48 protein-coding genes and 2 pseudogenes (1 of these 50 only partly in view) are annotated in these 55,293 nt (G+C 73.4%); 28 read left to right on the top strand and 22 right to left on the bottom strand.

The window, feature by feature from the left end; all coding sequences use genetic code 11:
• Positions 1 to 371 precede the first annotated feature (371 nt).
• Positions 372 to 746 (top strand): hypothetical protein, encoded by a 375-nt coding sequence (locus ACZ6KF_RS13680; RefSeq protein ID WP_469159773.1) that lies wholly within the window; start codon positions 372 to 374, stop codon positions 744 to 746.
• 329 nt (positions 747 to 1,075) lie between these two features.
• Here ACZ6KF_RS13680 and ACZ6KF_RS13675 read toward each other — a convergent pair whose 3' ends face one another.
• Complete coding sequence (locus tag ACZ6KF_RS13675) at positions 1,076 to 1,918, bottom strand: DUF4184 family protein (RefSeq protein ID WP_469238499.1); 843 nt, start codon at positions 1,916 to 1,918, stop codon at positions 1,076 to 1,078.
• Between the two features lie 267 nt (positions 1,919 to 2,185).
• On the opposite strand from ACZ6KF_RS13675, the gene ACZ6KF_RS13670 reads away from it, so the two are divergent.
• A complete protein-coding gene (locus ACZ6KF_RS13670) occupies positions 2,186 to 3,934 on the top strand; it encodes a lytic transglycosylase domain-containing protein (protein ID WP_469238498.1) in 1,749 nt (582 codons plus the stop codon).
• Positions 3,935 to 3,950: 16 nt separating this feature from the next.
• On the opposite strand, the gene hrpB is transcribed toward ACZ6KF_RS13670, so the two are convergent.
• Entirely contained in the window at positions 3,951 to 6,467 is a 2,517-nt protein-coding gene (gene hrpB / locus ACZ6KF_RS13665) for an ATP-dependent helicase HrpB (RefSeq protein ID WP_469238497.1), read from the bottom strand.
• 4 nt (positions 6,468 to 6,471) lie between these two features.
• Entirely contained in the window at positions 6,472 to 7,356 is an 885-nt protein-coding gene (locus tag ACZ6KF_RS13660) for a class I SAM-dependent methyltransferase (protein WP_356636328.1), read from the bottom strand.
• 370 nt (positions 7,357 to 7,726) lie between these two features.
• Here ACZ6KF_RS13660 and rpsA point away from each other — a divergent pair, with 370 nt between their 5' ends.
• From rpsA to ACZ6KF_RS13635, 5 genes are all read left to right on the top strand, one after another.
• Entirely contained in the window at positions 7,727 to 9,220 is a 1,494-nt protein-coding gene (gene rpsA / locus ACZ6KF_RS13655; RefSeq protein WP_356636318.1) for a 30S ribosomal protein S1, read from the top strand.
• A 334-nt stretch (positions 9,221 to 9,554) separates the two neighbouring features.
• The gene (locus ACZ6KF_RS13650) at positions 9,555 to 10,493 is read left to right on the top strand and encodes a PAC2 family protein (RefSeq protein ID WP_469238496.1); all 939 of its coding nucleotides are present in this window, start codon (positions 9,555 to 9,557) and stop codon (positions 10,491 to 10,493) included.
• A 226-nt stretch (positions 10,494 to 10,719) separates the two neighbouring features.
• The gene (gene coaE / locus ACZ6KF_RS13645) at positions 10,720 to 11,340 is read left to right on the top strand and encodes a dephospho-CoA kinase (RefSeq protein ID WP_356636314.1); all 621 of its coding nucleotides are present in this window, start codon (positions 10,720 to 10,722) and stop codon (positions 11,338 to 11,340) included.
• 50 nt (positions 11,341 to 11,390) lie between these two features.
• The gene (locus ACZ6KF_RS13640) at positions 11,391 to 11,771 is read left to right on the top strand and encodes a tetratricopeptide repeat protein (protein WP_356636312.1); all 381 of its coding nucleotides are present in this window, start codon (positions 11,391 to 11,393) and stop codon (positions 11,769 to 11,771) included.
• A 182-nt stretch (positions 11,772 to 11,953) separates the two neighbouring features.
• Positions 11,954 to 12,655 carry a class I SAM-dependent methyltransferase gene (locus ACZ6KF_RS13635; protein WP_469238495.1) on the top strand — a complete coding sequence of 234 codons (702 nt, stop codon included), beginning with the start codon at positions 11,954 to 11,956 and terminating at the stop codon, positions 12,653 to 12,655.
• A 78-nt stretch (positions 12,656 to 12,733) separates the two neighbouring features.
• Here the strand turns inward: ACZ6KF_RS13635 and ACZ6KF_RS13630 are convergent, their stop codons facing one another.
• Positions 12,734 to 13,330 (bottom strand): RNA-binding S4 domain-containing protein, encoded by a 597-nt coding sequence (locus tag ACZ6KF_RS13630; RefSeq protein WP_469238494.1) that lies wholly within the window; start codon positions 13,328 to 13,330, stop codon positions 12,734 to 12,736.
• Between the two features lie 163 nt (positions 13,331 to 13,493).
• Between ACZ6KF_RS13630 and ACZ6KF_RS13625 the strand changes: the two genes are divergently transcribed.
• The 6 genes and pseudogenes from ACZ6KF_RS13625 (at position 13,494) to ACZ6KF_RS13600 (ending at position 19,966) form a co-directional block, all read left to right on the top strand.
• Entirely contained in the window at positions 13,494 to 14,360 is an 867-nt protein-coding gene (locus ACZ6KF_RS13625) for a uracil-DNA glycosylase (RefSeq protein ID WP_469238528.1), read from the top strand.
• Positions 14,361 to 14,456: 96 nt separating this feature from the next.
• Positions 14,457 to 15,087, top strand: a pseudogene (locus tag ACZ6KF_RS13620) (alpha/beta hydrolase family protein); the annotation flags it as partial.
• 298 nt (positions 15,088 to 15,385) lie between these two features.
• Positions 15,386 to 17,350 carry an FUSC family protein gene (locus ACZ6KF_RS13615; RefSeq protein ID WP_469238493.1) on the top strand — a complete coding sequence of 655 codons (1,965 nt, stop codon included), beginning with the start codon at positions 15,386 to 15,388 and terminating at the stop codon, positions 17,348 to 17,350.
• Positions 17,351 to 17,395: 45 nt separating this feature from the next.
• Positions 17,396 to 18,751, top strand: a complete 1,356-nt coding sequence (locus ACZ6KF_RS13610) for an amidohydrolase (RefSeq protein WP_469238492.1) — start codon at positions 17,396 to 17,398, stop codon at positions 18,749 to 18,751.
• A 79-nt stretch (positions 18,752 to 18,830) separates the two neighbouring features.
• A complete protein-coding gene (locus ACZ6KF_RS13605; protein WP_469238491.1) occupies positions 18,831 to 19,538 on the top strand; it encodes a DUF899 domain-containing protein in 708 nt (235 codons plus the stop codon).
• Positions 19,539 to 19,786: 248 nt separating this feature from the next.
• A complete protein-coding gene (locus tag ACZ6KF_RS13600) occupies positions 19,787 to 19,966 on the top strand; it encodes a hypothetical protein (protein WP_469159825.1) in 180 nt (59 codons plus the stop codon).
• A 23-nt stretch (positions 19,967 to 19,989) separates the two neighbouring features.
• On the opposite strand, the gene ACZ6KF_RS13595 is transcribed toward ACZ6KF_RS13600, so the two are convergent.
• From ACZ6KF_RS13595 to ACZ6KF_RS13585, 3 genes are all read right to left on the bottom strand, one after another.
• Complete coding sequence (locus tag ACZ6KF_RS13595; RefSeq protein WP_469238490.1) at positions 19,990 to 21,900, bottom strand: ABC transporter ATP-binding protein; 1,911 nt, start codon at positions 21,898 to 21,900, stop codon at positions 19,990 to 19,992.
• Between the two features lie 287 nt (positions 21,901 to 22,187).
• Positions 22,188 to 22,625, bottom strand: coding sequence for a hypothetical protein (locus ACZ6KF_RS13590; RefSeq protein ID WP_469238489.1), 438 nt, complete (start codon positions 22,623 to 22,625; stop codon positions 22,188 to 22,190).
• On the bottom strand, positions 22,616 to 23,482 hold the full coding sequence (locus ACZ6KF_RS13585; RefSeq protein WP_356636291.1) for an ATP-binding protein: 867 nt from the start codon (positions 23,480 to 23,482) through the stop codon (positions 22,616 to 22,618). The genes ACZ6KF_RS13590 and ACZ6KF_RS13585 overlap by 10 nt, the downstream gene beginning before the upstream one ends.
• A gap of 264 nt (positions 23,483 to 23,746) precedes the next feature.
• Between ACZ6KF_RS13585 and ACZ6KF_RS13580 the strand changes: the two genes are divergently transcribed.
• From ACZ6KF_RS13580 to ACZ6KF_RS13570, 3 genes are all read left to right on the top strand, one after another.
• Positions 23,747 to 24,607, top strand: coding sequence for a helix-turn-helix domain-containing protein (locus tag ACZ6KF_RS13580; protein WP_356636289.1), 861 nt, complete (start codon positions 23,747 to 23,749; stop codon positions 24,605 to 24,607).
• The gene (locus tag ACZ6KF_RS13575; RefSeq protein WP_356636287.1) at positions 24,608 to 24,883 is read left to right on the top strand and encodes a DUF397 domain-containing protein; all 276 of its coding nucleotides are present in this window, start codon (positions 24,608 to 24,610) and stop codon (positions 24,881 to 24,883) included.
• A gap of 91 nt (positions 24,884 to 24,974) precedes the next feature.
• Positions 24,975 to 25,787: an SAM-dependent methyltransferase gene (locus tag ACZ6KF_RS13570; protein ID WP_356636285.1), complete on the top strand. Its 813-nt coding sequence runs from the start codon at positions 24,975 to 24,977 to the stop codon at positions 25,785 to 25,787.
• A gap of 152 nt (positions 25,788 to 25,939) precedes the next feature.
• Here the strand turns inward: ACZ6KF_RS13570 and pdxR are convergent, their stop codons facing one another.
• Positions 25,940 to 27,361 carry a MocR-like pyridoxine biosynthesis transcription factor PdxR gene (pdxR, locus tag ACZ6KF_RS13565; RefSeq protein WP_469238488.1) on the bottom strand — a complete coding sequence of 474 codons (1,422 nt, stop codon included), beginning with the start codon at positions 27,359 to 27,361 and terminating at the stop codon, positions 25,940 to 25,942.
• Between the two features lie 47 nt (positions 27,362 to 27,408).
• Between pdxR and ACZ6KF_RS13560 the strand changes: the two genes are divergently transcribed.
• Positions 27,409 to 28,068 carry a carboxymuconolactone decarboxylase family protein gene (locus ACZ6KF_RS13560; protein WP_469238487.1) on the top strand — a complete coding sequence of 220 codons (660 nt, stop codon included), beginning with the start codon at positions 27,409 to 27,411 and terminating at the stop codon, positions 28,066 to 28,068.
• On the opposite strand, the gene ACZ6KF_RS13555 is transcribed toward ACZ6KF_RS13560, so the two are convergent.
• The 3 genes from ACZ6KF_RS13555 to ACZ6KF_RS13545 form a co-directional block, all read right to left on the bottom strand.
• Positions 28,069 to 29,556: a glutamate synthase subunit beta gene (locus tag ACZ6KF_RS13555; protein ID WP_356636279.1), complete on the bottom strand. Its 1,488-nt coding sequence runs from the start codon at positions 29,554 to 29,556 to the stop codon at positions 28,069 to 28,071.
• A gap of 226 nt (positions 29,557 to 29,782) precedes the next feature.
• Positions 29,783 to 30,262: an anthrone oxygenase family protein gene (locus tag ACZ6KF_RS13550; RefSeq protein ID WP_469159785.1), complete on the bottom strand. Its 480-nt coding sequence runs from the start codon at positions 30,260 to 30,262 to the stop codon at positions 29,783 to 29,785.
• A 7-nt stretch (positions 30,263 to 30,269) separates the two neighbouring features.
• Complete coding sequence (locus ACZ6KF_RS13545; protein WP_469175451.1) at positions 30,270 to 31,058, bottom strand: DUF2293 domain-containing protein; 789 nt, start codon at positions 31,056 to 31,058, stop codon at positions 30,270 to 30,272.
• A gap of 72 nt (positions 31,059 to 31,130) precedes the next feature.
• Between ACZ6KF_RS13545 and ACZ6KF_RS13540 the strand changes: the two genes are divergently transcribed.
• A complete protein-coding gene (locus ACZ6KF_RS13540; RefSeq protein ID WP_469238486.1) occupies positions 31,131 to 31,763 on the top strand; it encodes a nucleoside/nucleotide kinase family protein in 633 nt (210 codons plus the stop codon).
• A 180-nt stretch (positions 31,764 to 31,943) separates the two neighbouring features.
• Here ACZ6KF_RS13540 and ACZ6KF_RS13535 read toward each other — a convergent pair whose 3' ends face one another.
• Positions 31,944 to 33,071, bottom strand: a complete 1,128-nt coding sequence (locus tag ACZ6KF_RS13535) for a magnesium and cobalt transport protein CorA (protein WP_356636272.1) — start codon at positions 33,069 to 33,071, stop codon at positions 31,944 to 31,946.
• Positions 33,072 to 33,292: 221 nt separating this feature from the next.
• Between ACZ6KF_RS13535 and ACZ6KF_RS13530 the strand changes: the two genes are divergently transcribed.
• Positions 33,293 to 34,087 (top strand): methyltransferase domain-containing protein, encoded by a 795-nt coding sequence (locus ACZ6KF_RS13530; RefSeq protein WP_356636270.1) that lies wholly within the window; start codon positions 33,293 to 33,295, stop codon positions 34,085 to 34,087.
• 115 nt (positions 34,088 to 34,202) lie between these two features.
• Here ACZ6KF_RS13530 and ACZ6KF_RS13525 read toward each other — a convergent pair whose 3' ends face one another.
• From ACZ6KF_RS13525 to ACZ6KF_RS13515, 3 genes are all read right to left on the bottom strand, one after another.
• Positions 34,203 to 35,180, bottom strand: a complete 978-nt coding sequence (locus ACZ6KF_RS13525; RefSeq protein ID WP_469238485.1) for a carbohydrate kinase family protein — start codon at positions 35,178 to 35,180, stop codon at positions 34,203 to 34,205.
• Positions 35,177 to 36,085, bottom strand: a complete 909-nt coding sequence (locus ACZ6KF_RS13520; protein ID WP_469238484.1) for a pseudouridine-5'-phosphate glycosidase — start codon at positions 36,083 to 36,085, stop codon at positions 35,177 to 35,179. Before ACZ6KF_RS13520 ends, ACZ6KF_RS13525 begins: the two co-directional genes overlap by 4 nt.
• A gap of 85 nt (positions 36,086 to 36,170) precedes the next feature.
• On the bottom strand, positions 36,171 to 36,725 hold the full coding sequence (locus tag ACZ6KF_RS13515; RefSeq protein ID WP_356636264.1) for a methylated-DNA--[protein]-cysteine S-methyltransferase: 555 nt from the start codon (positions 36,723 to 36,725) through the stop codon (positions 36,171 to 36,173).
• 237 nt (positions 36,726 to 36,962) lie between these two features.
• Between ACZ6KF_RS13515 and ACZ6KF_RS13510 the strand changes: the two genes are divergently transcribed.
• The 5 genes from ACZ6KF_RS13510 to ACZ6KF_RS13490 all read left to right on the top strand — a co-directional run bounded on the left by ACZ6KF_RS13510 (position 36,963) and on the right by ACZ6KF_RS13490 (position 44,093).
• Positions 36,963 to 37,829: an MHYT domain-containing protein gene (locus ACZ6KF_RS13510; protein WP_469238483.1), complete on the top strand. Its 867-nt coding sequence runs from the start codon at positions 36,963 to 36,965 to the stop codon at positions 37,827 to 37,829.
• A gap of 40 nt (positions 37,830 to 37,869) precedes the next feature.
• A complete protein-coding gene (gene uvrB / locus ACZ6KF_RS13505; RefSeq protein ID WP_469238482.1) occupies positions 37,870 to 40,014 on the top strand; it encodes an excinuclease ABC subunit UvrB in 2,145 nt (714 codons plus the stop codon).
• 161 nt (positions 40,015 to 40,175) lie between these two features.
• Positions 40,176 to 40,754: a TerD family protein gene (locus ACZ6KF_RS13500; RefSeq protein ID WP_356636258.1), complete on the top strand. Its 579-nt coding sequence runs from the start codon at positions 40,176 to 40,178 to the stop codon at positions 40,752 to 40,754.
• A 94-nt stretch (positions 40,755 to 40,848) separates the two neighbouring features.
• Positions 40,849 to 42,864, top strand: coding sequence for a TerD family protein (locus tag ACZ6KF_RS13495; protein WP_469238481.1), 2,016 nt, complete (start codon positions 40,849 to 40,851; stop codon positions 42,862 to 42,864).
• A gap of 230 nt (positions 42,865 to 43,094) precedes the next feature.
• Complete coding sequence (locus ACZ6KF_RS13490; protein ID WP_469238480.1) at positions 43,095 to 44,093, top strand: TerC/Alx family metal homeostasis membrane protein; 999 nt, start codon at positions 43,095 to 43,097, stop codon at positions 44,091 to 44,093.
• 20 nt (positions 44,094 to 44,113) lie between these two features.
• On the opposite strand, the gene ACZ6KF_RS13485 is transcribed toward ACZ6KF_RS13490, so the two are convergent.
• Positions 44,114 to 45,451 (bottom strand): MFS transporter, encoded by a 1,338-nt coding sequence (locus ACZ6KF_RS13485; RefSeq protein WP_469159793.1) that lies wholly within the window; start codon positions 45,449 to 45,451, stop codon positions 44,114 to 44,116.
• Between the two features lie 92 nt (positions 45,452 to 45,543).
• Positions 45,544 to 45,880, bottom strand: a pseudogene (locus ACZ6KF_RS13480) (LD-carboxypeptidase); the annotation flags it as partial.
• 159 nt (positions 45,881 to 46,039) lie between these two features.
• Here ACZ6KF_RS13480 and aroQ point away from each other — a divergent pair.
• Complete coding sequence (aroQ, locus tag ACZ6KF_RS13475; protein WP_356636250.1) at positions 46,040 to 46,513, top strand: type II 3-dehydroquinate dehydratase; 474 nt, start codon at positions 46,040 to 46,042, stop codon at positions 46,511 to 46,513.
• Positions 46,514 to 46,980: 467 nt separating this feature from the next.
• Here aroQ and ACZ6KF_RS13470 read toward each other — a convergent pair whose 3' ends face one another.
• Positions 46,981 to 47,637: an MBL fold metallo-hydrolase gene (locus tag ACZ6KF_RS13470; RefSeq protein ID WP_356635531.1), complete on the bottom strand. Its 657-nt coding sequence runs from the start codon at positions 47,635 to 47,637 to the stop codon at positions 46,981 to 46,983.
• A gap of 52 nt (positions 47,638 to 47,689) precedes the next feature.
• Complete coding sequence (locus ACZ6KF_RS13465; protein ID WP_356635533.1) at positions 47,690 to 48,376, bottom strand: maleylpyruvate isomerase family mycothiol-dependent enzyme; 687 nt, start codon at positions 48,374 to 48,376, stop codon at positions 47,690 to 47,692.
• Positions 48,377 to 48,599: 223 nt separating this feature from the next.
• Here ACZ6KF_RS13465 and uvrA point away from each other — a divergent pair, with 223 nt between their 5' ends.
• Positions 48,600 to 51,647 carry an excinuclease ABC subunit UvrA gene (gene uvrA / locus ACZ6KF_RS13460; RefSeq protein WP_356635536.1) on the top strand — a complete coding sequence of 1,016 codons (3,048 nt, stop codon included), beginning with the start codon at positions 48,600 to 48,602 and terminating at the stop codon, positions 51,645 to 51,647.
• Between the two features lie 92 nt (positions 51,648 to 51,739).
• Here the strand turns inward: uvrA and ACZ6KF_RS13455 are convergent, their stop codons facing one another.
• The gene (locus ACZ6KF_RS13455; RefSeq protein ID WP_469159795.1) at positions 51,740 to 52,315 is read right to left on the bottom strand and encodes a YceI family protein; all 576 of its coding nucleotides are present in this window, start codon (positions 52,313 to 52,315) and stop codon (positions 51,740 to 51,742) included.
• Between the two features lie 101 nt (positions 52,316 to 52,416).
• Here ACZ6KF_RS13455 and ACZ6KF_RS13450 point away from each other — a divergent pair, with 101 nt between their 5' ends.
• Positions 52,417 to 53,298, top strand: coding sequence for a helix-turn-helix domain-containing protein (locus tag ACZ6KF_RS13450; protein ID WP_356635540.1), 882 nt, complete (start codon positions 52,417 to 52,419; stop codon positions 53,296 to 53,298).
• A 251-nt stretch (positions 53,299 to 53,549) separates the two neighbouring features.
• On the opposite strand, the gene ACZ6KF_RS13445 is transcribed toward ACZ6KF_RS13450, so the two are convergent.
• Positions 53,550 to 54,470 (bottom strand): carbohydrate kinase family protein, encoded by a 921-nt coding sequence (locus ACZ6KF_RS13445; protein WP_356635542.1) that lies wholly within the window; start codon positions 54,468 to 54,470, stop codon positions 53,550 to 53,552.
• 122 nt (positions 54,471 to 54,592) lie between these two features.
• Here ACZ6KF_RS13445 and ACZ6KF_RS13440 point away from each other — a divergent pair, with 122 nt between their 5' ends.
• Complete coding sequence (locus ACZ6KF_RS13440; RefSeq protein ID WP_356635544.1) at positions 54,593 to 55,015, top strand: Rieske (2Fe-2S) protein; 423 nt, start codon at positions 54,593 to 54,595, stop codon at positions 55,013 to 55,015.
• Positions 55,016 to 55,127: 112 nt separating this feature from the next.
• Here ACZ6KF_RS13440 and ACZ6KF_RS13435 read toward each other — a convergent pair whose 3' ends face one another.
• Positions 55,128 to 55,293, bottom strand: partial view of a hypothetical protein gene (locus tag ACZ6KF_RS13435; protein ID WP_356635546.1) — the 3' end only. The gene runs 782 nt beyond the window's last position; only the last 166 of its 948 coding nucleotides appear in the window; its start codon lies off the right edge, out of view; it ends in the stop codon at positions 55,128 to 55,130.

The following is a 55,293-nucleotide window of genomic DNA, read 5'->3' as shown; positions in this document are numbered from 1 at the left end:
CGCCGAGGAGCTGCTCGGTCCCGGGGGGGCCCCCCCCCCCCCCCCCCCCCCCCCCGCCCCCCCCCCCCCCCCCCCCCCCCCCCCCCCCCAGCCGCGGTCGGCGGGAATCCCGGCGGTGGGGCACACGCACCCACACTGCCCACCCCCGGGGTCGGCACGCTGCGGGTGAAGCCGAAGCCTCCCGCCGGAGCCCCTTGCCCGGACGAGCCGCCCGATGGGGCAGGCTGCCCCCCGCCGTCGCCGGGGCGGTCCGGGCCCTCGGCCAGGGGGTGCGCCGGCGTAACGCAAGCCGGGCGGCGCCGACCGAGTTCGTCACCCGTGTGGCCCCCGCGAAGACGCCCACCCGGCCCGCCGGCCGTCAGGATGCCGCCATGGGTATACGCATGCTCAACCGCCGGACGGCCCCCGCGCCGCTCCCGCCGGCCCCGGCCCTCGCGGCCGGCGCAAGCACCGCCCGCATCCCCGCCGGACCGGCGACCGTCCTGCGCCGCACCGCGGCCGGCCTCGGACGCAGACTCGGACTCCCCGACCGCCAGGACCTCCGCGCACGCGTCCTCGTCCGCTCCCGTGAGCGCGCGGCGGCCGTCCGCAGGCTGTGGGCCGACATGGCCGCCGGCTATCTGGCCCTGGCGCTCACCCTGCTGCCCAGGACCCGCCCCGCGCAGACGCTCACCGTCTTCACGGTGACACTCCCCGGAGGCCCAGCCCCTGCCGGGCCTCGCATCCTCAGTCAGCGGGCGCCCTGACCCGGTCGTCGGCCCCCGATGCCCGGCCCGTCGGCCGACGCGGGCGCACGCCGACGGCGTACGGCAGCGCCCTGCTCGCGCCGGCGGGTTTCTGCGCCCGTCGGCAGGCCGGTGCGTCCTGCGTCATCGGGCCCCCGGACCCGGTGGCCCGGTGCTGGGAGTCCGGTTCGCCCACCGACGCGGGCGCACCCCGACGGCGTACGGCAGCCCCCTGCTCCCATCGGCAGCACCCGCCCCTGCCGCCGGCACCCCGCCCCCGCCGGCCGGCAGGCCCTCGCATCCCCCTACAGCAGCGCCTCGCCCCGCCCCCCGCCGGCAGCCCTACGTCCTCAGTCGGCGGACGCCCCGACCCGCTCGCCCGCCTCGGGGACCCGGTGCACCGGCCGTCGCAGGCGCACGCCCACGGCGTACAGCAGCACCCCCGGCACCAGCCCGGCCCCCGCGCCGAAGCACAGCGTGGGGATCAGCTCCCAGGGTTCGGCGTCCGCGCCCGAGTGCGCCCACCAGCGCGCCGAGCGGTGTGCCGCCGCCACCGCGGCGCAGCCGCCGATCACCGCGAACGCCAGCCCGCGGTCCCTGGCCGGCAGCGACGGCACCCCCACGGGAGCGGACGCCGGCGCGCGCCGTACCGCCCGGGCCAGGAACCAGCCGATGACGACCGCGGCGACCGCAGAGCCGCCGTACTGGAGGTACCAGTACAGCGGCGACCCCGCGACCTTCTCGCCCAGCACCGGGAAGACCCGCATCCCCCACCGGTCGAGGTGGGTGAACTCGTCCCACACGACATGGGTCAGCGCGCCCAGCGCGGCGGACGCGTACCACCTCGCCGCCAGGGCCGGTCGCAGCCGCGCGCGGCGCGCACCGCAGCGCAGCAGCGTCGCCGGGCGGGCCTGCCGTCCCGGCGGCAGCAGCGCCACCAGCGGCTCGCGCACCAGCAGCCACAGCCCCGCCAGCGCCCAGGCGATGAGCACGTCGACCGTGAAGACGCCGGGGTACGCGTGCGTGACGTCGCCGAACTTCATCGCGCCGGGCACCGCACTCGCCGCGTAATAGGTCATGTCGGGCGCGAAGGACCCCGCCAGCAGCACGGCCGGCGCCAGCCGCGCGCGGCCGGTTCCGTCGGAACGGACGGCGGGCAGCACGGCCGCCGCATGACTCAAGGTGAACGGCAACGGTGCTCCCCATGACGGACTTTGGCCCCCAGTATGCGAGACCCGCCGCACGGCCGAGGGCACAACGGGACGTGGCCAAGCGGTGAAAATCGGGCGCGAACCAGTGCCCGTGCGAACGAACTTGTCGTAGGGTCACTGGGTTGACGTGCACAGGAGCACGCCGCACACCGGACAACGCGAACAGGTCGGACAGGCCGCAGATCGGCGGCATTGGCGACATCAACGGCATCGACGGACAGTCGGACGTCCGCGGGAGGGGTTCACTTCATGGCGGCGCATTTGGGAAGGTTGCGCAAGGGGGCGGTGAACACGACCGTCGCGGCGCTGGCGGTCGCGGCACTGGCCGCGTCCCAGGGCCCGGGAGTGATCGGCGACGACTCCGGCAGACGGTCGACGACCGGGACCCAGCCGTCCCCCGACGTGCCCGCCGAGGACAGCGCGACCGGCAACTCGCCGTACTACACGGACCTGCCGCCGCTGGAGAGCCCCAACCCCGCGCCCACCACCGGCCCCACCGCCGACCCCGGGACGGGCGACACGGCGGCCGGCATTCCCGCGACCGTCCTCGACGCCTACCGGAAGGCCGCGGACCGGCTGCGCGCCGACAAGCCCGGCTGCAACATGCCCTGGGAACTGCTCGCCGCCATCGGCAAGGTCGAGTCGGGCCACGCACGCGGCGGCAACGTCACCACCGACGGCACCACCGTCACCCCGATCCTCGGCCCGCAGCTCAACGGCAACGGCTTCGCCAGCATCCGCGACACCGACGGGGGCGCCCACGACGGCGACACCGCCTACGACCGGGCCGTGGGCCCCATGCAGTTCATCCCGTCCACCTGGGCCTGGGCGGGCCGCGACGGCAACGGCGACGGACGGAAGGACCCGAACAACATCTACGACGCCGCGCTCTCGGCCGGCCACTACCTGTGCCGCTTCGGCTGGGACCTGTCCGACGACGAGGACCTGCACAGCGCGATCCTCAGCTACAACAACTCGCGGGACTACCTCAACACCGTCCTGTCGTGGCTCGAGTACTACCGCAAGGGCACGCACCAGATCCCGAACGGCACCGGCGAGCTGCCCGGCGACCGCAGCGACGAGCCGCGCGGATCACACCCCGAGACCAAGCCGCCCACCAGTCAGAAGCCGGAGACCGAGCCCCCGAGCCCGCGGCCCACGCCCCCGCCCGGCGGCGGCTCCGGCGAGCCCACGCCGCCGCCCACCACCCCGCCGCCGACCCCGTCGCCGACGCCGACCGACACGGTCCACCACCTGGAGAACGCGGGCACCGGACCGCTCACCGCGACGGCGGGCGACGCCTTCGCGGAGCGGATCGCGGCCCGGGCCGAGACCGAGGCAGGCAAGGGCGTCGGCAAGGTGCGGATCCGTTTCACCATCTCGGGCGGCACGGACGCGGTCTTCGCCGGCGGCGAGCAGGTGGCCACCGTCACCACCGGTTCGACCGGCGTGGCCGTCGCCCCGGTGCTCCAGGCCGGCGAGCGGACGGGAGAGTTCACCGTCCGCGCCACCGTCGTCGGTCGCTCGGTGCCCGCCGTCACCTACACCGCCACCGTCACGGCCCGCGCGGCCGACGCCCTCGCCCGTACCGGCGAAACGGCGCTCACGTGCGTCGCCGGCGGTGAGTTCGCCGAGCAGGTGCAGGTCAAGGCGACCTACCAGGGCGCCGTCGCGGACGGGGTCGACGCCACCGCGACGCTGGTCAAGTCGGCGACCGACTCCTCGGCGAACGACCAGGGACCCTACTTCAAGGGCGCCGACGGAACCCCCGTACGCACCCTGACCGGGCTCACCACGGACGAGAACGGCCTGCTGACGCTGCCGAAGCTGTACGCGGACGACACGGCCGGCACGTTCCTGCTGCGCATCACCACCACCGGCGGCGCCACGCTGACCGTCGAGCTGACCGTGACCGCGCCGCCGCAGCCCACGCCCACGTCCCCCAGCACCCCGACCGCGACCCCCTCCGCCACCGCGTCGGCCACGCCCGCCGCGTGACGGAGCACCGGACCGGTCACCGCCCGAGCCGCGCCTTGGTGTGCCGCGTCGGCTCGGCGGTGGCCGGATCCTCGGGCCACGGATGTTTGGGGTACCGGCCGCGCAGCTCCGCGCGTACGCCCCGGTAGCCGTCACTCCAGAAGGAGGCGAGGTCGGAGGTGACCGCCGCCGGCCGGCCCGCGGGGGACAGGAGATGGACCAGCAGCGGCACGCCGGCGACCTCGGGCGTCTCCCGCAGCCCGAACATCTCCTGGAGCTTCACCGCCAGCACGGGCCGTTCGGGGTCCGTGTAGTCGATCCGGACCCGTGAGCCGCTCGGCACGGTGATCCGCTCCGGGGCCAGCTCGTCCAGCCGCGCCGCCTCGCCCGACGCCCAGGGCAGCAGCCGCGTGAGCGCCTGCCCCGCGTCGATCCGCGCGAGGTCGGCGCGCCTCCGCGCGCGGCTCAGCTCGGGTTCCAGCCATTCGTCCACGCGCGCGTGCAGCGCGTCGTCCGAGACGTCGGGCCACGGCTCGCCGACGTGCAGTCGCAGGAACGCCAGCCGCTGCCGCAGCACCCCTGCCTCCGCCCACCGGCGCAGCAGCCCCAGCCCTTCCCGGCGCAGCCCGTCGAGCAGCGCCTCCCGTACGGCGGAGGGGTCGGCGTCCGCGAGCGGGCGTACCGCCAGCTCGACCGCGCCCAGCCGTTCCACGCGCCGGGCCACCACGTCCCCGTCCGCCCAGCGCACCTCGTGGCGCTCCTCCAGCAGCGCCCCGGCGGCACGCCGCGCGGTGTCCTCGTCGACGACGGCGCCGAGCCGCACGCGCGCGTGCCCCTTGCCGACGGGCCGGTCGGCCGACGCGACGGCGACCCACGGCGCTCCCCGCAGCCCGGTCCCGTCGCCGGTTTCGGCGCGCGTCCCGGAGACCATGAGGTAGGACCCGCCGTCGGCCTTGGCGACCCGCTCGGGGAACGCCAGCGCCGCGACGAGCCCGGCGACCCGGTCGTCACCGGCGTCGGCCGCCCGGCTTGTTCCCGATGCCGCGGCCTCCTCGGCCAGTGACCGCAGCCGCCGCACCTCGGTGCGCCAGCGTGCCGCGTAGGCGTCGCCGCCACGGCGGGCGGCGCGCAGGGCGGCCGCCAGGTCGTCGCCGTACTCGCGCGGCGCCTCCTCGCTCAGCAGGGCCACGACCTCCGCGGCCGCCTCCGCGCCGACCGACGGCGCCGCGTCCAGCAGCGCCCGCCCCAGCCGGGGATGCAGACCCAGCCGGGCCAGCCGCGCGCCCCGGTCCGTGGCCCGGCCGGCCGCGTCCACCGCGCCGATCGCCGACAGGACCTCCCGCGCCGCCGCCATCGCACCGCCCGGCGGAGGATCGAGCAGGGCGAGGCCGGTGGCCTCCGGATCGCCCCAGCACGCCGTCTGGAGCGCGAACGCGGTCAGGTCGGCCACTTTGATCTCGGGCGCCGGGAAACGCGGCAGACGGGCGTCCTCCGCCTCCGCCCAGCACCGGTACACCGTGCCCGGCGCCTCACGCCCGGCCCGCCCCGCCCGCTGCCCGCCCGCCGCCTGCGAGGCCCGTACCGTCGTCAGCGCGCTCAGCCCGCGCGCGTGGTCCACCCGCGGCTCCCGCGCGAGCCCCGAGTCGACGACCACCCGCACCCCGGGAACCGTCAGCGACGACTCCGCCACCGACGTCGCCAGCACCACCCGGCGGCGCGTCCCCGCCGACAGCACCGCGTCCTGCACCGCCGCCGGCGCCCGCCCGTGGACCTGGAGCACCTCGACGTCCCCGAGGCCGCCCAGCTGCCCGGCGACCCGCGCGATCTCCCCGACGCCGGGCAGGAAGCACAGCACGTCCCCCTCCCGCTCGGCCAGCGCCCGCCGCACCACCTGGGCGACGTGCGCCAGCAGCGCCGGATCGACCCGCGTCCCGTGCGGCGGCCGTACGGGACGCGCGGGCGGCGCCCACACCACCTCCACGGGGTACGACACCCCCTCGGCGGCCACCACCGGGGCGCCGCCGAGCAGGCGCGACCAGCCCTGCGCGTCGGTCGTCGCCGACGCCGCCACCAGGCGCAGCTCGGGCCGCAGCGTCTCGCGCACGTCCCACAGGAACGCGGCGGTCGTGTCCGCGTCCAGATGCCGCTCGTGGCACTCGTCCAGCACGACCACGTCGACGCCGCTCAGCTCCGGGTCCCGCTGCAGCCGCTGCAGCAGCACACCGGTCGTGACGACCTCCACGCGCGCGTGCCGCCCGACCACGCGCTCCCCGCGCACCGTGTAGCCGACGCTCCCGCCGACCCGCTCGCCCAGCAGCCACGCCATCCGGTGGGCCGCCGCGCGGGCCGCGATCCGCCGGGGTTCGGCGACGACGACCCGCCGTGCGGGCGCACCCGCGTCCAGCAGGCCCGCGAGCGCCGGCGGGACCAGGGTGGTCTTGCCCGTCCCGGGCGGGGCGACGAGGACGGCCGTGCCGTGCCCCTCCAGGGCCTCGCGCAGGCCGGGCAGGGCCTCACGGACGGGAAGGGCGCCGAGCGCGTCGTAGCGGATCACGCACTCAGTCCCGTACGCACACGAAGATCGCCGTGCCCGGGATCAGGCTGCCCCGCAGCGGCGACCAGCCGCCCCACTCGGAGGTGTTCCAGGCCGGCCACTCCGGCTCCACCAGATCCACCAGCCGGAACCCGGAGACCACGACGTCCCGCACACGGTCGCCGATCGTCCGGTGGTGCTCGACGTACACCGCGCGGCCCTCCTCGTCCTGCTCCACGTACGGCGTGCGGTCGAAGTAGGAACCGGAGACGGACAGGCCCTCCGGGCCCGGCTCGTCCGGGAACGCCCAGCGGATCGGGTGCGTCACCGAGAACACGAACCGCCCGCCCGGCCGCAGCACCCGCCGCACCTCGCGCAGCACCAGCCGCGGGTCCGCCACGAACGGCAGCGCCCCGTAGGCCGAGCACGCCAGGTCGAAGGAGCCGTCCGCGAAGGGCAGCGCGCTCGCGTCCGCGCACACCAGCGGGAAGGCGCCGCCGATCCGCAGCGCGTGCTGGAGCTGCCGGTGGGAGAGGTCCAGGGCGACGGGCCGGGCCCCCTGGGCGGCCAGCCAGCGCGCGCACTGGGCGGCACCGGCCCCGATCTCCAGGACGTCCCTTCCCTTGAGGTCCTCCGGCGGGCCGAGCAGCTCGGCCTCGACCTCGTCCAGGCCCTCGGGGCCCCATACGAAGCGGTCGTCACCGAGGAACGTGCCGTGCTCGTTCTGGTACTCGTCGGCGTTGCGGTCCCACCAGCCCCGGTTGGCCCGGACGCTCTCCGCGACCCCGGCGTCGCGGCGCGTGGCCTCCGCCTCGGTCTCCGGTCCGGTCTCCGGCCCGGTTCCCGACCGGGTCGGCGACGGAGCTTCCGGCGGGGATGCGGGCTGGGGGGATACGGGCTCTTGGATGATCGGCTCCCTCGTCGTACTCTTCCGTCCAGCCCGTCCCGGGAGCGTCGTGACAGCGGCGTTTCCGGGCCCGCGCGGCGTGAAGAGCCAGGTTTTGTGCCGGGTATGCGGCGATCTGCCCCGGGTGGGCGGCTTCGCGCATTGACCCTGTCCGGCTGCCCCCGTATGCTACAAGTTGCGCTGCGGGCCTGCGCACCTCAGACCTAGCAGGCTGCGCTCGCATCTGTTGTATGTCCCCTCGGTTGTCGAGGCGCCATCGTCGGTTCCGGCCGGTGAGGCGCTTCCTTGGCTGTCCGGCTTCTGCAGAGCGAAACGGGCTCCCGGCGTAAGCAGTACCTACGACTTCAATGTCCGTACCGGAGCCCTTTCCCACATGACGAGCAGCACCGAGACCACCGCCACCACCCCGCAGGTAGCGGTCAACGACATCGGTAACGAGGAAGCTTTCCTCGCCGCGATCGACGAGACGATCAAGTACTTCAACGACGGCGACATCGTCGACGGCGTCATCGTGAAGGTCGACCGGGACGAGGTCCTGCTCGACATCGGTTACAAGACCGAAGGTGTCATCCCGAGCCGAGAGCTCTCGATCAAGCACGACGTCGACCCCAACGAGGTCGTCGCCGTCGGTGACGAGATCGAGGCCCTGGTCCTTCAGAAGGAGGACAAGGAAGGCCGCCTGATCCTCTCGAAGAAGCGCGCCCAGTACGAGCGTGCCTGGGGCACCATCGAGAAGATCAAGGAAGAGGACGGCATCGTCACCGGTACCGTCATCGAGGTCGTCAAGGGTGGACTCATCCTCGACATCGGCCTCCGCGGCTTCCTCCCGGCCTCCCTGGTCGAGATGCGCCGTGTCCGCGACCTCCAGCCCTACGTGGGCAAGGAGCTCGAGGCCAAGATCATCGAGCTGGACAAGAACCGCAACAACGTGGTCCTGTCCCGCCGTGCCTGGCTGGAGCAGACCCAGTCCGAGGTCCGCCAGACCTTCCTCACCACCCTCCAGAAGGGCCAGGTGCGGTCCGGCGTCGTCTCCTCGATCGTCAACTTCGGCGCCTTCGTGGACCTGGGCGGCGTGGACGGTCTCGTCCACGTCTCCGAGCTGTCCTGGAAGCACATCGACCACCCCTCCGAGGTCGTCGAGGTCGGCCAGGAGGTCACGGTCGAGGTCCTCGACGTCGACATGGACCGCGAGCGCGTCTCCCTGTCGCTGAAGGCGACCCAGGAAGACCCGTGGCAGCAGTTCGCCCGCACGCACCAGATCGGCCAGGTCGTCCCCGGCAAGGTCACGAAGCTGGTGCCGTTCGGTGCGTTCGTCCGCGTGGACGAGGGCATCGAGGGTCTGGTCCACATCTCCGAGCTGGCCGAGCGCCACGTGGAGATCCCGGAGCAGGTCGTCCAGGTCAACGACGAGATCTTCGTCAAGGTCATCGACATCGACCTCGAGCGCCGTCGCATCAGCCTCTCGCTGAAGCAGGCCAACGAGTCCTTCGGTGCCGACCCGGCCTCGGTGGAGTTCGACCCGACGCTGTACGGCATGGCCGCGTCGTACGACGACCAGGGCAACTACATCTACCCCGAGGGCTTCGACCCGGAGACCAACGACTGGCTGCCGGGTTACGAGAAGCAGCGCGAGGAGTGGGAGCGCCAGTACGCCGAGGCGCAGGCCCGCTTCGAGCAGCACCAGGCGCAGGTCATCAAGTCCCGCGAGGCGGACGCCCAGGCCGCCGCCGAGGGTGGCGAGGCCGCCGCTCCGGCCGCGTCCGGTGGCGGTTCGTACTCCTCCGAGGGCCCGGACAACTCCGGTGCGCTGGCCTCGGACGAGGCGCTGGCCGCCCTGCGCGAGAAGCTGGCGGGCGGCCAGAGCTGATCGCTCGCCGCTCGGCTCGGCCACTGTGCTCAGCCACTGAGGTCGGTTGCTGAGTTCGGTAGCTTGTTGAGGGCCCGCACCCTTCGGGGTGCGGGCCCTCCGTGCTGGAGCGGGCGGTTGGCCGGCTGTCGGGTGCCGGCGGCCGTGTGTTCGCCGTTGTGGGCCGGGTGTCGGCGGTGCGGGCCATCGTTCGACGGTGCGGGCGGTGAGTGCTCGCAGCGTGGTTCGTCGGGGCCTTCGCCGGATAGGGCTGCCGCCGTTTCCCCCGCGTGTGCGGGAATGGGTACAAGGAGTGCCGCGTTGTCGTGTGTGAACACGAGGAGGAGCGGTCACTGTGCTAGATCCGCAGGGGTTGTACACGTGGGAGCCGAAGGGGCTGGCCGTCGTCGACATGGCGCTCGCCCAGGAGTCGGCCGGACTTGTCATGCTCTACCACTTCGACGGATACATCGACGCGGGTGAGACCGGCGACCAGATCGTCGACCGGATCCTGGACTCGCTGCCCCATCAGGTGGTCGCCCGTTTCGACCACGACCGACTCGTCGACTACCGCGCCCGCCGTCCGCTGCTTACCTTCCAGCGCGACCGCTGGACCGACTACGACGAGCCGACGCTCGCCGTGCGGCTCGTCCAGGACGCCACCGGCGCCCCCTTCCTGCTGCTGTCCGGACCCGAGCCGGACGTCGAGTGGGAGCGCTTCGCCGCGGCCGTCGACCAGATCGCGGAGCGCCTCGGCGTCCGCCTCGTCGTCAACTTCCACGGCATTCCCATGGGCGTCCCGCACACCCGCCCCGTGGGCCTCACCCCGCACGGCAACCGCACCGACCTGGTGCCCGGTCATCGCAGCCCTTTCGAGGAGGCCCAGGTGCCCGGCAGCGCCGAGGCCCTGGTCGAGTACCGGCTCATGCAGGCCGGCCACGACGTCCTGGGCGTCGCCGCCCACGTCCCGCACTACATCGCGCGGTCCGCCTACCCCGACGCGGCGCTGACCGTGCTGGAGACCATCACGGCGGCCACCGGACTGGTGCTGCCCGGCATCGCCCACGGCCTGCGCACCGACGCCCACCGCACCCAGACCGAGATCGACCGGCAGATCCGGGAGGGCGACGAGGAGCTGACCGCCCTGGTCCAGGGCCTTGAGCACCAGTACGACGCCGTCGCCGGCGCCGAGACCCGCGGCAACATGCTCGCCGAGCCGGTGGAGATCCCGTCCGCGGACGAGATCGGTCAGGAGTTCGAGCGCTTCCTGGCGGAGCGCGAGGGCGACGGTTAGACGGCGGGTGCACGACGGCCGGTCCGTCGGCCCTGCAAGGCCGTCGGAGGGGCCGGTCCGCTGGCCCTGCAAGGGTGGGAAGGGGCAGTCCGTCGGCCGTACGACGCTGAGGGAAGGGTCGTCCGTCGGCCGGGCCGGTCCGAGAGGTGTACGGCGCCCGGTTCGTCTGCTGCACGCCGACCGGTCCGCCTGCTGCGTCGCACCGGGAGGGCCTAAGCTTCCGCTCATGCTGAAGGTGGGTCTGACCGGTGGCATCGGCGCCGGCAAGAGCGAGGTGTCGCGGCTGCTCGTGGAGTGCGGCGCCGTGCTGATCGACGCGGACCGGATCGCGCGTGAGGTCGTGGCGCCCGGAACCCCCGGCCTCGCCGCGGTGGTGGAGGCCTTCGGCGAGGAGGTGCTCGCCCCGGACGGCGCCCTGGACCGGCCCAGGCTGGGCTCGATCGTCTTCTCCGACCCCGACCGGCTGGCGGTCCTCAACTCGATCGTGCACCCCCTGGTCGGCGCGCGCTCCCGCGAGCTGGAGGCCACGGCGGCCGAGGACGCCGTCGTCGTGCACGACGTCCCGCTGCTCACCGAGAACGGCCTGGCCCCGCTCTACGACCTGGTGATCGTCGTGGATGCCGCCCCCGAGACCCAGCTCGACCGGCTCGTCCGGCTGCGCGGCATGACCGAGGAGGACGCCCGCGCGCGGATGGCCGCCCAGGCGACGCGTGAGAAGCGCCTGGCCATCGCGGACATCGTCGTCTCCAACGACGGACCGTTGCCCGGACTTCGGCAGCGGGTACGGGAAGTGTGGGCCGAACTGGTACGCCGTGCACACGCGCCGCAGCAGCCGCCGAGGGAATAGCGGCCGCCTCCCCGGGCGTTGAATCCGGCCAGTAAGGGAAGGACTCTGCCGTGCCCGACAACAGCGGATCCACCGGACGCACTCCGGAGACGCACGTCATCGACTTCCGCGCCGCAGAGCAATTGCTGGCGGCCCGGGACCCGCGGGGTGCGGTGAAGCTGCTCGACTCGGTCGTCGCCGCGCACCCGGAGAACACCGCCGCCCGGCTGCTTCGTGCCCGCGCCTTCTTCGCCGCCGCACAGCTGAGGCCGGCCGAACTCGAGTTCACCGTCGTCCTGGAACGCGAACCGGACAACGCCTTCGCCCACTTCGCGCTGGCCCGCACCTACGAACGGCAGGGACGGCCGGAACAGGCGAAGCGGCACTTCCGGCTGGCGGCGGCCCTCGACCCGAACCCGCAGTACCTGAAAGCGGCGCGGTTCGATACGTGAGCGCGGGACCGCGGGGCCGTCGAGGGCGTGGCGGACCCCGGAACGGTCCGCGAAAGGCCCGGAGAAGCGTCGGAAGGGCCCCGGAAGGGCTCTCAGGACTCCTCGAAAACGCGACCCCCACTCGAACGGGTGAACCTTGGGCGGGAGGGAACGGGCCGCTGGACACGGCCCGTTGTCCGGGTATGAAGCCGAAGTCGCGAGCGGGACATCAGGGCACGGGGCCCGGAGCCATCACGCCGGACGGCTGCGCCGTCGAGCTGTACTCCCGGCTGGCCGCCGGAGCCGAGCCGGACATCATCGCGGGCGCCGTTCCGGACGGCGCACGCATCCTCGAGCTGGGCAGCGGGGTCGGACGCGTGACGCATCCGCTGCTGGCGCGCGGTTTCACGGTCACCGCGGTGGACGAGTCACCCGAGATGCTCGAACGCGTCCGCGGAGCCCGCACGATATGCGCGCCGATCGAGACGCTCGACCTGGGCGAGAGATTCGACGTGGTACTGCTCGCGTCGTTCCTGGTGCACGCCGGCGACCCGGAGGTGCGGCGCGGACTGCTGCGGACCTGTGTACGGCATCTCGCGGACGGGGGGTGTGCGCTGATCCAACGGGAGGGCGAGGACTTCCACACCAACGTGCCGCGCGAGCGGACCGACCCCAGCGGCTGCACGGTCCGCATCACCTCGTCGCTGCCGCTCGGCGACGGGACGCACTCGGTGCACGCGGAGTACGAGTTCCCCGACGCGACCTGGACCCAGACGTTCCGGGCCCGGCCCCTGACGAAGGAACAGTTCGAGGAGGCCCTGGCGGAGGCGGGCCTGGAGGTGGACGCGTACCTGACGGAGGACCGCATATGGGCGCGGGCGGTGGTGACATCCCCTGGGAGCTGACGGCGACGACGGCTCGCGCTGTGCCGCGCCCCGCAGGCCTCGCGCTGTGCCGTGCCCCGCGGGCGGGGACCGAGCCGGTCAGCCGGACCGGGGCCTGCCGCCGGGGCCGAGGCTGCCGAGGGCGCGCAGGCGCTCCAGCTCACGGCGGTCCCGCTTGGTCGGGCGACCGGCGCCGCGGTCGCGGATGCCGGCGGGTGCGACGGCCTCGCGGGGCGGGGGCGGCGGGCTGTTGTCGATGTAGCACTGCACGGCCACGGGCGCTCCGACGCGCTTGCGGATCAGGCGCTTGACGACGACGATCCGCTCCCGGCCCTCGTGACGCAGGCGCACCTCGTCGCCGACCCGGACCGAGTGCGCGGGCTTGACCCGCTCGCCGTTGACCCGGACATGGCCGCCCTTGCAGGCGGTCGCGCCCTGGGATCGGGTCTTGATCAGCCGTACGGCCCAGATCCAGCTGTCGATGCGCACGGTCTCACCCGGCGCGGGCCCGGCGGCCTCCGCAGCGGCCACAGCGGCGGCGACCTTGGGATCCACGGGCTCCGCGGCGGCGCTCGCCGGCGTGTTGCCGGTCTCGGGGGCGGCAGCCTTCCGCGCGTCGGCCCCGGTGCCCTCCGGCCGGCCGGCCGTGCCCTCGGGACCGTGTTCGTCGCTGCTGTCCGTGTGCTCCGCTGCCATGCCTCCGACCTTAGCCGCCCGCGCCGTACGCTTCAGACGATTTTCGGGGCGCTCCCAGGCCTACGGTGGACGGATGGACAGCGGGATGCACGGCTACGACCGCACGGAGAGCGACGCGGACGGCGGCGTGCACGACGGCGTGGATGGTGGCGTGGACCGTGTCGTGGAAGGGACCCCGGACAGTGGCGGCCTCGTCGCCCTCGACCGGCGCATCGCGGGCTGCCGGGCGTGCCCGCGGCTCGTCGACTGGCGGGAGGAGGTGGCCCGTACCAAACGGGCCGCGTTCGCCGACTGGACGTACTGGGGGCGGCCGGTGCCCGGCTTCGGGCCTCCCGACGCGCGCCTGCTGATCATCGGGCTCGCCCCGGCGGCGCACGGCGGGAACCGGACGGGACGCATGTTCACGGGCGACCGCTCCGGGGACGTGCTGTACCAGGCGCTGTACGACATCGGGCTCGCCTCGCAGCCGACGTCCGTGTCGGCCGACGACGGACTGGAGCTGTACGGGGTGCGCGTCACCGCCCCCGTCCACTGCGCCCCGCCCGCCAACCGGCCCACCCCCGAGGAGCGGGACACGTGTCGGCCATGGCTCGTCCAGGAGCTGGGGCTGTTGCGGCCGACGCTGCGCGCGGCGGTCCTGCTCGGCGCCTTCGGCTGGCAGGCGGCGCTGCCCGCGTTCGCGGCGGCGGGCTGGACGGTGCCTCGGCCCCGTCCGGCCTTCGCGCACGGGGCGCGGGTGAATCTCGACGGACCCGGGACGCTCGCCGGGCCCCAGCCTCTTGCCGGACCCGGACCCGGACCCGGACCCGGACCCCGGCCCGGACCCGGACCCCGGCCCGGACTCGGATCCCGACCTGGCCCCGTAGCCGCAGAGGAATCCGGAGCCGGACCCGTACCCCGAGGGCTCGCCGTCTTCGGCTGCTTTCACGTCAGCCAGCGCAACACCTTCACCGGCAAGCTCACCCCGGCGATGCTCAGGGAGGTGCTGTCCGAGGCGGCGCGCACGGCCGGGCTGAACCCCCGGTCATGAGGCGACAGGGCGGCGCGAGCGCTCGTACGGTGCCCTGATGGGCCTGTATCCGCAGATCCCGCCGTACGACCACGGAATGCTCGACGTCGGCGCCCGGGGCTGCGCTACGCACAGACGCACCCGGGCGTGGTGTCCGAACTGGTGTTCAAGGGTGTCGCGACCGGCAAGGCCGAGGTGGAGCTGATGACCAGAGGTCTCGGCCGGTTCTTCCGGACGACCCTGAGCGCTTCGTCGCCGAACTGCCCCCCGACGAGCGGCACGGCAACCTCGCCGCCACCTGCCACCGGCTGCTGTAGTCCCCCGACCCGAGAGTGCGGGAGCGGGCCGCGCGAGCCTGGACGGACTGGGAGACGGCGATCGTGCCTGCGCCGCCGCGTTCGGTGGCGCGGACGAGGACGCCGACTTCCGGCAGGACTTCGACCGTACCGTCACGCACTACTGGGGAAGTCACGCACTACTGGGGAAACGACCACTTGCCGGGCGAGGGCGGCCCCGACGGCGTGGTCCTGCGCGACGCCCACCGGCCGGCGGGCATCCCGGACACCCTCGTTCAGGGCAGCTTGATCGGCAACCAGCTCGGCATCGTCTGGCGGCGCGGCTCCACCACGCCCGGCCCGGCAGCGAGCTGATCGTCGTGGACGACGTCGGGCACGACGCGGGCGCTCCGCGGACGACGGACGTCCCGGTGGCGACGACGGACGCGTACGCGGCCCGCCGGGGCGGCTGACGCGGGCGTCGCACCGTCCGGCGGCCGGGCTCACGGCCGCCAGACGTACCGGATTTCCCCGACAGGTCACCCCCGATCATGAGCGCCAGGGCGGGGCGGACGCACCCGGATATCGCACCGCACGCCCCCCGCCCAGGTGACGCGACAGACCTGGCCTGTCCCGAGGGCCGGCGTCACATCCCCGCAACACGCCTGTTCCGTCCCCTCCGAAAACTCCCCTTACCCTGGACATCACAGTCACCAGCCCGGCCACCGTCGCCCGAAGGCACACCCCCGCCCTCGCCCCGACAGGAGCCCCGTGTCACGCAGCCGCCCCCTCGACCTCCCGCCCTGGCTCGCCCACGCCCTGCGGACGCAGCGCGGACCCGTGCCGTGGAGCCCGGTCGCGCGAGGCGCGCTGGCCGCCGGGCCGCTCCTGCTCGCGGGCGTGCTCGCCGGGCGGGCGTCGCTCGGCGTCGTCGCCGCCATCGCCGCCATGCTCGCCGGCATCAACGACCACCCCGGCGGGCGGCGCAGCGCGGTCCGCCGGCTCGGGCTGCCGGCCGTCGCCGGAGCGGCGGGGATGCTCATCGGGACGTACGCGGGGGAGCGGGCGGGCGCGGTCGCGCTGACGCTGCTGTTCGCCGGGCTCGGACTCGTCGCCGGAGGCGTCAGCGCCGTGGGGGCGGTCGCCTCGGCGGGCGGCACCCAGTTGCTCGTCGGCTCGGCCGTCGGGGCCGGGATGCCGTTGCCGGAGGCCGGGTGGCGTTACGCCCTCGCCTTCCTCTGCGGGGCAGGGTGGCTGATCGCGCTCCGGGTACTGCTGCCGTGGCCCGCCACCCACGCCGGGGACTACCGTCCGGCCCGGTTCGCGGGGGAGCGGGCGGCGGTCGCCGGGGTGTACGACGCCATCGCCGGGCTGCTCGACGCGGCCGGGTCGGCGACGGCCACCGCACGTCGCGCCGCGCTCACCGCCGCCCTCGACCACGCCCAGGACGCCCTCGGCGGATTCCGGCTGCGGCGGTACACCGGCTCCGCGACCGAGCGGCGGCTCCAGGCGCAGTACGCCGCCGCGCTGCCCCTCGCCGAGGCCGCGACCGCGCTGGCCTGGGCCGGAGAGCCGCTGACCGAGCGCGCCTCCGAAGGCCCCCGCAGGCTCGCCGCGGCCGTCCGCGACGGCGTCGGCGCCGGACCGCTGCCCGCGCCGTCGCGCTCGGCACCCGCCCTGCGCGCCCTGGACGACGCCCTGCTCCTGGCCGCCGAGGCGTTCGACCAGGGCGACGGCGGCGACCTGCACACCCGCAGGCGCGGCACGCGCGAACTGCTCGCCGCCGCCATCGGCAGCGGCGGACGCGAGTACGGCTTCCGCGTCGCCCTCTCCTTCGGGGCAGCCGCCGCGGTCGCCCAGGCCCTGTACCACGCCCGCTGGTACGGGCAGCACGAGCACTGGTACTGGCTGCCCGCCACCGCCGTGTTCCTCGTCAAGCCGGACCTCGGGCCGCTCGTCTCGCGCGTGCTGTGCCGCGCGGCCGGCACCGTCCTCGGGGCGCTCCTGTTCGCCGGGCTCGCGGCCGTCCTGCCGCATCCCGGGGGCCTCGTCGCGCTCGTCGCCGTCTGCGGCGCGCTCATCCCGGTCGCGGTACGGAACTTCGCCGCCCAGACCGCCGTCGTCACCGTGCTGGTGCTCGCCCTGGTGATGGTCGGCGGCGAACCGCAGGCCTCCGCCGCCCGGATCGGCGAGACGCTGCTGGCCTGCGCGATCGTGCTGCTCGTTGGACACCTGCCGATGCCGGGGGAGCGGGGCGGAGCCGTACGCGCCCGGCTCGCGGCGGCGGGCAGCGCGGCGGACGCCTACCTCACCCACGTCCTGAACGCGTCGGACGGCGCCCCCGGCGCACGCCGGGACACCGGTCGCACCAGTCGCGAGCCGTCGCACGCCCCGCGCGAGCCGGCCGTCCCCGGCGCCCCGGCCGTCCCCGACGACCGAGCCCGGCGTTGGGTACTGCGCCGGGAGGCGTACCGGGCGCTCGCCGAGGCGCGGGCCGCCATCGCCCGGGCCTCCGCCGAACTGCCCGCCCTCGCCCGGCACGCCGAGGGCGCCGACGAGGTCGCCGCCCTCCTCGAACGGCTGGTCGACACCACCACCGCGTGCGCCGTCCACCTGGACGACACCGGTCACCTCGCGCCGCGGCACACGCGTCGGCTCGCCGAACTCCTGGAGGAACTCGCCGACGCGTGCGAGCGTCCCGGCCTGCGCCCTTGCGCGGTGGCCGTCGGCGGGTAGCGCGACCGACTGCGGGAGCGTGGGCGCCGCGGGTACGTTGTCGCCATGATGGCTCCCCACGCCGATCTCGTCATCACCGGATGCACCGCCCTCGTCCACGACGACACGGAGCGGATCGGGTTCCTGGAGGACGCCGCGATCGTCGTGCGCGACGGGGTCGTCGAGGCCGTCACCGCCAGCGTGGACACGACCGCCCTGCCCGCGGCCGAACGCATCGACGCCCGCGGCCAGGTCGCGCTGCCCGGACTGATCAACTGCCACACCCACGCCGCCATGGCCGCCTTCCGCGGCATCGCGGAGGACCTGCCCACCGAGGAGTGGTTCAACGACGTGGTGTGGCCCGTCGAGTCCAACCTCACGCCCCGCGACGTCGAACTGGGCGCGCGGCTGGCCTGCGCGGAGATGATCCGGGGCGGGGTGACCTGCTTCGCGGACCACTACTTCGCCATGGACCGGGTCGCCGCCGTGGTGGCCGAGTGCGGACTGCGGGCCCATCTGGGCGAGGCCTACTTCTCCTCCCAGGGGCCCGAAGGGCGCGAGCGCTCCCTCGAGTTCGCGCTGCGCCACCGGGGCGGCGCCGACGGCCGTATCACCACCGCCCTCGCCCCGCACGCCCCCTACACGGTGACCGACGCCGACCTCGCCGCCACCGCCGAACTGGCCCGCGCCCACGGCCTGCCCGTGCATCTGCACGCCGCCGAGAACCGCGACCAGACCGAGGCGAGCCTGGCCCGGCACGGCGTCACCCCGATCGAGGTCCTGGCGCGCACCGGACTGCTGGACGCCACCGACGTGCTCGTCGCGCACGGCACCGGCATCCTCGAACGCGACCTGCCGGTCCTGCAACGGGCCGCCGGGCGGGTCGCCGTGGCGAGCGCGCCCCGCGGCTACCTGAAGTTCGCCTGGCCCACCACCACCCCGATCCGCGCCCTGCGCGACCTCGGCATCCCCGTCGGACTCGCCACCGACGGCCCCGCCTCCAACAACAACCTCGACGTGTGGGAGTCGATGGCGCTCACCGCCCTGGTCCAGAAGCAGGCCGAGGGCGACCCGCGCTGGCTGACCGCACGCCAGGCCCTGCACCACGCCACGCTCCAGAGCGCCCGCGCGGTCGGCCTCGGCGGCGTCGTCGGCTCCCTCGCCCCCGGGCATCGCGCGGACATCGTCCTCGTCGACCTCACCGGCCCGCACACCCAGCCCGTGCACGACCTCGCCGCCACCCTGGTGCACAGCGCCCGCTCCTTCGACGTCCGCACGACGATCGTCGACGGCCGCGTCCTGATGCGCGACCGCGAACTGCTGACCGTCGACGTGCCGTCCGTCGTACGGGAACTGGCCGACCGGACGCCCGCCCTGCTGGACCGCGGACACGGCCGGCGCATCCAGGAGTACGACGCCTGAAAAATCTCCGGGCACAGCGATGAGTTCCGCCCACCGGCGCGGTCACCACTGGCAACGGGACCGTCGCACAGGAGGAGCCATGTCGCTTCCGGAGGTCGTCTCGCGCCACGAGTGGCGCAGGGCGCGGCAAGAACTGCTGGTCAAGGAGAAGGAGGCCACCCGCGCGCGGGACGCCCTCAACGCGCAGCGGCGCCGGCTGCCCATGGTGGAGATCGACACCGAGTACGTCTTCGAGGGCGGCGACGGCAAGGCGTCCCTGCTGGACATGTTCGAGGGACGGCGCCAACTGGTCGTCTACCACTTCATGTTCGCGCCCGAGTGGGAGGCCGGCTGCCGCAACTGCTCGGCGTTCATGGACCAGATCGGGCACCTCGCCCATCTCCACGCCCGCGGGACGACGTTCGCGGCCGTGTCCCGGGCGCCGTACACGAAGATCCTGCCGTTCAAGGCGCGGATGGGCTGGACGGCGCCCTGGTACTCGTCGTGCGGCGGCGACTTCAACGAGGACTTCGAGGTGACCCTCGAACGCGACGGCGAACTCGTCGAGAGGCCCGGACTGAGCTGCTTCCTGCGCGACGGCGACCGCGTCTTCCACACCTACTCGACGTACGAGCGCGGACTGGACGGGCTCGGCGCGACCACCACCCTGCTCGACCTGACGGCCCTCGGCCGGCAGGAGGAGTGGGAGGAGCCCAAGGGGCGCGCGTCGGCTCTCGGGGCGCCCGCGGGCAGCGCACGGATCCGCTATCACGACGAGTACGACGAGTACGACGAGTACGGCGCGTGAGAAGGAGTCCGGCGCCCCGATGGGTGCGGGCCAGACCGACGGACGCGGACGACGGGCGAGGACGAGCGCGGCGCGTGTGACCAGTGAGGGCCGGGAGGGCGAGATGAGCGCACGGGGAGTGGCCGTCTCCTCACATTGAGCGTTGAACTAGTGTCAGGTATGTCTCAGTACGGTCACTGAGCGCGCCGTTTCCCCTTCCGAGGGCGTTAACTCCTTGTACGTACGACGCTCATCGGAGGTGCGAGATGGTGAACGGGCGAAGAGTGCTCGGGCGCTTTCCCGCAGGCGGCCCACGCGGATCCTGGCCGGCGGAGGAGTTCGCGCAGGCGCGCCGGCTCGAAGGCACGGCCGCCGAGGTCGTGATGGACCTCGCCACGGACACGTTCCTGGTCATCGTGCGCGAGGCGGAGAGCGACGCCGCCGCGTGAACCGGCGGAGCCGAGGTGCGTGATCAGCCCGCCCTCGGCGCTGGGGTCCGCGCCGTGAACTGCTCGGCCTGGAGCGCGTACAGCTCCGCGTAGACCCCACCCTCGGCGAGCAGTTGGTCCGGTGTCCCCGACTCCACCAACCGACCCTGGTCCAGCACGTGCACCAGATCGGCGTGGCGCACCGACGCCAGCCGGTGGGTGATCAGCACGACCGTCTGCCCGGAGCCCGCCAGCGCGCGGATCTTCTCGAACACCTCCAGCTCGGCCCGGGCGTCCAGGGCCGCCGTCGGCTCGTCCACGATCAGGATCTGGCCGCGCCGGTACGCGGCCCGCGCGATCCCGAGGCGCTGCCACTGCCCGCCGGACAGCTCGTGCCCGCCGCTGAAGTCGCGGGCGAGCAGGGTGTCCAGGCCGCGCGGCAGATCCGCCACCACGTCCCCGGCGCCCGCCTCGGCGACCGCGCCGGCCAGCCGGTCCGGGGTGATCGGCGCCGAGGGCCGGCCCACGGCGATGTTCACGCGGGCGGTGAACGGCCACCGTTTGAAGTCCTGCGCCACCATCGCGATCCGCTCCGCCAGCCCCCGCCGGTCCGCGGTCGCCGCGTCGACGCCGTCCCAAAGGATCCGCCCCCGGTCCGGCCGGTACAGACCCGCCAGCAGCTTGACCAGCGTCGTCTTGCCCGAGCCGTTCTCGCCGACCAGAGCGATGATCCGGCCCAGCGGCAGGCTGAGGGTGACGTCGTCCAGCGCCGGGCGCGCCGCCTCACCCGGGTAGCGGAACGTGACGTTCTCGAAGCGGATCTCTTTCGGATCGTCCGGCAGCTGCACTCCGCCGACCGGGATCGCCCGCTCCGCCGCCTCGGCGTACAGCCGCTCCAGGTCGCCCACGAACAGGGCCTCCTCGTGCAGCTGGTTCACCTCCAGCACCAGCGTGCTCAGGCTCGCGGAGCCGGTGCGCACCGCGATCACGGCCGTGCCCGCGACGGCCAGCGACATGGCTTCCGTCAGCAGCAGCCCGCCAAGCGTGGCGTACGTGGCCAGCGTCGCCAGCCCCGTCCAGGCCGCCGCGATCAGACCGGTGCGGGCCGCGAGGCCGGCCAGCCGGGCCTGTTCCGCCTCCGCCGTCTCCGACATGGCGCGGAAGTGCCTCAACAGGAACGGCCCGACGCCGTGGACCCGGATCTCCGGGGCCGCGGCCGGCTCGGTGAGCAGATTGCTGATCAGGTGTCCCGCGCGGGCGTGCTGCACCCAGATGTGGAACGACTCGTAGCGGCGCCGGGCGTTCGTCAGCGCGCTCCAGGCGCTCGGCAGCGTCATCGTCGCCAGCAGGGGGAGCAGCAGCGGGTGCAACACGGTCAGTACGCTGGCCGCCGCGACCAGCGAGATCAGCGCGTTCACCACCCGCGTGCCGTACATGATCATGCGGCGGGCGGAGGCGGCGCCGTACTGCGCGGTGTCCAGCAGCTTGTGGAAGGCGTGGTCCTCGATCGCGGACAGCTCCACGGCGGCCGCCCGCTCCAGATACAGCTCGGTGGCCACCCGCTCCACCTTCGGCTCCAGCCGGCCGGTGGCGTACGTCGACGCGGCCCGCAGGAGCGCGCCGACCAGCAGGACGACGGCGATGGCGGCCAGCGCGGGGGCGGCGCCGCGCAGCCGCTCCTCGACCGGGCCGGCGTCCATCAGCCGGGCCAGCACGCTGTTCACCGCCAGCAGGCTCACGGCGTGCGCCGCGCCCCGGGCCGTCTCGGCGGCCAGCACGATCCGGGCCGCTCGCCGGTCGGCCCGGCGGGCGAGCCGGAAGCTGGAGGCGAGCAGGGCGGGAAGCCGCCGGATCATGGAGCGGAAGGTCAGTTCGAGGAAGGCCTCGGAGTGCTGGTTCCAGCCCGTGTCGTAGCGGAGCGGGCCGCCGAAGAGCAGCCGTTCGGATTCCGACACCTGCTTCTCGGGCTGTTGCCCACGGTCGGAGCGATCCTCCCGCGCGGACCGATTCCGCGGACCCGGCTGCCGTCCTCGCCGGTCGCTCTTCGTCCCGCTCGTCGTCCCGTGCTTCGTCCCTTGCTTCGTCCCGCTCTTCGCCTGCTTCTTCGTCCGTCTCTTCGGCTGCACGAAGAGTCACTATCGCGGCCCGGCGCGGTGCCGGGCAGGGCGCGGGAGGAAGGCGATGACATGCGCGGGCGTGCGACCCCGGGAGGGCGCCGGTGCGGGGCGCCGCGGCGGGCGGGTCAGGCGGTGACGGCGCGCGACCAGGTCGGGGCGGTGCCGATGATCCGGCACAGGGCGAGGTAGAGCGGAATCGGCGGGGTGTACGGCAGGGTGCCGTCCGGCCGGTGGATCAGCCGCGGGGAGTCGGGAACGACCGCGCCGGCGACGTACCGCGCGGGCGCGGGCCACTCCAGCGCGTAGTCGGAGTCGGAGGGGACCAGCCACCACCAGTGCGCGTCGTCCGCGTAGACACAGCCCACGCGCGGCAGCCGGGGCAGTACGAGGGGTCCGTACCGGGCGGGGACCGCCACCGCGTCGCAGCCGAGCGGGGCGGTCATGCCGTCGGGGACGGAGAGCCGGTGGGGCGGGTCGTCCGGGGTGCGCAACCCGCGTCCCAGGCGGACCAGGGTGTTCAGGGCGACTACCCGCCCGCCGCCGGAACCGGCCGTCACACCCATTCGGGCCCCGTTTCGTGATGAGTTCGGTGGTGTGCGCCCGGATGGGGCGCGGGGCGTGCGGCGTCGTGCGCGCCGGCGCCCGGGTGGGACATCGCGCCCGGGTGGGACAGGGGGCGCGCGGTGCCGTGCGAGGCGTGGTGCGAGCCGTGCGGTATCTGGTGCACGGGCGGTATCGCGTGGTGCGCCTTGTGCTGCTGCGGGGGCACGCGATGGAGGGCGTCCGGGCCGGCGACGCGGTGTGCGGCGTCGCGGGGCGCGCCCGGGGAGGCGTCGCGGGTGCGCTGGTGCGCCTCGTCCTCCTCGCCCGTTCCGTCGCCGGAGGAGCCGGGCCGCGGGCGGGCGCCCCAGCCGAGGTCGGCGTGGGGGGCGTTGTCCGCGGGAGCGGCACGGCGCGGCAGCTCGGCCCAGACGAGCAGGCCGGGACCGTTCTCCTGGGCGCCCCAGGCGTGTGCCAGGGCGTCGACGAGAAGCAGTCCCCTCCCGTGCTCCTCCTCGGCCCGCTCGGGGGTCGGCCGCGGCTCGCCCGGCGCGCAGCCCTCGTCGCCCACGGCCACCCGCACCACCTCGTCGCCGTCGTGCAGCTCGCAGACGACGACCGCGCTCGCGGTGTGCATGATCGCGTTGGTGACCAGCTCCGACACCACCAGGGCGGCCGTGTCGCAGGTGTCCTCGCACACCGACCAGCCGGTCAGCCGGGACCGGGTCAGGCGTCTGGCCTGCGCGGGAGAGCCGGGGTGCGCGGCCAGCTCGAAGCGGAACCGCCGCTCGGCGGCCGCGCCCGCGGGGCCGGCCGTCGCGGCGGCGCCGGGGCCGGAACGGCCGGCGGCGTCTGTTCCTAAGGGCGCGGACGGAATCACGCTGCCACTATCGCCCTGCCGCGGACACTTGGCAAGTGTCACTCTGAAAAATGCAGAGTGCTGTATGACGCGGTGAGGGCTCGTGGCACACTGCTCGCAACAGCATCTGATGCGGCGCCAGTTGGGATCGCCGAAAGTCCGCCCGGACTTTCGAATGGGTCTTCGAATGGCGCCGCTGGGCTGTGAGCGTGCACGCAGGGCCTTCGGGCAAGGAGTCGCGGGTCTTTCGGGTTATTCCGTACGGGGACTGAATGGAGGTGGAACGTGAGCGAGCCGCGGTCCGCGCCCACGGTCGGCCAGGTCGTCCTCGGGCGGCGTCTGCTGGACCTGCGCGAGCGGGCGGGTCTCAAGCGGGAGGAGGCCGCCAAGATCCTCCGTGTCGCCCCGGCCACCGTCCGCCGTATGGAGACGGCCGAGGTCAGCCTCAAGATCCCCTACCTCCAGCTCCTCCTGAAGGCCTACGGCGTCCCCGACGACGAGGCCGAGGCCTTCGTGCAGCTGGCCGAGGAGGCCAACCGTCCCGGCTGGTGGCAGCGGTTCCACGACATCCTGCCGGGCTGGTTCTCGATGTACGTCAGCCTGGAAGGCGCCGCCGCGCTGATCCGCACCTACGAGCCGCACTTCGTGCCGGGGCTGCTGCAGACCGAGGACTACGCGCGCGGGGTCATGAAGTCGGGCGCCGTCGGCCAGACGCGGCCGGAGGACATCGAACGCCATGTCGCCCTGCGCATGCAGCGCCAGGAACTGCTCACGCGCCCGGACGCGCCCCGGCTGTGGGCCGTGATGGACGAGACCGCGCTGCGCCGCCCGGTCGGCGGCCCGGAGGTGATGCGTGCCCAGATCGACAAACTGCTCGAGGCCACGAAGCTGCCCAATGTGACGCTGCAGGTCGCCCCGTTCTCGACGGGGCCGCACCCCGGCACGTACGGGCCCTTCGTGCTGTTCCGATTCGCCGTGCCCGAACTCCCGGACATGGTCTACAGCGAGTACCTGACCGGCGCCGTCTATCTCGACGCGCGCAACGAGGTGGCGACCTATCTCGAGGTCATGGACCGCATGGCGGCGCAGGCCGCTACGGCACATCGCACGAAGGAGATCCTCCGGGATCTCCGCAAGGAGCTGTGAATGGATCGCATCACGTCCAAGCCCAAGCCGCGGGTCCGCGGCGAGCGGATCTACAACGGCATGCCCGCCCGGGAACTGGGCAGCGAAGGCTGGCACAAGCCGTGGAGCGGCGGCAACGGCGGCAACTGCCTGGAGGCGATGAAGCTCGCCGACGGGCGGATAGCCGTCCGGCAGTCCACCGACCCCGACGGGCCGGCGCTGATCTACACCTCCGACGAGATGACGGCCTTCATCGAGGGCGCCAAGGCGGGGGTGGCGGACTTCCTGCTGTCCTGAACGGACCGACCCGGTTCACTTTTTGCTGCGCAACTGCCTTATCTTGCTACTGACTTGATTATTATTTGTGCACACGTCCATGGAGCGCCTCATGAGCGGGCAGGACCCCACCGGCGCCGTCGAGATCGACACCAGCCGGCCGCATCCCGCGCGGATGTACGACTGGTATCTCGGCGGCAAGGACAACTACCCCGTCGACGAGGAGATGGGCCGTCAGATGCTCGCGCTCGAACCGCGCGTGCCGGTGATGGCGCGGGTCAACCGGGCGTTCATGCACCGGGCCACGCGGTGGCTGGCCCGCAACGGCGTGACGCAGTTCCTCGACATCGGCACCGGCATACCGACCGAGCCCAACCTGCATCAGGTCGCCCAGGAGGTCGCCCCCGCGGCGCGCGTCGTCTACTGCGACAACGACCCCATCGTGCTGGCCCACGCGGCGGCCCTGCTGCGCAGCACGCCCGAGGGCGTCACCGAGTACCTCCAGGCGGACGTCCGCGACCCCGACGCCATCATCGAGGGCGCCCGGAAGATCCTCGACCTCTCCCGGCCTGTGGCCCTCTCGCTGATCGCGCTGCTGCACTTCGTCCCCGACGAGGACGGCGCGCACGAGCTGGTCGCCCGGCTGCTCGCCGAACTGCCCTCCGGCAGCCACCTGGTGATGACCCACGCCACCGCCGACTTCACTCCGGAGGAGTCCGCGGCGGCGACCGAGAAGCTCAAGGCGGCGGGCGTCACCCTGGCCCTGCGCTCCCGCGACGAGTTCGCCCGCTTCTTCACCGGCCTGGAACTGGTCGACCCCGGCGTCGCCGTGGTGCCCGACTGGCATCCCGAGCTGGGGGAGCCGGTGCCGGGGCAGGAGGACGGGGTCATTCCGGGGTACGGGGCGGTGGGGCGCAAGCCCTGACCGGCCGTTGGTTGTGACCGGGCGCGGGTTGTGACCGGCCGCGGCCCTGTCCGACCGTGAGGCCGCCGGGCGGGCGTTCGGCGCGTTCGGCAGCGCAGCGGCCTGGCGTCCTGCGCGGCGGTGTGGGCGTTCGGCGCGCCGGTCGGTTGCGCTCAGCGCGGTGGCAGCACCTCGCACAGGGCGTCCAGCGCCGCGCCGTACGCGTGTTCCGACGGGGTCGCGTATCCGACGACCAGGCCGTCCTGGGCGGGCATGTCCGTCTCGGGGTGCCGGAAGGCGGACAGGCCGTCGACGGCGACGCCCCGCCAGGCGGCGGCCTTCACGGCGGAGCGCTCGGTGCCGGGCGGCAGCCGCAGCAGCGCGTGCAGGCCGGCCGCCACACCGGTCACCGCGATGTGCGGCGCCCGTTCGGCGAGCGCCGCGACGAGCCGGTCCCGGCGCGCGCGGTAATGCTGCCGCATACGCCGCACATGACGGTCGTACGACCCCCGGGAGACGAAGTCGGCGAGGGCGAGCTGGTCCAGGACGCTCGCCCACCCCTCCCGGTCGCCCTTCGCCGCGAGCACGCCCCCGACGCAGCGTTCCGGCAGTACCAGCCACCCCAGCCGCAGCGCCGGTGACAGGCTCTTGCTCACCGAGCCGATGTAGACCACGCGCTCCGGGTCGAGCCCCTGCACCGCCCCGACGGGCTTTCGGTCGTAGCGGAACTCGCCGTCGTAGTCGTCCTCCAGCACCACACCGTCCCGCGCGCGGGCCCAGTCCACGACGGCCGCGCGGCGCGCCGGTCCGAGCGGGCCGCCGGTCGGGAACTGGTGCGCCGGCGTGAGCAGCACCGCCCGCTCGCGCGCCAGCGCGTCGACGCGCGCCCCCTCCTCGTCCAAGGGCAGCGGCGCCGTCCGCACCCCCGCCGTCGCCAGCAGCTCCCGGTGAAAGCCCAGCCCGTACGCCTCCACCGCCAGCGGCCCGCTCAGCACCCCGCCCGCGCCCTGACCGCACAGCAGCCGCAGCGCGTGAGCGAAGCCGGAGCAGATCACGATCCGGTCCGGTTCCGTCCGCACGCCCCGCGCGCGGGCGAGATACCCGGCGAGCGCCTCCCTCAGCTCGCGCCGGCCCGCGGGATCGCCGGGCCCGAACACCTCGTTCGGCGCCTGCGCCAGCGCACGCCGGTAGGACGTCAGCCACGCCGCGCGCGGGAACGACGACGCGTCCGGTGTGCCCTGGCGCAGATCGTGCCGCGGCCCCCGCGCCCGAGGCGGGGCGCCTGCGGTCGTCCGGGCCGCGGACCTCGGCGGCTCGGCCCGGTCGGCGACCCGCGTGCCCGACCCCTGGCGGGCGGTGAGCCAGCCCTCCGCGACCAGCTCCGCGTACGCGTCGGCGACCGTGTTGCGGGCGACACCGAGATCCGCGGCGAGTGAACGGTACGGCGGCAGCCGCGTGCCGGGCGCCAACCGGCCGCTGCGCACCGCCTCTCGCAGCGCCCGGGTGAGCGCGGCGCGCCGGCCGCCCGGCCCGGACAGCTCCAGCAGCAGGTCGGCCCCGATCCGCTCCGCGTAATTGACCCACGATTCCGCCATGGAAGCGCACCCTACAGACGGTCTTCGCCGACCGTAGGTTGAGGGACATGACGACGCAGACCACGCAGATGACTCAGACGACGTACACGACGGACACGACGCTCACCACCCGCACGCCAGGCACCCGGACGCCCGCCGACCGCCCCGCCCGCCCGGAGTCCGGCCGTTCCGAGTCAGGCCGTCCCGAGTCCGCCCGTCTGGACTTCGCCCGGTCCGCGCCCGGCGCCTTCAAGGCCCTCATCGGCTTCGACGCCGCCGCCCGCGCGAGCGTCGACCCCGCTCTCGTCGAGCTGATCCAGATCCGCTCGTCGCACCTGAACCACTGCGCCTACTGCCTCCACATGCACACCAACGACGCCCGCACGGCCGGCGAGAGCGAGGACCGGCTGCACATGGTGCCCCTGTGGCGCGAGGCGCGGCACTTCTTCACCGAGCGGGAGCAGGCCGCCCTGGCCCTGACCGAGGCGGTCACCCTGGTGGCCGACGGCGGCGTCCCTGACGACGTCTACGCCGAGGCCGCCGCGCGGTTCGACGCCACGGAGCTGGCCCACGTACTGGCCGTGATCCTCGCCATCAACACCTGGAACCGGATCGCCCTGACGACGGCGAAGACGGCGGGCACGGACCAGCGCCGACCCGAGCCTTCGCACCCCCGCTCCGGTCATGGCGGTCGCGCCGGCCGTGGCGGTCATGGCAGTCGTGGTTGATCAGACCGACATCGGCCGGTCGTACGGCCCGATGGGCGCCGGCAGCCGCGAGGAGCCCGTCAGCCGGCGGTCCACGGCCGCCGCCACCGCCCGTCCCTCCGCGATCGCCCACACGATCAGCGACTGTCCCCGCGCGGCGTCTCCCGCCGCGAACACGCCGGGGACGTTGGTCGCGAAATCCGCGTCCCGCACGATCGTGCCGCGCGGTTCCAGCTCAAGCCCCAGCTGGTCGATCAGGCCGTCGCCCCGGTCCGGCCCCGAGAAACCCAGCGCGAGCAGCACCAGATCGGCGGGCAGCGTCCGCTCGGTGCCGGACACCGGCTGCCGCCTCGCGTCCACCTCGACGAGGTGCAGCGCCCGCACATGTCCCTCGTCGTCGCCGGTGAAGCGCAGCGTCGACGCCGCGAACAGCCGCGCGTCGGCGTCCGCCGCCGGGGCCGTCCGCAGATCGCGGGCCTCTTCGTGCGCGGCCGACAACCGGTAGATCCTCGGATACGTCGGCCACGGGTCGACGTCCTCGTCGCGTTCCGTGCCCGGCTGGGCGTAGATGTCCAGCTGCGTCACGGACGCGGCGCCCTCCCGCACCGCCGTGCCAAGACAGTCCGCCCCGGTGTCGCCGCCCCCGACGATCACCACGTGCTTCCCGGCCGCCGACAGCGGGGACACCGCCAAGTCGCCCTCGCACACCCGGTTGGCCGGCGGCAGGTACTCCATCGCCTGATGCACCCCGGCCAGCTCCCGCCCCGGCACGGCCAGTTCACGCCAGGCGGTCGCCCCCGTCGCGATCACCACCGCGTCGTACCGCGCCCGCAGCTCCGCCGCCCCGATGTCCCGCCCGACCGCCGTCGACGTGCGGAACTTCGTCCCCTCGGCGCGCATCTGCTCCAGCCGCCGGTCCAGATGGTGCTTCTCCATCTTGAACTCGGGGATGCCGTACCGCATCAGCCCGCCCAGCCGGTCGTCCTTCTCGTACACCGCCACGGTGTGCCCGGCACGCGTCAACTGCTGCGCCGCCGCCAGCCCCGTGGGCCCCGACCCGATCACGGCGACCGTCCGCCCGCTCAGTCGCTCCGGCGGGCGCGGGACGGTGAAACCCTCCTCCCAGGCGCGGTCGGCGATGGCGCATTCGACGTTCTTGATGGTCACCGCCGGCTGGTTGATGGCGAGTACACAGCCCGCCTCGCACGGCGCCGGGCACAGACGGCCCGTGAACTCCGGGAAGTTGTTCGTGGCGTGCAGCCGGTCGCTCGCCGCCCGCCAGTCCTCGCGGGCCACCAGGCCGTTCCACTCGGGGATGAGATTGCCCAGCGGACAGGCGTCGTGGCAGAACGGGATGCCGCAGTCCATGCACCGGTCCGCCTGCTCGTCGATGATGGGCAGCAGCGCCCCGGGAACGTAGACCTCGTTCCAGTCCCGTACCCGTTCCCCGACCGGCCGACGGGGCCAGTCCTGGCGGGGAGTGGTCATGAAACCCTTGGGATCGGCCATGGCCGGCTTCCTTGCGTACGCGTACGACAGCCCGTACGTCATCGGCGGCGCTCTTCCCGCCACGATACGTCGGGTCGCGCGGGGGCGCAGGGGTGCGCGCGGGGACAGGTGGGTCCTACGCGGGGCGCGGGCTGGGCGTGGGCGGAGGGTGGGTAGGGCGGGCGGGGGAGTGGGAGCGGGTGCGCACGGGACGGGTCCGGTCCGGCGTCCGTCGCCCTGGACGCACTCAGGCCAGCGCCAGGACGAACGCCAGCGCCGCGCCGGCCGAGGCGACCGTGCGGACGTGGTTCCACGCCGTCCACCCACGCACGTAGGCCGGCCAGTAGGCGTCCGCCTCCGGTGTACCCGCGTCCAGCTCCTGCAGCGCCTCGTTGCGCGGCACGTTCGCGAACACCGTGACGCCGAACGAACCGAACAGATACAGTGCGCTGCCCACCAGCAGCTCCGCCGTCCCCTCCTCCGGCCACAGCACGAACGTCACCACGCCGATGAGCACGCTCAGCAGCGCCGACCCCATGAACACCGCCATGAACGCCGGACGCACCGCCGCCACGTTCACCGCCTTCATCGCGGCCACGCCCTGCTCCGCGGGCAACGACGCCAGGCCCCGCATCACGAAGGTCGAGAACGCGCAGAAGACCCCGGCCACCAGCCCGGTCCCGAGCACTCCCAGCAGGACCAGCACGAAATACGGCCCGTCGATCATGTGCTTCTCATCTCCCCGTCCATTCCGGCCCGCGCCCTCTCGGCCCCGCCACCCCGCCCGGCTCCGGAACTCCATGCCCGGCAACGGCACCGCCGGTGACTGAGGGGACAGGGCTTCGCCACCCTCGCAGCACCTTCTCCACCGACGCCGCGATGCTCCGCCGCGCCTCGTGCCGCGGCACCCCGCTCATCAGCAGCCGGTCGTACGGCGTGTCGACGTGGCGTACGGACGCCGCCACCGCCGAGGTCACCGCGCTCTCGGTGAGCGCGCGCCCCGCCGCGCTCCGGCCGACCCTACCGCTGCCCCGCTCCGAGGTGTGCGCGGCGATCTCCCGCGCCCGCTCGGCCGGACACCCCGGGAACAAACGCCGTATCTCCGCCGCGAACGCGTCCGCGAACCGGACGTCCTGCACCGCCCGGCGCCGCGCGTCCCGCACCCTGCGCCGCCGCCGCGCCTCCGCGTCCGCCAGACAGCGCTCCTCGGCCCGCGCGAGCCCCGCCTCCTCGACCAGGACACCCTGCCGCTCGTACCGCCCGTGACGTCGGTTGAACCGCACCACCACTGCCGACAGCGCGCTCTCCTCCCGCGACCGCCGGGTCAGCGCGGTGTCCCCTCGCGGCAGGAACACCAGGTGCCCGAGGTCGGCGCAGTCGAGGCAGCGCGGCGAACCCTCCTCCAGGACCAGCATCGGCAGCGGACCGCGCCGGCAGCCGGCGCAGCGCTTCCGCTTCAGCGGCTGGACGACCACGAGCGACGTGGAAGGAACGGGAGTCACCGGTGCGGTGGGCGGCGCCATGTCCGGTTCATGCCCGCCGCCGCGGTCGATCCACGCCTCTCGCCGGCCGGGACGGCGCGGCATCATGGCCGTGTGCGACTCGAAGCGATCACCTGGGAGCGGCTCGGCGACCGGCTTGCCGAGCGGCTGCTCGATCTGAAGCCGGCGGACGGCAGCTCCTGGCCGCGTATCGCCTTCGACGGCGCCCCGGCCGCCCGCCCCGGCGATCTCGCCCGGCTCGTCCACGAAGCGCTGCGCGTACGCGGTCGCTCTTCGCTGGTCGTCGGCGCCGAGGGGTTCCTGCGTCCGGCGTCCCTGCGCCTGGAACACGGTCGCCGGGACGTGGACGCCTATTACGACGGCTGGTTCGACACCGGCGCGCTGTGGCGCGAGGTGTTCGGCCCTCTCGAACCCGGCGGCGACGGACGCGTTCTGCCCGACCTGCTCGACCCCGTCACCGACCGCGCCACCCGCAGCCCGTACGTCCAACTCCCGCCTGGTGGTTGCTTGTTGTTGCACGGGCCCCTCCTTCTGCGGCACTGGTTCCCCTTCGACCTGACCGTCCACGTCCTCCTCTCCCCGGGCGCGCTGCGCCGGCGCACACCCGAGGCCGAGCACTGGACCCTCCCCGCCTTCGAGCGCTACGCCGACGAGAGCGACCCCGCCGGCACGGCCGGCGTCCTGGTCCGCGCCGACGACCCGCGCCGCCCGGCGTGGAACGGCTGAGCCCGTCCTCCGCGGCATCGTCACCGACCGCGACATCGTCGTCGGCTGCGTGAACGCGCCCGGCCGGCCTGATCAGCGAGGCCGGACCTCGCCGGGAACCTGACGGAGGACCAGGTCGGGGCAAGGCCCGGCGGGTCTACGCCGACGCCCCCGGACGCCGACCCCCGTCGGCGGTCGTCCTCACAGCCAGCCGTTGCGCCGGAAGCCGCGGTACAGCACCAGGCAGGCCGCGGATATGACGCCGATGACCATGGCGTAGCCGTACCGCCAGTGCAGCTCCGGCATGTGTTCGAAGTTCATGCCGTACATCCCGCAGACCATCGTCGGCACGGCGACGATCGCCGCCCATGCCGTGATCTTCCGCATGTCCTCGTTCTGCGCCACGGTGACCTGGGCGAGGTGTGCCTGAAGGATCGAGTTGAGCAACTCGTCGAAGGCGGCGATCTGCTCCGCGGCCCGCTGCAGATGGTCGGACACGTCCCGGAAGTAGGCCTGTATCTGCGGCTCCACCACCCGCATCGGCCGGTCGGCGAGATCGAGCAGCGGCCGGCCGAGCGGGACCACCGCCCGCTTCAGCTCCAGCAGCTCCCGCTTGAGCTGGTAGATGCGGCCGGGGTCGGCCCGCGCGCCGTTCTCCGCGAAGACGTCCGTCTCCACCTGCTCTATGTCCTCGTGCACCGCGTCGATGACGCTGAGGTACTCGTCGACCACATGGTCGGCGACCGCGTGCAGCACCGCGGACGGGCCCTTGGCCAGCTGGTCGGGGTCGGATTCCAGCTCCTCCCGCAGCGGGCCCAGCGAACCGTGCCGCCCGTGCCTCACGGTGATCACGAAATCCGGGCCGACGAACACCATGATCTCCCCGGTGTCCACCACCTCGCTGGTGGCCGTCAGCACCTCGTGCTCGACGTAGCAGACCGTCTTGAACACGGCGAACAGCGTCTCGCCGTACCGCTCAACCTTCGGCCGCTGGTGCGCCTCGACCGTGTCCTCGACCGCCAGCGGGTGCAGGTCGAACAGCTCGGCGATGCCCGCGAACTCCCGGGTCGTCGGCTCATGGAGCCCCAGCCAGACGAAACCGTCACCGCCCTTGCGGACCTGACGCACCGTCTCCACCAGGTCACCCCCGACGGGCAGGCGCGCCCCTTCCTCGTAGGCCACGCAGTTGACCACGGAGGAGCCCAGCGGCGAACGGGCGGGGTGGCTCAGGTCGACGCGCCGGCGCCGCCGGGCCAGCCGTGCGACTCTGCGCAGGCCGCCGACCGTGCCGAGGCTCGTCACCTTCCGCAGATTCCCTGCCATGGACATCTCTGGATCTCCTCGCGTGGACCCCTTCGCGCCGCATCTCCGCGCCTGTCGCGCCAGTGTGCCAGGACGGCACGGTGACCGGGGAAGCCTGTGGATAACGCGCATCGCGGCAGGTTCCGGGCTGTGGACAACGGCAGTTCACAGGGCGCCCAGGCTGCGGGAACGCCTCGTTCGGAGCGTCACCCGTGCTTGACAAGTCGGATAAATGGGATGATCGCGGCATGACGCTCACCGACGGGTATCTCCTCGACAACCGGCAGGCCGGGGCGAGAGAACGCCTCGACGCCCTTGCCGCCCTCTTCGATCCCACGACCTTCCGGCACTTCGAAGCGTTCGGCGTCGGACCCGGCTGGCGCTGCTGGGAGGTCGGCGCGAGCGGCGCCTCCGTGGTGTCCTGGCTGGCCAAGCGAGTCGGCCCCACCGGCAAGGTCGTCGCCACCAACACCGACGTCTCCTGCATCACCGCCCCCGCCCGGCCCCCGGTGGAGGTGCGGATTCACGACATCGCCGCGCACCGGCCGCCGGGGGAGGGCTTCGACCTGGTCCACGCCCGGCTGAGCCTGACCGATGTGTCGGACCGCGCACGGACGCTGCGGACGATGACCGAAGCGCTGCGCCCGGGCGGACGACTTCTGGTCGAGGACACCGACCTCGGCCTCCAGCCCCTCGTCTGCCCGGACGAGCACGGGCCCGAGCAGCAGATGGCGAACCGGCTGCGCAAGGGCGTCGGCCGGCTCCTCGCCAGTCGTGGCGTGGACCTGACCCAGGGCCGCCGACTGCCGCGGCTGCTGCGCGCCGCCGGACTGCGGCGCGTGGAGGCCGACGTCCATTTCCCGCTCTCCGCGCCGGCCTGCGCCGCGCTGGAGACCGCGACGATCCGCCAGGTCCGCGGCGAACTCGTCGCCGAGGGGTTCGCCGCCGAGGCGGACATCGACCGGCACCTGGCCAACATCGCCTCCGGCACGCTGGACCTGGCCGCCGTCCCGGTGATCTCGGCCTGGGGGCGCAAGCCGTAACCGGCCGCCGGCCGCGGCGGGGCACAGGGCACAGCGGTCACCAGCGGTCGTCGGGCACGCGTTCGGCAGTGGGTCGCGGGCGCGACGAACGCCGGACGTGGCGGCGCGCGGCCTCTCACTCCCGGACCGGCGACCCGTCGTCCGCCGGCGGTCTTCCGTCCGTCGGTGGCCTGCCGCCCACACGTTCGACGGCCCGCGCCCCCGCACGGCACCCCTGCACGGCCGCCGCCTCCGGCTCCGCGCCGCCGAGCAGTGCGGCGAGAAACGCGCCGGTGAACGCGTCGCCGGCGCCCGTGGTGTCCCGCGGCGCGGCCGGTACGCCGCGGACCCGGGCGGACACCGTGCCGCTCCGGGCGACCAGCGCCCCCTCGGGGCCCTGCTTGGCGACGACCAGCGGAACGTGTCGGCTCAGCTTCGCCGCCGCGTCCCGCGCGCCCGGCAGCCCGGTGAGCAGACAGGCCTCGTCCCGGCTGGGCAGCAGCACGTCGACCCCCTCCACCAACGCCAGGAACCGGTCCACGCCCAGAGTGCTGAGGAAGCCGGCCGACGCCGGATCCAGGCTCACCCGCACCCCGCGTGAGCGCGCCGCCGCCACCGCCGTCGGCACCAGTGCCCGGCCCGGCGCGGAGAACAGCAGATAGCCGGACAGATGGAGCCACCCGACGCCGTCCAACAGCGCGTTCGACCAGTCGCCGGGATCGAGCCGCAGCGAGGCGCCGCTGTCGGTAAGGAACGTCCGCTCCGCCGCAGCGCCCGCGTCGACCAGGCAGATCACCGTCCCGGTCGGCGCCTCGGGGTCGACGACCAGCAAGGGACGCACCCCGGCGGCGGTCAGCGCCCGTTCGTGCCACCGCGCCGCGTCCGCGCCGACCCGACCGAGCAGCCGTACGTCCGGCCACCCCCAGTGGGAGGCCCAGCAGGCGACGTTGGCGCCCGCCCCGCCGGGCAGGGTCACGATCTGGGCGGCCGTGTCGGTGCCCGCCGCCAGCGGGCCCCGGTGCCGGGCCACGACGTCCGTGATCACGTCCCCGACGACCAGCAGCGCCGTGCCGTCGTCCCCGGCGCGCGGGCCGCCGGGCACGGGCTCGCTCACGCCCCGGCCCAGGCCGCCGCGATCCGCGCCGCCAGCCGTACGTTGCCCCGCACCGCCGCGAGGTTCGCGCTCAGCGAGGCCCCGTCGGTGTGCCGCACCAGATGGTCCAGCAGGAACGGCGTGACGGCCTGGCCCGTGACGCCCCGTTCCTCGCAGGCGCGCAGGGCGTCGGCCAGGACACGCGCGTGCAGCTCGGGGTCCAGCTGCTCGGCCTGCGGGACCGGGTTCGCCACGATCAGCGCCGACTCGGGCACCCCGAGCGCGTCCTGCGCCCGCATGACGTCCGCCACCTGCTCCGGGCTGTCCAGCGTCCAGTCGACCGGATTACCCGAGTCCGACAGGTAGAAGCCGGGGAAGCGGTCCGTGCCGTAACCGGCCACCGCGACGCCCAGCGTCTCCAGCCGCTGCAGTGTCGCCGGCACGTCGAGGATCGACTTCACGCCCGCGCAGACCACCGTGATCCGGGTGCGCGCCAGCAGGCCCAGGTCGGCCGACTCGTCCTGCGTCACCGTCCACTGCCGGTGCACCCCGCCGAGACCGCCCGTGGCGAACACCCGTATGCCCGCCAGCGCCGCGAGCAGCGCCGTCGCGGACACCGTGGTCGCCCCGCTCGCCCCGGCGGCCACCGCGAGCGGCAGGTCACGGTGGCCCAGCTTGCGGATGCCGTCCTCGGAGGCGATCCGCTCCAGCTGCTCCTTGTCCAGGCCGACCAGGGGACGCCCGTCCAGCACGGCGATCGTCGCCGGTACGGCGCCCTCCCGCCGTACCGCCTCCTCCAGCTCCAGCGCCACCCGCAGATTGCGGGGCCGCGGCAGCCCGTGCGCGATGATCGTCGACTCCAGGGCCACCACGGGCCGCCTCGCGCGGACCGCCTCCCGCACCTCTTCGGACACCACCAGCGTCACTGCGCCCCGCCTCCCGTCTGTGCCGTTCTCCCTCATCCCTGGCGGGCGGCGGGCGCCGCCAAACCCCCGTTCCGGCTCCGGCAGGTCAGAACAGCGGCTGGGGCAGCACGCCCTCCAGGGCCAGCAGCTTCCGCTTCGTCTCCACACCGCCGCCGAACCCGCCGATGCCACCGTCGCTCTCCACCACCCGGTGACACGGCACCACCAGCGGCAGCGGATTGGCCCCCATGGCCATGCCCACCGCCTGGGCGCCCCCCGGCCGGCCCACCCGCCCCGCCAGGTCGCCGTACCCGACGACCGTTCCATAGGGCACACCGGACGCCAGCTCGCGCAGCACCTGCCGGTTGAAGCCCGAGATCAGCGACCAGTCCAGCGGCAGCCCGAAGTCCCGCAGCTCACCCGCCAGGTAGGCCTCGACCTGGCGTATCGCCTCGGCCAGCACGGGAAAGCCGGGCGACTCGACCGGCTCGGCGCCCAGCCGCGACGCCAGCCGCTCCAGCGCCCTGTCCCGTATCCCGTCCGTGGCGTGGAAGACGACGTTGACCAAGCCCTCGCTGGTCGCGGCCAGCAGCAGCGGACCGATGCCGCCGCCGACGACGGCCCACGCGACCCGCTGCTCCCCGTGTCCATGGCTGTCCATGCGCCCACCGTAGGGCCCGCCACTGACAACGCCTCCGGCCGGCCCGGGGCCCGCCCGCAGGACAGGGCTTCACCGGTGCGGCACAAGTGGGGCCGGTCGGTGTTTCTTTGCCGGAAAGTCGTTCGACCATACCCGCGCGAGTCATACTCTCCCTCAACCCTGGCCGCTCGTGCGGACCTGGGACGGGGGTGCGTTTCGGGGATTCCGGTACGGAAGAGGGCGGAAGGGCAGCCGCGCATGCAAGGCACGGTCGACGGATTCAGCTACGGCCTCGTCACACCTCTGGTGGCCTATGTCATGGCCTGCCTCGGCGGCGCCCTGGGGCTGCGCTGCACCACCCGGTCCATGCTCGTGGCCGGCTCCTGGCGCCCCGGCTGGTTGGCCCTCGGCTCGGCCGCGATCGGCTCCGGCATCTGGACCATGCACTTCATCGCCATGATGGGGTTCACCGTCAGGGAGGCGCCGATCCACTACGACAAACCGATCACCTACGCCAGCCTGGCCGTCGCCGTCGTCATGGTGGGCATCGGAATCTTCATCGTCGGCTACAAGGGCGCCAGCGGCACAGCCCTGTTCACGGGTGGCACGATCACCGGTCTCGGCATCGCGTCCATGCACTACCTGGGCATGGCCGGCCTGGAACTGAACGGCCGACTCGAGTACAACACCTTCACCGTCGCCGCCTCCGTCGTCATCGCCATGGCCGCCGCCACCGCCGCCCTGTGGGCCGCCGGGCAGGTCAAGGGGCCTCTGTGGAGCATCGGAGCCAGCCTCGTCATGGGGCTCGCGGTCAGCGGCATGCACTACACGGGCATGGCCGCCCTCAGCGTCCACCTGCACGGCGCCGCCGACACGTCCACCGGCGACACGCCCGCCGCCCTGCTCGCCCCCATGCTGATCGGGCCGGTCGCCTTCCTCTGCCTGGCCGGTGTGGTCGTGCTCTTCGACCCGCAGATGGTCACGGGCACACCCGAGTGGTCCCGACCCGAGCGCGAGCCCGGCGTCCCGGCCCATCCGCCCGCCCGCCACCACGGCCGCCGCCCGCCCCTGCGCGCCCGCCGGCCCGTCCCGCACAGCCGCTCGAGGACGCCCCAGAACCGCTGACCGCGGCCCATTGTCAGTGGGGGGTCGTACGGTGGATGACATGCGGCCCGTTTCCCAGATCGAACGCACGGTGGCGCCCTTCGAGGTCGTCAGCCCCTACCAGCCGAGCGGCGACCAGCCGACGGCCATCGCCGACCTCGCCCGGCGCATCGAAGCAGGTGAGAAGGACGTCGTCCTGCTCGGCGCGACCGGCACCGGAAAGTCCGCCACCACCGCGTGGATGATCGAGAAGCTCCAGCGGCCCACCCTGGTGATGGCGCCGAACAAGACGCTGGCCGCCCAGCTGGCCAACGAATTCCGCGAGCTGCTGCCGAACAACGCGGTCGAATACTTCGTCTCGTACTACGACTACTACCAGCCCGAGGCATACGTCCCGCAGTCGGACACCTACATCGAGAAGGACTCCTCGATCAACGAGGAGGTCGAGCGGCTGCGCCACTCCGCGACCAACTCGCTGCTCACCCGCCGCGACGTCGTCGTGGTCGCCTCCGTCTCCTGCATCTACGGCCTCGGCACGCCCCAGGAGTACGTGGACCGCATGGTCCCGCTCAGGGTGGGCGACGAGATCGACCGGGACCAGCTGCTGCGCCGCTTCGTCGACATCCAGTACGCGCGCAACGACATGGCGTTCACCCGCGGCACCTTCCGGGTCCGCGGCGACACCATCGAGATCTTCCCCGTCTACGAGGAGCTCGCCGTCCGCATCGAGATGTTCGGCGACGAGATCGAGGCGCTCACCACCCTGCACCCGCTCACCGGCGAGATCATCAGCGACGAGCAGCAGCTCTACGTCTTCCCGGCCTCCCACTACGTCGCCGGACCCGAACGCATGGAGCGGGCCGTCAACGACATCGAGAAGGAACTGGGCGAGCGCCTCGCCGAACTGGAGAAGCAGGGCAAACTCCTGGAAGCCCAGCGGCTGCGGATGCGGACCACCTACGACATCGAGATGCTCCGCCAGATCGGCACCTGCTCCGGCGTGGAGAACTACTCGATGCACTTCGACGGCCGCCTCCCCGGTTCCCCGCCGAACACGCTGCTGGACTACTTCCCCGAGGACTTCCTGCTCGTCATCGACGAGTCGCACGTGACCGTGCCGCAGATCGGCGCGATGTACGAGGGCGACGCCTCCCGCAAGCGCACCCTGGTCGACCACGGCTTCCGGCTGCCCTCCGCCCTGGACAACCGGCCCCTGAAGTGGGAGGAGTTCCAGGAGCGCATCGGGCAGACGGTGTACCTGTCCGCGACCCCGGGCGCCTACGAGCTCTCCCGCGCGAACGGCGTCGTCGAGCAGATCATCCGGCCCACCGGCCTGGTCGACCCGCAGGTCGTCGTCAAGCCGACCGAGGGCCAGATCGACGACCTGGTGCACGAGATCCGCGCCCGGGTCGAGAAGGACGAGCGCGTCCTGGTCACCACGCTCACCAAGAAGATGGCCGAGGACCTCACCGACTACTTCCTGGAAATGGGCATCCAGGTCCGCTATCTGCACAGCGACGTGGACACCCTGCGCCGCGTGGAACTGCTGCGCGAACTGCGCTCCGGCGAGTACGACGTCCTGGTCGGCATCAACCTGCTGCGCGAGGGCCTCGACCTGCCCGAGGTGTCCCTCGTGGCGATCCTCGACGCCGACAAGGAGGGCTTCCTGCGGTCGGGCACCTCGCTGATCCAGACCATCGGCCGCGCGGCGCGCAACGTCTCCGGCGAGGTCCACATGTACGCCGACAAGATCACGCCGGCGATGGAGAAGGCCATCGACGAGACCAACCGGCGGCGCGAGAAGCAGGTCGCGTACAACAAGGCGCACGGCGTCGACCCGCAGCCGCTGCGCAAGAAGATCAACGACATCGTCGCCCAGATCGCCCGCGAGGAGATCGACACCGAGCAGCTGCTCGGCTCCGGCTTCCGGCAGTCGCGCAACGACGGCCGCGGCGGCAGGGCCCCGGTGCCGGCCCTCAAGGAACACGCGGTCAAGGGCGCGAAGGCCGCCAAGAAGGGCAGAGCCCAGGAGACGGCGCCGACCGACCGGCCGGCCGCCGAACTCGCCGCGCAGATCGAGGAACTGACCCAGCGCATGCGCGCCGCCGCCGCGGACCTCCAGTTCGAGATCGCGGCCCGGCTGCGCGACGAGGTGTCCGAGATGAAGAAGGAGCTGCGCCAGATGAAGGAGGCCGGGCTGGCCTGACGGGTCCCCCGGGGCCCCTGTGGCGGCCCCGGGAACGCGCTGTGTTGCAAGACCGACACAAAGTCCGGACCGGGGTACGGCACTGTCAGTGCCCGTGCGTAGGGTTCTGGTCATCCGCGGCATCGCGGCAACAGGGGAACGCTCGAGAGGGGAAACAGCGCGTGACCGTCAACATGACCAAGGGTCAGGCCATCAGTCTGCAGAAGAACGACGGAGGCAGCCTGACCGCGGTGCGCATGGGTCTCGGCTGGCAGGCGGCCCCGCGGCGTGGCCTGTTCGGTTCGCGGACCCGCGAGATCGACCTCGACGCCTCCGCGGTGCTGTTCGCGGACAAGCAGCCGGTCGACGTCGTCTTCTTCCGCCACTTGGTGAGCGACGACGGCTCGGTGCGCCACACCGGCGACAACCTCGTCGGCGGCGTCGGCCAGGGCGGCGACGACGAGGCCATCCTCGTCGACCTGCAGCGCCTGCCGGTCCACATCGACCAGATCGTCTTCACCGTGAACTCCTTCACGGGCCAGACGTTCCAGGAGGTGCAGAACGCGTTCTGCCGCCTCGTCGACGAGACCAACGGCCAGGAGCTCGCCCGTTACACGCTCGCGGGCGGCGGCGCCTACACGGCCCAGATCATGGCCAAGGTGCACCGCGTCGGGACCGGCTGGTCCATGACGGCCCTCGGCACCCCGGCCAACGGACGCACGTTCCAGGACCTGATGCCGTCCATCCTGCCGCACCTCTGACCCGGCGGGCCCGGGCGGGCGGTACATGACATCCCAGCGGTACACGACACCTTCACCACGCGACACGCGTACGCGATTCAGGGGGACCACGACGATGACGGCCGAGCTGGTGCGGGGCCAGAACCACCCGCTCTCCCAGTCCCGTCTCGAGATCCGCGTCTCGGCCGGTACGCCGATCGTGGCCGCGGCCACGATCGGCGACGAGCACGGAAAGGTCCACGGAGCGGAAGGGGTGGCCCATCCCGGAGTGCCCACCCTCCCCGGGCTCGAGGTGTCCCGGCAGGCGGCCGCCGACCACCGGCTGGCGGTCGACCTGGACGCCCTGCCGGAGGCCGTGCACCGCGTCCATGTGCTGCTCGCCCTGCCCACCGGCGCCTCGGGCGGTCCCGCCCGGTTCGGCGCCGTCGCCGCCCCCTTCGTCGCGGTCACCGGACTCGACGGCACCGAGGTGGCGACCTTCACCCTCACCGGACTGGAGGCCGAGACCGCCGTCGTCGCCCTGGAGCTGTACCGCAGACAGGGCGCCTGGAAGGTCCGCGCCGTCGGCCAGGGGTACGCCGGCGGCCTCGCCGAACTCCTCGCCGACCAGGGGCTGCCCGTCGCCGCCCAGCTCGCCGCCACCATCAACGACGCGGTGGCCCGGGGCCTCGCCCGCTCCGTCGCCGCGCCGCCGCCGCGCACCGCGGAGGGCGACCGCGCTCGCCGTACGGCCGCCCCGGCGCTCGGCGCCGACCAGAGCGGCGCCCATACCGCGCCGTACGGCGGCCGGACACCGCAGGCCGCCCCGGAACCCGCCACCGGCTACCCGGCGGAACCCACCACCGGCTACCCCGCCGACGCCACGCCCGTGGACCCCTCGGCGCGCACCCAGCCGTCCACGCCCACCGCGGGCGGCCCCGTCGACTACACCCACCCGCGCCGGCGCAACGCCGCCCCGCCGCCTCCGCCCACCGCGCCCCCGGCGGCGCCCGGGCAGCCCCGCCCGCCCGTCGCGGGTGACGCGACCGGCTGGTCCATGGAGGAGCGGCTCTACAACCAGGTGTGGGGCATGTTCGAGGACCTGGCCCGTGCCACGGCCGCCTACCGCAGCGCCGTCGACTTCGCCGAGTCCCGCATGGACAAGGAGCTGGAGCAGGTCCTCGCCGACCCGCGCAGCCGGATCGGCGGACAGGCGGACGCCGCCCGCGAGGCGGCCCGGGCCCGGCACGCCCAGCTCGTCGACCAGGCCCGCCAGGCCCTCGACCGCGACGTCGCCCAGCTCGCCGCCGAGGCCGGTGTCGTCGAACCCGTGCTGCCCGCGGCCTACGCACGCTGGGACAACCCGGTCTGGCACGGCTACCGGGTCCCCACCGAGATGCCCATGGCCCTGCGACTGGGCGATCTGCACCTGCCCGAATGCGCCCCGCTGCGCATACCGATGCTGGTCCGGCTGCCGCTGGAGCGCGGCCTGTGGATCGACAGCGGGCGGTCCGGTTCGTCCGACGGCGCCTTCCACGACTCGCACGACATGCGCCGCCTGGCGATGGAGTCGGCCGTTGCGCACACCGCCCGGCTGCTCGCCGCCCACCCGGCGGGCGATTTCGCCGTGCACGTCGTCGACCCGGCCGGGTCCGGCGCGCAGGCGCTGGCGCCGCTGGTGGGCACGGGCGTGCTCGCCGGTCCGCCGGCCGTCGGCGCCGCCGGCGTCGCGGACGTCCTGGCCCGGCTCACCCAGCGCGTCGACCTGGTGCAGATGGCGGTGCGGGCCGGTGCGGCCGACGCCCTGCCGCCGGACCTGGACATGGCCCAGCACCTGCTGGTGGTCAACGACTTCCCGCACGGCTTCGACGACCGGGCCGTGACCCAGCTGCGTTACCTCGCCGACGAGGGACCGGCCGTCGGCGTGCATCTGATGATGGTCGCCGACCGAGAGGACTCGGCGGGCTACGGCCCGCTGCTCGACCCGCTGTGGCGTTCGCTGCTGCGACTGACGCCCGTGCCCGAGGATCACCTCGCCGACCCCTGGGTGGGGCACGCCTGGACGTACGAGCCCTCGCTGGTGCCGCTCGGCAGCCAGGTGCTCCAGCAGGTGCTCGCCCAGGTCGCGGCGGCCCGTACCAAGCCCGCGTAAAGTCGCCCGACCAGGCGTTTTGGGTTTTCCTTTACCAAGCTCTTTACCTGTCCTTGGTGATTGGGGTACTGTTTTCCGTACGGAGGGGAGTACTCCCTGCCAACTGCGGCGTTCCCGTCAATACGGATCAGGCCAGATCCCGGGGCGCCGGCCCGAGTCCCGGGTGGAAGAGACCTCCGGCAGCGACGACGCTGACTGACCGTTTGCCGTTTCGAACTGCCGGAGGCGCAGTGGATGTTTCCGTGACCCTGTGGGTCCTGACCGTCGCAGGACTGGCCGCGCTCATCGCGGTCGACTTCTTCATCGGTCGCAAGCCGCACGACGTATCCATCAAGGAAGCCGGGATCTGGACCGTCGTCTGGATCGTCCTCGCCGGGCTCTTCGGGCTCGGCCTGCTCGTCTTCGGCGGCGGGCAGCCGGCCGGCGAGTTCTTCGCCGGCTTCATCACCGAGAAGTCGCTGAGCGTCGACAACCTCTTCGTCTTCGTACTGATCATGGCGAAGTTCGCGGTGCCCTCGCAGTACCAGCAGCGCGTCCTCCTCGTCGGCGTGCTCATAGCACTGGTGCTGCGGGCCATCTTCATCGCCGCCGGCGCCGCGATCATCGCCAGCTTCTCGTGGGTCTTCTACCTCTTCGGCGCCTTCCTGATCTGGACGGCGTGGAAGCTCATCCAGGAGGCCCGGGCCGAGGAGGAGGACGAGGAGTTCGAGGAGAACAAGCTCCTCAAGGCCGCAGAGCGCCGCTTCGGCGTCGCCGACCGGTACCACGGCACCAAGCTGTGGATCCGTGAGAACGGCAAGCGCGTCATGACGCCGATGCTCGTCGTGATGCTCGCCATCGGCAGCACGGACGTCCTCTTCGCCCTGGACTCCATACCGGCGATCTTCGGCCTGACGCAGGACCCGTACATCGTGTTCACCGCCAACGCGTTCGCGCTGATGGGCCTGAGGCAGCTGTACTTCCTCATCGGCGGCCTGCTGAAGAAGCTGGTCCACCTGTCGTACGGCCTGTCGATCATCCTCGGCTTCATCGGTGTCAAGCTGGTGCTGCACGCGCTGCACGAGTCCGGGGTCCATGTCCCGGAGATCAGCATCCCGGTCTCGCTCGGCGTGATCTGCGCCGTCCTGATCATCACCACGATCACCAGCCTGATCGCCTCCAAGAAGCAGGCGGAGGCCGAGGCGCGGGAGGCCGACGAGGGCGCGTCGAAGGACAGCGTGGACGTCTGACCGGCCGCGCGGAGGCCGGATCAGCCCGACGCGGCTGCCCCGGCCTCCGCCCCGGTTCCCGTCTCCGCCCCGGTTCCCGTCTCCGTTCCGGTTCCCGACTTCGCCGCGGCTTCCTTCGCCGGGAGGGTCTCGGGCAGCAGGGCGAAGCACGCCAGGCTGAGCAGCGCGATGCCGGTCAGATAGGCGCCGACGCCCCACGGCACCCGGCCGTCGCTCTGCTCGGCCAGGGCCGTCGCGGCGATCGGGGTGAGCGCGCCGCCGAAGACGCCACCGAGGTTGTAGCCCACGGCGGCGCCCGTGCAGCGCACCCGGGGCTCGTACAGCTCCGGCAGATAGGCGGCGATCACGGCGAACATGGTGATGAAGGCGATCAGCGCCACCACGAAGCCCAGGAACATGGCCAGAGGCGCTCCTGTCGACAGGAGGGCGATCATCGGGAACATCCACAGGGCCGCCGCCGCGCACCCGGCCAGACACAGGGGCCGACGGCCGTAGCGGTCGCCGAGCACTGCCGCCAGCGGGGTCAGCGCGCCCTTCACGACCACGGCGGCCATGATGCAGCTCAGCATCACGGTACGGCTCACGCCGAGCCGCTCCGTGGCGTAGGCGAGGGACCAGGTGGTCACCGCGTAGAAGATCGCGTACCCGGCGGCGAGCGCGCCCGCGGTCAGCAGGACCAGCCGCCAGTGGTGGCGCACGACCTCGGCGAGCGGCATCCGCGCATGGTCCTCGATCTCCAGGAAGCGGGGACTCTCGGCGAGCGACGAGCGCAGCCAGAGTCCCACCACCGCCAGCACGCCGGCCACCCAGAACGGCACCCGCCACCCCCACTGCGCGAACTGTGCCTCGGACAGCCCGGCCGACAGCGCGAGCATCAGCCCGTTGGCGAGGACGAACCCCACCGCGGGACCCACCTGCGGGAAGCTCGACCACAGCCCTCGCCGGCCCGGTGGCGCGTGCTCGACCGTGAGCAGGACGGCCCCGCCCCACTCACCGCCGAGCCCCAGCCCCTGCAGAAAGCGCAGCAAGAGCAGCAGCAGGGGCGCGGCCACCCCGATCGAGCCGTACGTCGGCAGGCATCCCACCAGGACGGTCGAGGCGCCCGTGAGCAGCAGGGAGGCGACCAGGACCGGACGCCGCCCCCGACGGTCCCCGAGGTGGCCGAAGAGCACCGACCCGAGCGGCCGGGCCACGAACCCGGCCGCGAACGTGCCGAAGGCGGCGAGCGTCCCCGCCAGCGGGGAGAACGTCGGGAAGAACAGCGGCCCCAGGATCAGCGCGGCGGCGGTCCCGTAGACGAAGAAGTCGTAGAACTCGATGGCCGTCCCGGCGAGCGAGGCGGCCGCGAGCCGCGGCATGGAGGGCGTCCTCACGGAGCGTACGTCGTGCATGCCGCGTCAACCACCCACGGTGAGCGCGGGTTACGGGGCGCGTGGAGGCGCGGCGGCCGTCAGTGGGTGACGGTGGTGCGCCGCGCCGGACCGTCGAGGCGGAGGGCGCCGCCGTGGGGGATGACGAGACGGGGGTCGGTGTGGCCGAGGCCCACGTCGAGGACCACGTGGGTGTCGGGGGCGTACGCCTGCAGCGCGCTCAGCACGGCTTCGCGCTGTTCGGCCGCGTAACGGGCCCCCTTCCGGAGTGCTGGGGCGCTCGAAGGAGCCGGTCCTGGCGCGGCCCGTGAGCAGCGCGGGAAAGCGCTGGGCCGGCCCGCGCCCGCCCCTGTTGCGCAGGGTGCGGAACACCTCGGCGGCGCCGGGCGTCTCCTCCGAGGTCTCCGGGAAGAGCACGAGTCGTGGCCGACGTCGTCCCACCGCCCGGCGGGCCGCAGGTCGTAGGGGCGGAGGGCCAACCCCAAGCCGGGGACGGCCGTCGCCGACGTGCGTGATAAACCGGGGGCGAGCAGCGGCCCCTGGCGGGCCGCCGACCCCGACCGGACCGGAGGAACCGTGCCCCGCACCCTGGCCAACGCCCCGATCATGATCCTCAACGGGCCCAACCTGAACCTGCTCGGGCAGCGCCAGCCGGAGATCTACGGCTCCGACACGCTCGCCGACGTCGAGGCCCTGTGCGCGAAGACCGCGGCGGCGCACGGCGGCACGGTGGACTTCCGTCAGTCCAACCACGAGGGGGAGCTGGTCGACTGGATCCACGAGGCGCGGCTCGGCCACTGCGGGATCGTCATCAACCCCGGCGCCTACTCGCACACGTCCATCGCCCTCCTGGACGCCCTCAACGCCTGCGACGGAATGCCGGTACTGGAGGTGCACATCTCCAACATCCACCGGCGGGAGGAGTTCCGGCACCACTCGTACGTCTCCCTGCGCGCCGACGGGGTCGTCGCGGGATGCGGGGTGCAGGGGTACGCGTTCGCGGTGGAGCGGGTCGCGGCGCTCGTGGGCGCCGCCCGGGCGCAGGCGTAGCGCCGGGCCGGTCGGGGCCCCGACCGGCCCGGCGCGAGTCGCCGAGTCGCCGAGTCGCCGAGCCGTCGACTCTCTGCGTCTTGCCGGGCCTCCGCGTCACGGAGTCACGGAGCATGTCGCCCGGGCCGCCGGCCGAGGGCGGGGATGATGGGACCGGCGGCCCGTTCCGCGCGGGCGCCGTCGTTCCGCGCGGGGCTGCCTCCAGTGGACCGCGCCGCCGTGGGCAAGGGGAGCGCGCGTCGAAGACGGGTGCGTGCGAAGTGTGCACACGGGGCGCGCGTCCGACGGCTCACGCCTCCCGGTCCGTTCTCTTCACACCCTTCGGCGTTCCGGCGCACTCCGCCGCGCCCCGACGTGCACGCGTTCACCACCCCCGCCCGTGCGGTTCGCCCCCCGCCCGTGCGGTTCGCCCCCCGCCCGTGCGGTCAGGGCCCCCGGTGCGTCCGGTCGCCGGCCCCGCGTCCGGATCACCACCCGCGAGCGTGCCACTCCGGCAGATGCGGGCGCTCCGCGCCGAGCGTGGTGTCGTCGCCGTGCCCGGGGTAGACCCAGGTCTCGTCCGGCAGCACGTCGAAGATCTTGGTCTCGACGTCGTGGATCAGGCTGGCGAACGCCTTCGGGTCCTTGTGCGTGTTGCCCACGCCGCCCGGGAACAGGCAATCGCCGGTGAACACGTGCGGATGGCCGTGCGGGTCGTCGTAGACCAGGGCGATCGAGCCCGGCGTGTGTCCGACGAGGTGGCGGGCGGTGAGTTCCACACGGCCCACGCGGATCACGTCCCCGTCGTCCACGAGGACGTCGGTCGGCACGGGGATGCCCTCGGCGTCCTCCCGGCCGGCGTACGTGCGTGCGCGGGTGGCGGCGACGACCTGCGCGAGGGCCTGCCAGTGGTCGGCGTGCCGGTGCGTGGTGACCACCGACGCGATGCCGTCGTCGCCGATCGTGCCCAGCAGGGCGTCCGCGTCGTTCGCGGCGTCGATCAGCAGCTGCTCGTCCGTGGCCCGGCAGCGCAGCAGATAGGCGTTGTTGTTCATCGGGCCGACCGCGATCTTGGTGATCATCAGGTCCTTGAGCTCGTGCACGTCGGCGGGGCCGCCGACGTGCACCTCTCCGCTGTAGGTCATGGACGCCAGCCTAGTCCCGGCAGGGCCCTGCCGAGGGGCGGTCGTCCGTCGGCTAGAGCGGGGGCAGCGCCGGCAGCGGGCCGCCCGTCACCGTCAGCCCCGAGCCCTCGCGGCGGCCGGCCAGCCAGCCCAGCAGGTCGGCCCGGCCGCCCGTGACGGTGACCGCGGGCTCCTGCGCGTCCCCTCCCGTGCTCCACGCGCGCGTGCCGTCCGTCAGACGGGTCGCGGGCACCTCCGGGTGCCCGGCGAACCGCTGCGCCAGGAAGTCGACGTACCGCTCGGTGAACTCGGCCGGCATGTCCTCCAGCTCGTAGCCGATCCCCAGGTCCACGTGGTGCAGCTCGATCTCCGCCCACCGCCGGAACGGCAGCCGGGACGCGGAGTCCCGCACGCCGCCCCGCAGCTCCAGCGTGCGCGACCAGTCGGCCGGGACCGCCGCCACCTGCTGGAGGCGCTCGGCGCTCTCCCGCACGTCGGCGAGCTGTGCGTCGAGGGGGCGGGGGGCGCCCGCCTCGATGTCGGCGTCGCGGGCCTCGGCGGAGACGTACATCGGACGGCCCTCGAGGACGTTCACCATGGCGTCGGCGTTGCGGGCGATGTGGGCGAGGACATGGCCACGGGTCCAGCCGGGCAGTCGTGACGGCTGCGTCACAGCGGCGTCGTCCAGTTTGCCGACCGCGGTGAGCAGCCGCTCGGTGGCGTCACGTACAGACGCCAGGTCATGCGCGTGATCAATCATGGTCCGACCCTAGTCCGCGCCACACCTCCGGGTGAAGATGGCCGACTCCCGCCGGTAATCGAATGCGCGTGCTATATGGTCGGACGCGGCGTCGGGCATCCTGGAGAGTCGGGGTTTGTTGACAACCCGTGAATCCGTCCGGCGTTGTCAGTGGCTCCCCCTAGTCTGAAGAAGCACGGGGGCCCCGCCCCTGTCACTTCTCTCAAGAAAGGTGCGGACCGGCGTGGCCGACCGTCTCATCGTCCGTGGCGCGCGCGAGCACAATCTGAAGAACGTCTCGCTCGACCTGCCGCGCGACTCGCTCATCGTCTTCACGGGCCTCTCCGGGTCGGGCAAGTCCTCCCTGGCCTTCGACACCATCTTCGCCGAGGGCCAGCGCCGCTACGTCGAGTCGCTCTCCTCGTACGCCCGCCAGTTCCTCGGCCAGATGGACAAGCCGGACGTCGACTTCATCGAGGGCCTCTCGCCGGCGGTCTCCATCGACCAGAAGTCGACCTCGCGCAACCCGCGCTCCACGGTCGGCACCATCACCGAGGTCTACGACTACCTGCGCCTGCTCTTCGCGCGCATCGGCAAGCCGCACTGCCCCGAGTGCCGCCGGCCGATCTCGCGCCAGTCGCCGCAGGCCATCGTGGACCGGGTGCTCGAGCTGCCCGAGGGCAGCCGTTTCCAGGTGCTGTCCCCGCTGGTGCGCGAGCGCAAGGGCGAGTTCGTCGACCTGTTCGCCGACCTCCAGACCAAGGGCTACTCCCGCGCGCGGGTGGACGGCGAGACCGTCCAGCTGTCCAACCCGCCGACGCTGAAGAAGCAGGAGAAGCACACCATCGAGGTGGTCGTCGACCGCCTCACGGTGAAGGACTCCGCCAAGCGCCGCCTGACCGACTCCGTGGAGACGGCCCTCGGCCTGTCCGGCGGCATGGTCGTGCTCGACTTCGTCGACCTGCCGGAGGACGACCCCGAGCGCGAGCGCATGTTCTCCGAGCACCTGTACTGCCCGTACGACGACCTGTCCTTCGAGGAGCTGGAGCCGCGCTCCTTCTCCTTCAACTCGCCCTTCGGCGCCTGTCCCGACTGCACCGGCATCGGCACGCGCATGGAGGTCGACCCCGAGCTGATCGTCCCCGACCCGGACAAGTCGCTCGACGAGGGCGCCATCCACCCCTGGTCGCACGGGCACACCAAGGACTACTTCGGCCGGCTCGTCGGCGCCCTCGCGGACGCCCTGGGCTTCCGCACCGACATCCCCTTCGCGGGGCTGCCCCAGCGCGCCAAGAAGGCCCTGCTGCACGGCCACAAGACGCAGGTCGAGGTGCGCTACCGCAACCGGTACGGGCGCGAGCGCCGGTACACCACGGCCTTCGAGGGCGCCGTGCCGTTCGTCAAGCGCCGGCACAGCGAGGCCGAGAGCGACGCCGGCCGCGAGCGCTTCGAGGGCTACATGCGCGAGGTGCCCTGCCCCACCTGTGAGGGCACCCGCCTCAAGCCGATCGTCCTCGCGGTCACGATCATGGGGAAGTCGATCGCCGAGGTCTCCGGCATGTCGATCAGCGACTGCGCCGACTTCTTGGGCCGGCTCAAGCTGGACGCCCGCGACAAGAAGATCGCCGAGCGGGTGCTCAAGGAGGTCAACGAACGCCTCCGGTTCCTGGTCGACGTCGGCCTGGACTACCTCTCGCTCAACCGCGCGGCCGGCACCCTCTCCGGCGGCGAGGCCCAGCGCATCCGTCTGGCCACCCAGATCGGTTCCGGCCTCGTCGGCGTGCTGTACGTCCTGGACGAGCCGTCCATCGGCCTGCACCAGCGCGACAACCACCGGCTGATCGAGACCCTGGTCAGACTCCGCGACATGGGCAACACGCTCATCGTCGTGGAGCACGACGAGGACACCATCAAGGTCGCCGACTGGATCGTGGACATCGGCCCCGGCGCCGGCGAGCACGGCGGCAAGGTGGTGCACAGCGGCTCCCTGAAGGAGCTGCTCGCCAACGCCGAGTCGCAGACCGGGCAGTACCTGTCCGGCAAGAAGGCCATCCCGGTGCCCGACGTCCGGCGCCCGCGCGACCCGTCCCGGCAGCTCACCGTGCACGGCGCCCGCGAGAACAACCTGCGGGACATCGACGTGTCCTTCCCGCTGGGCGTGTTCACCGCGGTCACCGGCGTCTCCGGCTCCGGCAAGTCGACGCTGGTCAACGACATCCTGTACACCCACCTGGCGCGCGAGCTGAACGGCGCCCGCAGCGTGCCCGGACGGCACACGCGGGTGGCCGGCGACGACCTCGTGGACAAGGTCGTGCACGTCGACCAGTCGCCCATCGGCCGCACCCCGCGGTCGAACCCCGCGACGTACACCGGAGTCTTCGACCACATCCGCAAGCTGTTCGCCGAGACCACCGAGGCGAAGGTCCGCGGCTATCTGCCCGGCCGCTTCTCCTTCAACGTCAAGGGCGGCCGCTGCGAGAACTGCGCGGGCGACGGCACGATCAAGATCGAGATGAACTTCCTCCCGGACGTGTACGTCCCGTGCGAGGTCTGCCACGGCGCCCGGTACAACCGGGAGACCCTGGAGGTCCACTACAAGGGCAAGTCCATCGCCGAGGTCCTGAACATGCCGATCGAGGAGGCGATGAACTTCTTCGAGGCCGTCCCCGCGATCTCCCGTCACCTCAAGACGCTGCACGACGTCGGCCTCGGCTACGTCCGGCTCGGCCAGGCCGCGACCACCCTGTCCGGTGGCGAGGCGCAGCGCGTGAAGCTCGCCAGCGAGCTGCAGAAGCGCTCCACCGGCCGCACGGTCTACGTCCTGGACGAGCCGACCACCGGTCTGCACTTCGAGGACATCAGCAAGCTGCTGAAGGTCCTGTCCGGACTGGTCGACAAGGGCAACACGGTCATCGTCATCGAGCACAACCTCGACGTGATCAAGACGGCGGACTGGGTCGTCGACATGGGCCCCGAGGGTGGCGCCGGCGGCGGTCTGGTGGTCGCCGAGGGCACGCCCGAGCAGGTCGCCGGGGTCCCGGCCAGCCACACCGGGAAGTTCCTGCGGGAGATTCTCGGCGCCGACCGGATCAGCGACGCCGAGCCGGTGCAGGCCCCGCGCGGGACGGCCCGCAAGACGGCGACCGCCGCCAGGAAGGCGGCCCCCGCCAAGACCACCGCGGCCAGGACCACCGCGGCCAGGACCGTCACCGCCAGGACGACCGCCGCCGCGAAGACCGCGGCCGGCAAGACCGCGGCGAAGAAGTCGACGGCCCGGGCCCGCAAGGACTGACGGCCGCACGGGCCGCGTCCCGCGCGGCGACACGCGACGGCGCCGGAGTCCCCAGCGGACCCCGGCGCCGTCGGCTATATACCCGCGGTCGCTCAGCCCTCGGCGGACTCCGCGCGGGGCTCCACGAACTGCATGTCCAGCTGGATCTTGACCGCGTCGCCCAGCAGCCCGGCCCCGAAGTCCAGCCCGAAGTCGCTGCGCCGGATCTCGCCCGTCGCCTCGAACCCGGCGTGGTTGCGCCCGTCCGCGGGGGTCCCCACGACCCCGCCGAACTCCACGGCGAGCGTGACCGGACGGGTCACCTCCCCGATGGTCAGCTCCCCTTCCATCGTCCAGTCCTCGCCGCCGCCGGTGATCCGGGTCGAGCGGAACGTCATCGTCGGGCGCTTCTCCACGTCGAGCAGATCGGCACTGCGGGTGTGCGCGTCCCGGTCGGGGTTGCCGGTGTCGATGGAGGCCAGCGCGATCTCGGCGGTCACCTCGACGTCGTCGAGGGTGTCCCCGACCCGCAGCCCCGCCCGCACCTCGGAGAACCGTCCCCGGACCTTGGAGATCCCCAGGTGGCGGATGGTGAAGTTGACGGCCGAGTGCAGGGGGTCGAGCTCCCAGTCGCCGGACCGGAGCGGAAGGGGGGAGACGGTGGGGGAAGCGGTGTCGTTGTTCGTCATGCCGCCACTCTGACGTCGTTCGCGCACGGCAGGGAGACCGGGCGGAGAGTGGTAGTGACAGGGCCACCCTCCGCAGCGGTCCGCGCGGTACGTTCGGGGGCGTGAGCGACAACGAGCTGGGCGCCTTTCTGCGGATGCGACGCGAGGCCGTCACTCCGGCCGAGGCCGGGCTCCCCACCGGCCCCCGCCGTCGCACCCCCGGCCTGCGCCGCGCCGAACTGGCCACGCTCGCCGGCATCAGCGTCGAGTACCTCACCCGGCTGGAACAGGGCCGCGACCGCAACCCCTCCGCCCAGGTCCTGGGCGCCCTCGGCGACGCCCTGCGGCTGTCCGTGCCCGACCGGATCCTGCTGCACCGCCTCGCCAAGGCGCACGGCGGCGACAAGGCGCTGTGCGCCGCGGCGACCCCGCCCTTACGCACGGTCCGTCCGACCGTGCGGGCTCTGCTCGACCGGCTGGAGCCGACACCGGCCGTGCTGCTCAACTGGATCGGCGACGTCGTCGCCCACACCGACGGCTACGAACGGCTCGCCCGCCCCCTCGGCCTGCTCGACGGACGGCAGCCGAACATCCTGCGCTATCTGTTCACCGACGACCGGGCCCGCGCCGCCTTTCCGGCCTGGGACCGGCTCGTGGACGAGCAGATCGCCCATCTGCGCCACGAGGCAGCCCTGCACGACCCGCATCTCGTCACCCTCGCGGAGGAGCTGACGGTCACCGCGGGGGGAGCGTTCAGCGAGCGGCTCGCGGCCGTGCCCACGCTGCCCGCCCGGTTCGGCACCGACGTCGTGGAGCATCCCGAGGCGGGGCTGCTGCGACTGTCGTACGAGATACTCGCGCTGCCGGACGAAGGCCAGCGGCTGGTCGTCCATCTCCCGGCGGACGAGGCCACGGCCACCGCGCTGGACCGGCTCAACGGCCGCAGACCGGGCGCGCTGCGCGCCGTGGGCGGCCGACCGCCCAGCTCTTCCGCGGTCGGCTGACGCCTTGTCCGTCGGCGGCGGGCCGACCGCCTCGTCCGTCTGCCGGCGACCGACGGCCGACCGCCTCGTCCGTCTGCCGGCGACTGACGGCCGGCCGCCTCGTCCGTCTGCCGGCGACTGACGGCCGGCCGCCTCGTCCGTCTGCCGGCGACTGACGGCCGACCTTCCTGTCCGTCTGCGGCCGGCCGACCGCCTTGTCCGTCTGCGGCCGACTGGCGGTCCTGCCCGTCGGCCGACCGCCGCCCCGCCCTCTACGGCCGGCCCAGCTCGCCCACCTCCGAGGCGTACGGCGGCTCCGCGCCGGCCCGGGAACAGGTGACCGCCGCCGCCCGCGCCGCGAACCGCAGCAGCCGCGTCCAGCCGTCCGCGCCGAGGGAGGCGAGGGCCTCGGGGGAGAGGGCGTCCCAGGTGGACAGGCCGTGCAGCAGGGCCGCGTTCACCGTGTCGCCGGCGCCGATGGTGTCCACCACGTCGACCCGCTCGCCCGGCACCGAGTGCTCCGAGCCGTCCCGCGTGAACACCGTCAGCCCGTCGCCGCCCCGGGTGATCACGACGGCCGACGGACCGGCCGCGAGCCACTCGCGCGGGGCGCCGCCCAGCCAGTGCGCGTCCTCCTCGGAGAGCTTGAGCAGCGCGACGGACGGCAGCCAGCCCTCGAACCGGGCCCGGTAGGCGTCCGCGTCGGGGATCAGGCCCGCGCGCACGTTGGGATCGAGCGCCGTGAAGACGCCCTGCGCGGCGGCGCGCCGCATCAGGTCCTCGTACGCGCTCGCGCCCGGCTCCAGCACCAGCGAGCAGGTCCCGAAGGACACCGCGCGCGTGCCGGGCGGCAGCCGGTCCGGGGCGGCGAACAGGCGGTCGGCGGTGCCGTCGACGTAGAACGAGTACCCGGCCGAGCCGCCGGCGTCGATCGTGGCCACCGCGAGGGTGGTCGGCTCGTCTCCGCGCTGCACCGCGGAGACGTCCACCCCCGCCTTGCGCAGCCCGTCGAGCAGGGTCTCGCCGAAGGCGTCGCGGGAGGTGCGGGAGCAGAAGGCGGTCGGGGAACCGAGCCGGCCCAGGGCGACGGCGGTGTTGTACGGGCCGCCCCCGAGCGCCGGCCGCAGCGGCGCGAGGGCGTCCGGAGCCTCCGGTACCAGGTCGATCAGGGCCTCACCGGCGACGACGATCACGAAGGGTTCCTTACGTCATGGGGCGTTGGTCGGGTCACTCGTAGCAGAAACCCGCCTGCCGGGCCACCGGCCGCCCCCCGCTATCGTCACCGTGCACCGCCCCGCGATCCCTGGAGCCCGTCATGCCCGCCCGTCCCTCCGCGAGCCGCCGTACCGTCCTGCGCACCGCGGCCCTCGTACCGGCCGCCGGTCTCGGCCTCGCCGCCTGCTCCCCGGGCGAGAGCCGTACGGCGGCCCTGCCCACGGCGCCGGTCGACCTCGGCGAGGAGAGCGAGGTCGCCGAGGGCGGCGCGGTGCTGTACCGCGATCACAACGTGGTGGTCGGCCGCACCGAGGACGGCTCCCTGCGCGCGTACAGCTCGGTCTGCACGCACGCGGCGTGCCCCATCAACAAGCTGGAGGGCACGAAACTGATCTGCCCGTGTCACGGAAGTGAGTTCGACGCCCTGACCGGCGAGGTGCTGCACCGCCCGGCGACGGTGCCGCTGAAGGAACTCCCGGTCCGGGCCGAGAACGGCAGGATCGTCGCGGGCCCGGCAGCCTGACCCCCGAGGTCCCGTCGGCCCTGCGCCGACCGACGAGGCCGTGGCCCCTTGCGCTGACTGCCGAGGCCCGTGACCCCTGCGCTGACTGCAGAAGCCCGGTCGGCCCCTGCGCTCACTCCCACTCCCAGGCGATGCCCACGATCCCCGAGCGCACCCGCGGCTCCACGATGTGCACCGAGCGGTGGCGGCCGGTGAGCGGCAGCTCCTGGCGGCCGCTGCGGGGGGCCGCCGTAGAGTGCTGGGTGAAGCGGTGGCAGCGCACCGGGAGGGCCTGTGCG

Source organism: Streptomyces sp. NPDC046379, assembly GCF_055587785.1.
The sequence above is the reverse complement of the archived record's forward strand: the minus strand, read 5'-3'. Positions and strand labels throughout refer to the sequence as shown.

Coding starts and splice junctions, on each gene's coding strand:
- ACZ6KF_RS13680 (WP_469159773.1), top strand. CDS start 372: ATGGGTATACGCATGCTCAACCGCCGGACGGCCCCCGCGCCGCTCCCG.
- ACZ6KF_RS13670 (WP_469238498.1), top strand. CDS start 2,186: ATGGCGGCGCATTTGGGAAGGTTGCGCAAGGGGGCGGTGAACACGACC.
- rpsA (WP_356636318.1), top strand. CDS start 7,727: ATGACGAGCAGCACCGAGACCACCGCCACCACCCCGCAGGTAGCGGTC.
- coaE (WP_356636314.1), top strand. CDS start 10,720: ATGCTGAAGGTGGGTCTGACCGGTGGCATCGGCGCCGGCAAGAGCGAG.
- ACZ6KF_RS13635 (WP_469238495.1), top strand. CDS start 11,954: ATGAAGCCGAAGTCGCGAGCGGGACATCAGGGCACGGGGCCCGGAGCC.
- ACZ6KF_RS13630 (WP_469238494.1), bottom strand. CDS start 13,330: ATGGCAGCGGAGCACACGGACAGCAGCGACGAACACGGTCCCGAGGGC.
- ACZ6KF_RS13610 (WP_469238492.1), top strand. CDS start 17,396: ATGATGGCTCCCCACGCCGATCTCGTCATCACCGGATGCACCGCCCTC.
- ACZ6KF_RS13605 (WP_469238491.1), top strand. CDS start 18,831: ATGTCGCTTCCGGAGGTCGTCTCGCGCCACGAGTGGCGCAGGGCGCGG.
- ACZ6KF_RS13590 (WP_469238489.1), bottom strand. CDS start 22,625: ATGGGTGTGACGGCCGGTTCCGGCGGCGGGCGGGTAGTCGCCCTGAAC.
- ACZ6KF_RS13575 (WP_356636287.1), top strand. CDS start 24,608: ATGGATCGCATCACGTCCAAGCCCAAGCCGCGGGTCCGCGGCGAGCGG.
- ACZ6KF_RS13570 (WP_356636285.1), top strand. CDS start 24,975: ATGAGCGGGCAGGACCCCACCGGCGCCGTCGAGATCGACACCAGCCGG.
- pdxR (WP_469238488.1), bottom strand. CDS start 27,361: ATGGCGGAATCGTGGGTCAATTACGCGGAGCGGATCGGGGCCGACCTG.
- ACZ6KF_RS13560 (WP_469238487.1), top strand. CDS start 27,409: ATGACGACGCAGACCACGCAGATGACTCAGACGACGTACACGACGGAC.
- ACZ6KF_RS13555 (WP_356636279.1), bottom strand. CDS start 29,556: ATGGCCGATCCCAAGGGTTTCATGACCACTCCCCGCCAGGACTGGCCC.
- ACZ6KF_RS13550 (WP_469159785.1), bottom strand. CDS start 30,262: ATGATCGACGGGCCGTATTTCGTGCTGGTCCTGCTGGGAGTGCTCGGG.
- ACZ6KF_RS13545 (WP_469175451.1), bottom strand. CDS start 31,058: ATGGCGCCGCCCACCGCACCGGTGACTCCCGTTCCTTCCACGTCGCTC.
- ACZ6KF_RS13535 (WP_356636272.1), bottom strand. CDS start 33,071: ATGTCCATGGCAGGGAATCTGCGGAAGGTGACGAGCCTCGGCACGGTC.
- ACZ6KF_RS13530 (WP_356636270.1), top strand. CDS start 33,293: ATGACGCTCACCGACGGGTATCTCCTCGACAACCGGCAGGCCGGGGCG.
- ACZ6KF_RS13515 (WP_356636264.1), bottom strand. CDS start 36,725: ATGGACAGCCATGGACACGGGGAGCAGCGGGTCGCGTGGGCCGTCGTC.
- ACZ6KF_RS13510 (WP_469238483.1), top strand. CDS start 36,963: ATGCAAGGCACGGTCGACGGATTCAGCTACGGCCTCGTCACACCTCTG.
- uvrB (WP_469238482.1), top strand. CDS start 37,870: ATGCGGCCCGTTTCCCAGATCGAACGCACGGTGGCGCCCTTCGAGGTC.
- ACZ6KF_RS13495 (WP_469238481.1), top strand. CDS start 40,849: ATGACGGCCGAGCTGGTGCGGGGCCAGAACCACCCGCTCTCCCAGTCC.
- ACZ6KF_RS13485 (WP_469159793.1), bottom strand. CDS start 45,451: ATGCCGCGGCTCGCGGCCGCCTCGCTCGCCGGGACGGCCATCGAGTTC.
- ACZ6KF_RS13470 (WP_356635531.1), bottom strand. CDS start 47,637: ATGACCTACAGCGGAGAGGTGCACGTCGGCGGCCCCGCCGACGTGCAC.
- ACZ6KF_RS13465 (WP_356635533.1), bottom strand. CDS start 48,376: ATGATTGATCACGCGCATGACCTGGCGTCTGTACGTGACGCCACCGAG.
- ACZ6KF_RS13455 (WP_469159795.1), bottom strand. CDS start 52,315: ATGACGAACAACGACACCGCTTCCCCCACCGTCTCCCCCCTTCCGCTC.
- ACZ6KF_RS13440 (WP_356635544.1), top strand. CDS start 54,593: ATGCCCGCCCGTCCCTCCGCGAGCCGCCGTACCGTCCTGCGCACCGCG.